This window comes from Cognatiluteimonas lumbrici (assembly GCF_006476065.1).
Classification (GTDB): domain Bacteria; phylum Pseudomonadota; class Gammaproteobacteria; order Xanthomonadales; family Xanthomonadaceae; genus Cognatiluteimonas; species Cognatiluteimonas lumbrici.
Genome location: NZ_ML636798.1, coordinates 388,393 through 442,345, shown reverse-complemented (window position 1 = coordinate 442,345; position 53,953 = coordinate 388,393). Strand labels below are relative to the sequence as shown.

General features: G+C 71.0%; 56 protein-coding genes and 2 pseudogenes (2 of these 58 running past the window's edge). 27 read left to right on the top strand and 31 right to left on the bottom strand.

Going from position 1 to position 53,953, the window contains the following annotated elements; all coding sequences use genetic code 11:
- Nucleotides 1-1,040, top strand: partial view of a DEAD/DEAH box helicase gene (locus E4F25_RS02195; RefSeq protein WP_140908631.1) — the 3' portion only. The gene continues 730 nt to the left of window position 1, outside the view; 1,040 of the gene's 1,770 nt are visible here — the last part of the coding sequence; its start codon lies beyond the left edge, outside the window; it ends in the stop codon at nucleotides 1,038-1,040.
- A 10-nt stretch (nucleotides 1,041-1,050) separates the two neighbouring features.
- Nucleotides 1,051-2,253 carry a BaiN/RdsA family NAD(P)/FAD-dependent oxidoreductase gene (locus E4F25_RS02190; RefSeq protein WP_281283940.1) on the top strand — a complete coding sequence of 401 codons (1,203 nt, stop codon included), beginning with the start codon at nucleotides 1,051-1,053 and terminating at the stop codon, nucleotides 2,251-2,253.
- 176 nt (nucleotides 2,254-2,429) lie between these two features.
- Here the strand turns inward: E4F25_RS02190 and E4F25_RS02185 are convergent, their stop codons facing one another.
- From E4F25_RS02185 to E4F25_RS02175, 3 genes are read right to left on the bottom strand one after another with little or no spacing between them, the layout of a single operon-like run.
- Nucleotides 2,430-4,085 (bottom strand): serine hydrolase, encoded by a 1,656-nt coding sequence (locus E4F25_RS02185; RefSeq protein WP_140908630.1) that lies wholly within the window; start codon nucleotides 4,083-4,085, stop codon nucleotides 2,430-2,432.
- Between the two features lie 46 nt (nucleotides 4,086-4,131).
- Nucleotides 4,132-4,953: a class I SAM-dependent methyltransferase gene (locus tag E4F25_RS02180; protein WP_140908629.1), complete on the bottom strand. Its 822-nt coding sequence runs from the start codon at nucleotides 4,951-4,953 to the stop codon at nucleotides 4,132-4,134.
- Complete coding sequence (locus E4F25_RS02175; RefSeq protein WP_140908628.1) at nucleotides 4,950-6,644, bottom strand: M1 family metallopeptidase; 1,695 nt, start codon at nucleotides 6,642-6,644, stop codon at nucleotides 4,950-4,952. The genes E4F25_RS02180 and E4F25_RS02175 overlap by 4 nt, the downstream gene beginning before the upstream one ends.
- A gap of 182 nt (nucleotides 6,645-6,826) precedes the next feature.
- On the opposite strand from E4F25_RS02175, the gene E4F25_RS02170 reads away from it, so the two are divergent.
- Nucleotides 6,827-7,633 (top strand): hypothetical protein, encoded by an 807-nt coding sequence (locus E4F25_RS02170; protein WP_140908627.1) that lies wholly within the window; start codon nucleotides 6,827-6,829, stop codon nucleotides 7,631-7,633.
- Here E4F25_RS02170 and E4F25_RS02165 read toward each other — a convergent pair.
- The 3 genes from E4F25_RS02165 to E4F25_RS02155 are packed head-to-tail and all read right to left on the bottom strand — an operon-like array spanning nucleotide 7,630 to nucleotide 10,556.
- Nucleotides 7,630-8,247, bottom strand: a complete 618-nt coding sequence (locus E4F25_RS02165; protein WP_140910266.1) for an HD domain-containing protein — start codon at nucleotides 8,245-8,247, stop codon at nucleotides 7,630-7,632. The two genes, E4F25_RS02170 and E4F25_RS02165, sit on opposite strands and share 4 nt — an antisense overlap.
- A gap of 11 nt (nucleotides 8,248-8,258) precedes the next feature.
- The gene (locus E4F25_RS02160; RefSeq protein WP_140908626.1) at nucleotides 8,259-8,873 is read right to left on the bottom strand and encodes a trimeric intracellular cation channel family protein; all 615 of its coding nucleotides are present in this window, start codon (nucleotides 8,871-8,873) and stop codon (nucleotides 8,259-8,261) included.
- Nucleotides 8,874-8,885: 12 nt separating this feature from the next.
- Complete coding sequence (locus tag E4F25_RS02155) at nucleotides 8,886-10,556, bottom strand: sensor domain-containing diguanylate cyclase (protein WP_220433175.1); 1,671 nt, start codon at nucleotides 10,554-10,556, stop codon at nucleotides 8,886-8,888.
- A gap of 169 nt (nucleotides 10,557-10,725) precedes the next feature.
- On the opposite strand from E4F25_RS02155, the gene E4F25_RS02150 reads away from it, so the two are divergent.
- The 3 genes from E4F25_RS02150 (at nucleotide 10,726) to E4F25_RS02140 (ending at nucleotide 12,352) form a co-directional block, all read left to right on the top strand.
- Complete coding sequence (locus E4F25_RS02150; protein WP_140908624.1) at nucleotides 10,726-11,013, top strand: lipoate-protein ligase small subunit; 288 nt, start codon at nucleotides 10,726-10,728, stop codon at nucleotides 11,011-11,013.
- Nucleotides 11,010-11,789 (top strand): lipoate--protein ligase family protein, encoded by a 780-nt coding sequence (locus E4F25_RS02145; RefSeq protein ID WP_140908623.1) that lies wholly within the window; start codon nucleotides 11,010-11,012, stop codon nucleotides 11,787-11,789. Before E4F25_RS02150 ends, E4F25_RS02145 begins: the two co-directional genes overlap by 4 nt.
- An 80-nt stretch (nucleotides 11,790-11,869) precedes the next feature.
- Entirely contained in the window at nucleotides 11,870-12,352 is a 483-nt protein-coding gene (locus tag E4F25_RS02140) for a hypothetical protein (protein WP_140908622.1), read from the top strand.
- On the opposite strand, the gene E4F25_RS02135 is transcribed toward E4F25_RS02140, so the two are convergent.
- The 3 genes from E4F25_RS02135 to E4F25_RS02125 all read right to left on the bottom strand — a co-directional run bounded on the left by E4F25_RS02135 (nucleotide 12,346) and on the right by E4F25_RS02125 (nucleotide 13,622).
- Nucleotides 12,346-12,960: a COG4315 family predicted lipoprotein gene (locus E4F25_RS02135; protein WP_140908621.1), complete on the bottom strand. Its 615-nt coding sequence runs from the start codon at nucleotides 12,958-12,960 to the stop codon at nucleotides 12,346-12,348. The two genes, E4F25_RS02140 and E4F25_RS02135, sit on opposite strands and share 7 nt — an antisense overlap.
- A gap of 86 nt (nucleotides 12,961-13,046) precedes the next feature.
- Complete coding sequence (locus E4F25_RS02130; protein ID WP_140908620.1) at nucleotides 13,047-13,313, bottom strand: DksA/TraR family C4-type zinc finger protein; 267 nt, start codon at nucleotides 13,311-13,313, stop codon at nucleotides 13,047-13,049.
- Between the two features lie 69 nt (nucleotides 13,314-13,382).
- A complete protein-coding gene (locus E4F25_RS02125) occupies nucleotides 13,383-13,622 on the bottom strand; it encodes a hypothetical protein (protein ID WP_140908619.1) in 240 nt (79 codons plus the stop codon).
- Nucleotides 13,623-13,714: 92 nt separating this feature from the next.
- Between E4F25_RS02125 and E4F25_RS02120 the strand changes: the two genes are divergently transcribed.
- From E4F25_RS02120 to E4F25_RS02090, 7 genes are all read left to right on the top strand, one after another.
- Nucleotides 13,715-15,100, top strand: coding sequence for a M28 family metallopeptidase (locus E4F25_RS02120; protein WP_220433174.1), 1,386 nt, complete (start codon nucleotides 13,715-13,717; stop codon nucleotides 15,098-15,100).
- 97 nt (nucleotides 15,101-15,197) lie between these two features.
- Nucleotides 15,198-15,413 (top strand): hypothetical protein, encoded by a 216-nt coding sequence (locus tag E4F25_RS02115; RefSeq protein WP_140908618.1) that lies wholly within the window; start codon nucleotides 15,198-15,200, stop codon nucleotides 15,411-15,413.
- 80 nt (nucleotides 15,414-15,493) lie between these two features.
- Nucleotides 15,494-16,057: a peroxiredoxin gene (locus E4F25_RS02110; RefSeq protein WP_140908617.1), complete on the top strand. Its 564-nt coding sequence runs from the start codon at nucleotides 15,494-15,496 to the stop codon at nucleotides 16,055-16,057.
- 404 nt (nucleotides 16,058-16,461) lie between these two features.
- Complete coding sequence (locus E4F25_RS02105) at nucleotides 16,462-16,767, top strand: DUF2388 domain-containing protein (protein WP_140908616.1); 306 nt, start codon at nucleotides 16,462-16,464, stop codon at nucleotides 16,765-16,767.
- Complete coding sequence (locus E4F25_RS02100) at nucleotides 16,767-18,533, top strand: DUF7844 domain-containing protein (protein WP_140908615.1); 1,767 nt, start codon at nucleotides 16,767-16,769, stop codon at nucleotides 18,531-18,533. Before E4F25_RS02105 ends, E4F25_RS02100 begins: the two co-directional genes overlap by 1 nt.
- Before the next feature lie 114 nt (nucleotides 18,534-18,647).
- Nucleotides 18,648-18,866 (top strand): hypothetical protein, encoded by a 219-nt coding sequence (locus tag E4F25_RS02095; protein ID WP_140908614.1) that lies wholly within the window; start codon nucleotides 18,648-18,650, stop codon nucleotides 18,864-18,866.
- Nucleotides 18,867-18,976: 110 nt separating this feature from the next.
- Nucleotides 18,977-20,698, top strand: coding sequence for a cytochrome c biogenesis protein DipZ (locus tag E4F25_RS02090; RefSeq protein ID WP_140908613.1), 1,722 nt, complete (start codon nucleotides 18,977-18,979; stop codon nucleotides 20,696-20,698).
- Here the strand turns inward: E4F25_RS02090 and E4F25_RS02085 are convergent.
- From E4F25_RS02085 to E4F25_RS02060, 6 genes are all read right to left on the bottom strand, one after another.
- The gene (locus tag E4F25_RS02085) at nucleotides 20,685-21,290 is read right to left on the bottom strand and encodes a glutathione S-transferase family protein (protein WP_140908612.1); all 606 of its coding nucleotides are present in this window, start codon (nucleotides 21,288-21,290) and stop codon (nucleotides 20,685-20,687) included. The genes E4F25_RS02090 and E4F25_RS02085 overlap by 14 nt on opposite strands.
- Nucleotides 21,291-21,300: 10 nt before the next feature.
- Nucleotides 21,301-22,221: a M14 family metallopeptidase gene (locus E4F25_RS02080; RefSeq protein ID WP_140908611.1), complete on the bottom strand. Its 921-nt coding sequence runs from the start codon at nucleotides 22,219-22,221 to the stop codon at nucleotides 21,301-21,303.
- Nucleotides 22,222-22,234: 13 nt separating this feature from the next.
- Complete coding sequence (ubiM, locus tag E4F25_RS02075; protein ID WP_140908610.1) at nucleotides 22,235-23,425, bottom strand: 5-demethoxyubiquinol-8 5-hydroxylase UbiM; 1,191 nt, start codon at nucleotides 23,423-23,425, stop codon at nucleotides 22,235-22,237.
- Between the two features lie 99 nt (nucleotides 23,426-23,524).
- Nucleotides 23,525-23,866, bottom strand: a complete 342-nt coding sequence (locus E4F25_RS02070) for a zinc ribbon domain-containing protein YjdM (protein WP_140908609.1) — start codon at nucleotides 23,864-23,866, stop codon at nucleotides 23,525-23,527.
- A gap of 62 nt (nucleotides 23,867-23,928) precedes the next feature.
- Entirely contained in the window at nucleotides 23,929-24,441 is a 513-nt protein-coding gene (locus E4F25_RS02065) for an MORN repeat-containing protein (protein ID WP_140908608.1), read from the bottom strand.
- A gap of 15 nt (nucleotides 24,442-24,456) precedes the next feature.
- Nucleotides 24,457-24,729 (bottom strand): DUF4189 domain-containing protein, encoded by a 273-nt coding sequence (locus E4F25_RS02060; protein WP_181168177.1) that lies wholly within the window; start codon nucleotides 24,727-24,729, stop codon nucleotides 24,457-24,459.
- A 130-nt stretch (nucleotides 24,730-24,859) separates the two neighbouring features.
- Between E4F25_RS02060 and E4F25_RS02055 the strand changes: the two genes are divergently transcribed.
- The 7 genes from E4F25_RS02055 (at nucleotide 24,860) to E4F25_RS02025 (ending at nucleotide 32,414) form a co-directional block, all read left to right on the top strand.
- A complete protein-coding gene (locus tag E4F25_RS02055) occupies nucleotides 24,860-25,354 on the top strand; it encodes an SRPBCC family protein (RefSeq protein ID WP_140908606.1) in 495 nt (164 codons plus the stop codon).
- On the top strand, nucleotides 25,351-25,698 hold the full coding sequence (locus E4F25_RS02050) for an ArsR/SmtB family transcription factor (protein WP_140908605.1): 348 nt from the start codon (nucleotides 25,351-25,353) through the stop codon (nucleotides 25,696-25,698). The genes E4F25_RS02055 and E4F25_RS02050 overlap by 4 nt, the downstream gene beginning before the upstream one ends.
- Before the next feature lie 75 nt (nucleotides 25,699-25,773).
- Complete coding sequence (locus E4F25_RS02045; RefSeq protein WP_140908604.1) at nucleotides 25,774-26,019, top strand: DUF6522 family protein; 246 nt, start codon at nucleotides 25,774-25,776, stop codon at nucleotides 26,017-26,019.
- Between the two features lie 21 nt (nucleotides 26,020-26,040).
- On the top strand, nucleotides 26,041-27,651 hold the full coding sequence (locus E4F25_RS02040; RefSeq protein WP_181168176.1) for a serine hydrolase domain-containing protein: 1,611 nt from the start codon (nucleotides 26,041-26,043) through the stop codon (nucleotides 27,649-27,651).
- A 25-nt stretch (nucleotides 27,652-27,676) separates the two neighbouring features.
- On the top strand, nucleotides 27,677-29,608 hold the full coding sequence (locus E4F25_RS02035; protein WP_140908603.1) for an alpha/beta hydrolase family protein: 1,932 nt from the start codon (nucleotides 27,677-27,679) through the stop codon (nucleotides 29,606-29,608).
- Nucleotides 29,609-29,618: 10 nt separating this feature from the next.
- On the top strand, nucleotides 29,619-31,184 hold the full coding sequence (locus E4F25_RS02030; RefSeq protein ID WP_140908602.1) for an N-acyl-D-amino-acid deacylase family protein: 1,566 nt from the start codon (nucleotides 29,619-29,621) through the stop codon (nucleotides 31,182-31,184).
- 30 nt (nucleotides 31,185-31,214) lie between these two features.
- Nucleotides 31,215-32,414, top strand: coding sequence for a PQQ-dependent sugar dehydrogenase (locus E4F25_RS02025; RefSeq protein WP_140908601.1), 1,200 nt, complete (start codon nucleotides 31,215-31,217; stop codon nucleotides 32,412-32,414).
- Between the two features lie 7 nt (nucleotides 32,415-32,421).
- Here the strand turns inward: E4F25_RS02025 and E4F25_RS02020 are convergent, their stop codons facing one another.
- On the bottom strand, nucleotides 32,422-32,730 hold the full coding sequence (locus tag E4F25_RS02020) for a hypothetical protein (RefSeq protein ID WP_140908600.1): 309 nt from the start codon (nucleotides 32,728-32,730) through the stop codon (nucleotides 32,422-32,424).
- Between the two features lie 152 nt (nucleotides 32,731-32,882).
- Between E4F25_RS02020 and E4F25_RS02015 the strand changes: the two genes are divergently transcribed.
- Entirely contained in the window at nucleotides 32,883-33,137 is a 255-nt protein-coding gene (locus E4F25_RS02015) for a hypothetical protein (RefSeq protein WP_140908599.1), read from the top strand.
- Here the strand turns inward: E4F25_RS02015 and E4F25_RS02010 are convergent.
- The 3 genes from E4F25_RS02010 to E4F25_RS02000 form a co-directional block, all read right to left on the bottom strand.
- A complete protein-coding gene (locus E4F25_RS02010; RefSeq protein ID WP_140908598.1) occupies nucleotides 33,134-33,598 on the bottom strand; it encodes an FKBP-type peptidyl-prolyl cis-trans isomerase in 465 nt (154 codons plus the stop codon). The genes E4F25_RS02015 and E4F25_RS02010 overlap by 4 nt on opposite strands.
- Nucleotides 33,599-33,740: 142 nt before the next feature.
- On the bottom strand, nucleotides 33,741-34,295 hold the full coding sequence (locus E4F25_RS02005) for a DUF3228 family protein (protein WP_140908597.1): 555 nt from the start codon (nucleotides 34,293-34,295) through the stop codon (nucleotides 33,741-33,743).
- Complete coding sequence (locus tag E4F25_RS02000) at nucleotides 34,292-35,347, bottom strand: S66 peptidase family protein (RefSeq protein ID WP_140908596.1); 1,056 nt, start codon at nucleotides 35,345-35,347, stop codon at nucleotides 34,292-34,294. The genes E4F25_RS02005 and E4F25_RS02000 overlap by 4 nt, the downstream gene beginning before the upstream one ends.
- Nucleotides 35,348-35,457: 110 nt before the next feature.
- Here E4F25_RS02000 and E4F25_RS01995 point away from each other — a divergent pair, with 110 nt between their 5' ends.
- Nucleotides 35,458-36,705 (top strand): M14 family zinc carboxypeptidase, encoded by a 1,248-nt coding sequence (locus E4F25_RS01995; RefSeq protein ID WP_181168175.1) that lies wholly within the window; start codon nucleotides 35,458-35,460, stop codon nucleotides 36,703-36,705.
- A gap of 16 nt (nucleotides 36,706-36,721) precedes the next feature.
- Nucleotides 36,722-37,092, top strand: a pseudogene (locus tag E4F25_RS01990) (glutathione S-transferase family protein); the annotation flags it as partial.
- On the opposite strand, the gene E4F25_RS01985 reads toward E4F25_RS01990, so the two are convergent.
- Nucleotides 37,089-39,392 (bottom strand): hybrid sensor histidine kinase/response regulator, encoded by a 2,304-nt coding sequence (locus E4F25_RS01985; protein ID WP_140908594.1) that lies wholly within the window; start codon nucleotides 39,390-39,392, stop codon nucleotides 37,089-37,091. The pseudogene E4F25_RS01990 and the gene E4F25_RS01985 sit on opposite strands and share 4 nt — an antisense overlap.
- 135 nt (nucleotides 39,393-39,527) lie before the next feature.
- Between E4F25_RS01985 and E4F25_RS01980 the strand changes: the two genes are divergently transcribed.
- Complete coding sequence (locus E4F25_RS01980; protein ID WP_140908593.1) at nucleotides 39,528-40,007, top strand: pyridoxamine 5'-phosphate oxidase family protein; 480 nt, start codon at nucleotides 39,528-39,530, stop codon at nucleotides 40,005-40,007.
- Nucleotides 40,008-40,013: 6 nt separating this feature from the next.
- Here E4F25_RS01980 and E4F25_RS01975 read toward each other — a convergent pair whose 3' ends face one another.
- Nucleotides 40,014-41,651 carry a hypothetical protein gene (locus tag E4F25_RS01975; RefSeq protein WP_220433172.1) on the bottom strand — a complete coding sequence of 546 codons (1,638 nt, stop codon included), beginning with the start codon at nucleotides 41,649-41,651 and terminating at the stop codon, nucleotides 40,014-40,016.
- A 120-nt stretch (nucleotides 41,652-41,771) separates the two neighbouring features.
- On the opposite strand from E4F25_RS01975, the gene E4F25_RS11645 reads away from it, so the two are divergent.
- Nucleotides 41,772-41,894 carry a hypothetical protein gene (locus E4F25_RS11645; RefSeq protein ID WP_281283939.1) on the top strand — a complete coding sequence of 41 codons (123 nt, stop codon included), beginning with the start codon at nucleotides 41,772-41,774 and terminating at the stop codon, nucleotides 41,892-41,894.
- A gap of 7 nt (nucleotides 41,895-41,901) precedes the next feature.
- On the opposite strand, the gene E4F25_RS01970 is transcribed toward E4F25_RS11645, so the two are convergent.
- Both E4F25_RS01970 and E4F25_RS01965 read right to left on the bottom strand, forming a co-directional pair.
- On the bottom strand, nucleotides 41,902-42,471 hold the full coding sequence (locus E4F25_RS01970) for a DUF6151 family protein (protein WP_140908591.1): 570 nt from the start codon (nucleotides 42,469-42,471) through the stop codon (nucleotides 41,902-41,904).
- 128 nt (nucleotides 42,472-42,599) lie between these two features.
- A complete protein-coding gene (locus E4F25_RS01965; protein ID WP_140908590.1) occupies nucleotides 42,600-42,842 on the bottom strand; it encodes a hypothetical protein in 243 nt (80 codons plus the stop codon).
- A 117-nt stretch (nucleotides 42,843-42,959) separates the two neighbouring features.
- On the opposite strand from E4F25_RS01965, the gene E4F25_RS01960 reads away from it, so the two are divergent.
- Nucleotides 42,960-43,214, top strand: a complete 255-nt coding sequence (locus E4F25_RS01960; RefSeq protein ID WP_140908589.1) for a DUF6522 family protein — start codon at nucleotides 42,960-42,962, stop codon at nucleotides 43,212-43,214.
- A gap of 24 nt (nucleotides 43,215-43,238) precedes the next feature.
- Nucleotides 43,239-44,369: a DSD1 family PLP-dependent enzyme gene (locus tag E4F25_RS01955; RefSeq protein WP_140908588.1), complete on the top strand. Its 1,131-nt coding sequence runs from the start codon at nucleotides 43,239-43,241 to the stop codon at nucleotides 44,367-44,369.
- On the opposite strand, the gene E4F25_RS01950 is transcribed toward E4F25_RS01955, so the two are convergent.
- The 8 genes and pseudogenes from E4F25_RS01950 to E4F25_RS01915 all read right to left on the bottom strand — a co-directional run.
- Nucleotides 44,312-44,947, bottom strand: coding sequence for a GNAT family N-acetyltransferase (locus tag E4F25_RS01950; RefSeq protein WP_140908587.1), 636 nt, complete (start codon nucleotides 44,945-44,947; stop codon nucleotides 44,312-44,314). The two genes, E4F25_RS01955 and E4F25_RS01950, sit on opposite strands and share 58 nt — an antisense overlap.
- A gap of 11 nt (nucleotides 44,948-44,958) precedes the next feature.
- A complete protein-coding gene (locus E4F25_RS01945) occupies nucleotides 44,959-46,266 on the bottom strand; it encodes an MFS transporter (RefSeq protein WP_140908586.1) in 1,308 nt (435 codons plus the stop codon).
- Nucleotides 46,267-46,310: 44 nt separating this feature from the next.
- Nucleotides 46,311-47,795, bottom strand: a pseudogene (locus E4F25_RS01940) (lytic murein transglycosylase); the annotation flags it as partial.
- A gap of 240 nt (nucleotides 47,796-48,035) precedes the next feature.
- Nucleotides 48,036-48,632: a hypothetical protein gene (locus E4F25_RS01935; RefSeq protein ID WP_140908585.1), complete on the bottom strand. Its 597-nt coding sequence runs from the start codon at nucleotides 48,630-48,632 to the stop codon at nucleotides 48,036-48,038.
- Nucleotides 48,633-48,676: 44 nt separating this feature from the next.
- Nucleotides 48,677-49,222, bottom strand: coding sequence for a hypothetical protein (locus tag E4F25_RS01930; protein WP_140908584.1), 546 nt, complete (start codon nucleotides 49,220-49,222; stop codon nucleotides 48,677-48,679).
- Between the two features lie 62 nt (nucleotides 49,223-49,284).
- A complete protein-coding gene (locus E4F25_RS01925; protein WP_220433170.1) occupies nucleotides 49,285-50,589 on the bottom strand; it encodes a PQQ-dependent sugar dehydrogenase in 1,305 nt (434 codons plus the stop codon).
- A 67-nt stretch (nucleotides 50,590-50,656) separates the two neighbouring features.
- Nucleotides 50,657-51,580, bottom strand: a complete 924-nt coding sequence (locus tag E4F25_RS01920; protein ID WP_140908583.1) for an amidohydrolase family protein — start codon at nucleotides 51,578-51,580, stop codon at nucleotides 50,657-50,659.
- Between the two features lie 268 nt (nucleotides 51,581-51,848).
- Nucleotides 51,849-53,953, bottom strand: the end of a protein-coding gene (locus E4F25_RS01915) for a DEAD/DEAH box helicase (protein ID WP_140908582.1). Its footprint extends 3,454 nt past the window's final position; 2,105 of the gene's 5,559 nt are visible here — the last part of the coding sequence; its start codon lies beyond the right edge, outside the window — the gene reads right to left on this strand; it ends in the stop codon at nucleotides 51,849-51,851.

Sequence of the window (53,953 nt, the reverse complement as noted above, 5' to 3'; positions counted from 1 at the left end):
GCATCCTCGAGGCCGAGCCGTTCGAGGCCATGATCGTGTTCGCGCGCACCAAGCTCGGCACCGAGGAGCTGGCGGAGAAGCTGCTCGCACGCGGCATTGCCGCCGCCGCGATCAACGGCGACGTCGAGCAGAAGCAGCGCGAGCGCACCATCCAGAAGCTCAAGGACGGCGAGATCGACGTGCTGGTCGCCACCGACGTCGCCGCGCGCGGCCTGGACGTGGAGCGGATCAGCCACGTGCTCAACTACGACATCCCCTACGACACCGAGAGCTACGTCCACCGCATCGGGCGCACCGGGCGCGCGGGCCGCAAGGGCGAGGCGATCCTGTTCGTGACCCCGCGCGAGCGCGGCATGCTGCGCACGATCGAGCGCGCCACCCGGCAGCCGATCGAGCCGATGCAGCTGCCGACCGTGCAGGCGGTCAACGAGCGCCGGGTCGCGAAGTTCCTGGGCCGCATCGACGAGGTACTGGAGGGCGACGAACTCGCACCGTTCCGCGAGCTGGTCGAACGCTACGAGCGCGAGCACGACGTGCCGGCGATCGAGATCGCCGCGGCGCTGGCGCGGCTGGTGCAGGGGAAGACGCCGTTGCTGCTGGAGGCGCGGGAGGAACCGCCCCCGCCGCCGGTGCGGCCAAGGCGGGAAGGGCTCGCCGCCATGGCGGCTCCCACCGGGCGCGGCCCCGGCGCCGACGTGGGCATGGTGACCTACCGGATCGAGGTCGGGCATCGCAACGGCGTGCAGCCGGGCAACATCGTCGGCGCGATCGCCAACGAAGCGGAGCTCGAGTCGCGCTACATCGGCCGCATCGACATCCGCGACGACTTCAGCCTGGTGGACCTGCCCGAAGGGATGCCGCCGGAACTGCTGCAGCACCTGAAGAAAGTGCGCGTCGGCGGGCAGCCGCTGCGCATGCGCCTGGCCGAGGCCGCGGACCTGGACGCGCCGCGCGCCAGGCGGCCGTTCAAGCCGCGCCCCGGCACGCGCCCGCGTCCGCCCGGTCCGCCGCGCAAGCCACGCCCGCGCCGCGACGGCTGAGCCGCCGCCCGTGCGCGACCACTGCGACGTCCTCATCATCGGCGGCGGCGCCGCCGGCCTCATGTGCGCGATCACCGCCGGCCGCAGCGGCCTGCGCGTGCGCGTGCTCGAGCACGCCAACCGGGTCGGCAAGAAGATCCTCATGTCCGGCGGCGGACGCTGCAACTTCACCAACACCGGCGCCGGCCCGGCCAACTACATTTCCGCCAACCCGCACTTCTGCAAGTCGGCGCTGGCCCGCTACACGCCGGCGGACTTCATCGAACTGGTCGAGCGCCACGGCATCGCCTACCACGAGAAGGAGCTGGGGCAGCTCTTCTGCGACGAGTCCTCGAAGCAGATCGTGGCGATGCTGCTGGCCGAATGCGAGGCCGCGGGCGTCGAGATCCGCACCTCGTGCACGATCGAGCGCGTCGTCCATGGCGACGCCGGCGACTTCCGCGTGCACACCAGCCAGGGCGAATGCAGTGCGCCGGCGCTGGTGGTCGCCTGCGGCGGCCTCTCGATCCCGCGCATGGGTGCCACCGGCTTCGGCTACGAGCTCGCCCGCCAGTTTGGCCACGCGGTGCTGCCGACGCGTGCCGGGCTGGTGCCGCTGACCCTCAGCGGCAAGCACCAGGAGCGGCTCGACGGCCTCAGCGGCGTCGCCTTCCCGGTGACCGCCACCGCCAACGGCACCAGCTTCAGCAACTTCATGCTGCTCACCCACCGCGGCGTCAGCGGCCCGGCGATCCTGCAGGTCTCGTCGTACTGGCAGCCCGGCGACGCGCTGCTGCTGGACCTGCTGCCCGGCAGCGACGCGATGGAGACGCTGCTGCGCCTGCGCCGCGAGCGGCCGGCCGCCGAGTTGCGCACCCTGCTCGGCGAGCTGCTGCCGCGGCGTTTCGCCCAGCGCCTGTGCGAGACCTGGCTGGCGCCGCTGCGGCCGCAGCGCCCGGTGCGCCAGTTCAACGAGCGCGAGCTGCGCGAGGTCGCGACGCTGCTGCAGGCCTGGCCCCTGGTCGCCAGCGGCACCGAGGGCTACCGCACCGCGGAAGTCACCCTCGGCGGCGTGGATACCGACGGCCTGTCGTCGACGACGATGCAGTCCAGGCACGTGCCCGGCCTGTACTTCATCGGCGAAGTCGTCGACGTCACCGGCTGGCTCGGCGGCTACAACTTCCAGTGGGCCTGGGCCTCCGCCCACGCCGCCGGCACCGCCCTCCTCGCCTGACCAGCGGCATTCTTTGGCCACAGATTTCACAGATGGGAAAGGATCAACACTGATAAGGCGATAGTGGTTACGCAGTCGCCAGGTGCCTGCGGCGCTCCGGCACCGACGAAGCCACTTTCGCCATTGACCGTGTTGATCCTTTTTTAATCTGTGGAATCTGTGGCTGAAGGGTTGCTTCAGTCCTCGGCGTCGTCGGGTTTCGGGGTGAGGCGGAGGTCCTGGAAGTCGAAGCTGAAGTCGGTGAGGTCGGAGACGGGTTCCATGCGGGCTTCGCGGATGTTGCCGTCGGGGTCGAGGGCGAAGCTGAGGAAGGCGTCGGCGTTGAGCCAGCGCTGGTCCCAGCGCACGATGAAGGTGTCGTGCTGCCAGTGCTCCAGCGTGCCCACCAGGTCGGCGGTGCGGCCAAAGCGCAGGCGCAGCTTGCCGCCCTCGCGGCTGATCACGACGTCGCCGTACCACGGGTCGACGTAAGTGCCGGCGTAGCCGGACAGCGGCAGCGATGGCTTCGACTTCGCGTCGCGCGCGGCCAGGTGCTTCTTCCAGTCCTCGTCGGCGTCGCCTTCCTGCTTCGCGCGCGCTTCGGCGTAGGCCTTGGTCCAGTCGGTCGGCGGCAGGCCGAGCATCGCGTCGAGCACGCGGTTGGTGACGGCGTTGAAGGCGGCACCGGACTCGGCGTTGGTCAGCACGACCACGCCGATGCCCTGCCCCGGCAGCATCGTCACCCGCGAGACCATGCCGGGCCAGCCGCCGGTATGCGAGACCATCTTCTCGCCGCGGTAGTCGGACAGGTTCCAGCCCTCGCCGTAGCCCATGTAGTTGGGCGTGATCGGCTCGAAGGCCTCGAACTTCGGCTTGCGCACCGGGATCGGCGTGAGCATGGTCCACATCTCGCGCTGCGCCTGCTCGGAGAACAGGCGCTTGCCGGTCTCGCCGCCGACGCTGGCCGGGATCTCGCCGCCGGCCAGGTGCGTGCGCACCCACTTGGACATGTCGTGCACGCTGGAATAGATGCCGCCGGCGCCGCCGACGTTCGACCAGGTCATGCGCGGGGCCGGCACGATGTCCTTGAAGTCCGCCTTGGAATAACCGGTGGCGATATTGTCGAGGTCGCCGAGGTGGTCGGCGTTGTAGCGCGTGCGCTGCATCGCCAGCGGGTCGAAGATGCGCTGCTTCAGGAAGTCCTCGAAGGCCATCCCCGAGGTCGCCTCGACCACCAGCTGGGCGACCCCGAACAGGATGTTGTCGTAGGCGTACTGCGCGCGGAAGCCGCCGGTGATCGGCACGTCCTTCAGCCGCTCGGCGACCTCGCGGTTGGTATAGGTCGTGGTCGGCCAGTACAGCAGGTCGCCGGCGCCCAGGCTGAGCCCGCTTCGGTGCGCGAGCAGGTCGCGGATGCGCATCTCGTGGGTGATGTACGGGTCCGACATGCGGAACCACGGCAGGTGCTCGATCACGCGGTCGTCCATCTCGAGCTTGCCGTCGGCGGCCAGCATCTGCAGCGACGCGGCGGTGAAGGCCTTGGTGTTCGAGGCGATCGCGAACAGCGTGTGCGCGTCCACCGGCGCGCCGGTCTCGCGGTCGGCCACGCCCCAGCCATTCTCCAGCAGCACGCGGTCGTCCTTGACGATCGCCACCGCGATGCCGGGCACGTCGAACGCCTCACGCACGCCCTCGACGTAGGCATCGAAGTCGCCGAGCTGCGCGGGCAGCGGCGGCGGCAGCGGGCGCACGGACTCCGGCAGGACCACCGACTGCGGCGGCGCGGCATGGGCAAGGCCGATGGCCAGGGCCAGCGCGACGGCGGTGGCGAAGGAAGCAGGTTTGAAGTGCATCGATGGTCCCCGGGTTTTCGCTCTTCAGGAAAGATACTTCAATCGGTCAGCCAGGCTTGCGCGCACCGGCGACGGGCACGTGCCAGCAGGCGTAGGCCGGCGGCGTCTCCACCGCGGCGATCATGCGGTCGAAGTCGGCGCGCACCGCGGCGGGGTCGCGCCCGCTCGCGTTTGCGAGCGGCACCACGTAGCCGTCGCGCCAGGCGCGCAGGATGCCGGCGAAGGTCTCGCGCGGCACGCGCAGCGTGTCCACCACGACGTAGTCCATGGCGATGTCGCGGTAGCCGGCGGCGGCCAGCAGCGCCGGTGTGTCGCGGCCGACGCGTCCGTTGCAGCCGATGCTGTCCAGGTAGGTGATCGCGTTGCGGTTCCAGAACAGGTCCGGGTCGAAATCCGGCGACGCTGGGAAATGCAGCATCCCGTAGTCCTCGCTCAGCAGGTGCAGCCAGCCGCCCGGCGCCAGCACCCGCGTGATCTCGGCCAGCACCTGCGGGAACCCGGGAACCGCCTGCGACATGTGCCGGCAGACCACCAGGTCGAAGCCGGCATCGGGGCAATCCAGGGCGAAGGCATCGCCGGCCCGGTAGGCGATGCGGCCGCCGGCGTCGCCCTGGCTGCGTGCCCGCGCCAGGTTCGCCTCGAGGATGTCCACGCCCAGCAGCGTCGCCCCGGGGAAGCGCCCGGCGAGGCGCCGGGTGATCTCGCCGGTGCCGCAGCCGAGGTCGAGGATGCGCGGGCGTTCCGGCAGCCGGTAGCGCTCGAACAGGCGCTGCTCCTGCGGCCAGATCGCCTCCGCCTGGTGCGCGAGGTTGCGGGCCATGGACTCGTCGCCCATCTGCTCCGCCTGCGGGTTTCGCGCGTCGCTCATCCGCCCTGCTTCCCCTGCTCTTTCGTCCACTCCTGCCAGGCGCTGATGTGCGGCTGCGCGCGCAGCACCTTCGAATGCGGGTCCAGCGTGTACAGCGCGTGCGGCGCCAACTCCAGCCTCCCGCGGCCACCGGCCATCGGCACGACCACGTCGCGGCCGTCCACGCGCACTTCCACCGGCATCGGGAACGGCTTGCCGCCCTCGGTCTCCCAGCGCAGCGACAGGCCGGTGGCGTCGCGTTCGGCCACCAGCTCCGGCAGCCGCGCCGAATACAGGTACGCGTCGAAGAACCAGCCGAGGTCGCGCCCGGCCTGCGCGTTGACCGCGGCGATGAAGTCGCGGGTGCCGGCGTAGCGCGGTTCGAAGTTGCCCGGCGCCGGGTCGGTGCGGCCGTACACGAGTTGCCGGGTGGCCGCGAAGAAGGCCTCGTCGCCGACCAGGTTGCGCAGCGTGTGCAACATCAGCGAGCCGCGATAGTAGATGTCGTTGCCCGCGCCCTCCGGACCGGCCACCTGCTCCTCGGTCATCGGCCGGCCGCGCACGATCGGCAGCTTGCCGACGATCGCCTTGCGCTGGTTCATCAGCCACGCCTGGTACTCGCGCTCGCCGCGCAGCCACTGCAGGTACAGCGGCTGCATGTAGCTGCCGAAGCCCTCGTGCAGCCACATGTCGTCCCAGTCCACGTTGGTCAGCTGGTTGCCGAACCACTCGTGCGCGAACTCGTGCTGCAGCAGCCAGTCGAAGCCGAACTCGCTCTGCCTGTAGTCGTTGCCGTAGGCGTTGACCGTCTGGTGCTCCATGCCCAGGTACGGGGTCTCGACCACGCCCATCTTCTCGTCGCCGAACGGGTACGGCCCGATCATGCCCTCGAAGAACTCGAGCATCAGCGGGAACTCCGCGAACAGCTTTCGCGCCCGTTCCGCGTTGCCGCGCAGGTGCCAGAAGCGAAGCGGGATGGTGTTGCCGTACCGGCTCTGGTAGTCCGCCGACAGCAGCTCGTAGGGACCGGCATTGACCACCACCGCGTAGGTGTCCGGACTGCGCGCGCGCCAGCGGTAGGTGCGCCAGCCGTCGTCTTCATCCATGCCGACGAACACGCCGTTGCCGGGCGCCACCAGCGGGGCCGGCACGGTGTAGGCGGCGTCCACCAGCAGCGGCTCGCCCATGGGGTGGTCGATGCACGGCCAGACCAGGTCGCAGCCCTGCCCCTGCACCGCGCTGCCGATCCACGGCTCGCCGGTCGGCGCCGTCGCCCACACGAAACCACCATCCCAGGGCGCGCGCTTCGCCTCGTGCGGGTGCCCGGCGTAGGCGATGCGCAGCGTGGCGGTCGCGCCCTCCGCGAGCGGCGCCGGCAACTCCACCGTCATCCGCCCCTCCGGGTTGCGCCACGCGCCGTCGGGCACGGCGACGCCGTCCACCTCCACCGCCTCGATCGCGTAGTTGCGGTCGAGGTCCACCACCAGCCGCTGCAGCGGCGCAAGCGCGCGGAAGGTCAGCGACGCATCGCCGTGCAGCCACTTGCGGGCAGGATCCACCTTGAACGCGAGGTCGGCGTGCTCGAACACCACCTGCTTCTGTTCCGGGGCGCGCGGCAACCCGGATTCCAGCGTCGTCGCCGACGGTGGAGCCTGCTGTGCGAAGGCCGTGGCGGGAAGGAGGAACGCGAACGTCAGGAGCCGGAGCGACATGGGCAAGGGCCTTGCTGGAACATGAATGCACGTCATACGGAACGCGGGAATCGCGCGCAAGTGCGAATGCTCCCGCACCGCAAACTGAACGGATCCGGGAAACGTCAGAAAGGATTCAGTCGCGCTGGCGTGTAGTGCACGTGAAGCAAGCAACGGGGCTTGCCCGCACGACCGAGGTATCCATGAAGACTCTCCACCGTCATCGACTGCTCGCCGCACTCGCGCTGGGCGCCCTGCTTGCCACCGGTTTCAGCGTGTCCGCCGAGCCGGCCGCCGCCCGCGACAAGGACCGGAAGGAGCATCGCAAGGACCGCAAGGAACAGCGCCAGGAGCGCCGCGAGGGCCGCCGCGAGGCCAGGCAGGATCGGCGCGAGGACCGCCGCGAGGCGAAGCAGGAACGCCGCGAGGACCGCCGCGAAGCGCGACAGGACAACCGCCAGGTCCGCGCCCGCATCGCCCAGCGGCAGGCCAGCCAGCGCGCCCACCAGCAGCGCATCCGCTCGCAGCAGCAGGCCCGGGCGCAGCACCAGGCCCGCCAGCGTGCCTACCAGCAGCGCCTGCGCGCCGAACAGGCCCGCCAGGCAGCGCAGCGCCGCGCCTACTACTACAGCCGCCACTACAGCCCCGGCACGTCGTACCGCTACAACTACGGCGGGCGCTGGTACAGCACCAGCCACTACGGTGCCGACGTGCTGCGCGCCGCGGTGCAGCGCGGCTACCAGGAAGGCCTGCGCGCCGGCCGCTCCGACCGCTACGACCGCTGGGGCTACGACCATCGCCGCTCGCGCATCTGGATCGACGGCAGCCATGGCTTCGGCGGCCGCTACGTCAGCCGCGCCGACTACGCGCACTACTTCCGCCAGGGCTTCCAGCGCGGCTACGAGGACGGTTTCTACGGCCGCGGCCGCTACGGCAGCTACGTGAACGGCGAGGCGATCATCATCCAGGCGGTGCTCGAGGCGATCCTCGGCCTGCAGCGCCTGGGCTAGTCGAGGGAGAGGGTCCGGCGGAGGTTCGCGCGGGCGCGGGCCTCCAGCCGGAGATGGAAGAAGTCGCTGAGGAAGATCCGTTCGCGATCGAGCAGCGACGCCAGGAACTGCCGGCGCTTGCGCCGGTAGATCCATCCGGGGACCACGCCCCGGTATTCCTCCGCGATCGCCGCGTCGTAGGCGTCGAACGCCGCCTCGGGGGCACCCAGGATCGCCATGTCGCAGTCGAGGAAATGCCGGGTGTCGTCGGCGTCCCCGCCGTCGAAATCGCCCGGCGCATGGCTGCCGTGCCGCGCGGTCAGGCGGATCAGCTCCGCTACCCGCGCCACGTCCGGCGCCTCCGCGCCGAGCCAGCGTTCCGTTTCAGATACCGCCAGCCGCGCCGAGCGCTCCTCGTTGTCGCTGCGCCCCGGCACGTACACGGCATCGTGGTACAGCACCGCCAGCGCCACCTCGCACGGACGGCGCCAGCCGGGGCCGTCGGCGACCTCGCGGTAGTGCCGCAGCACCTCGCGCACGTGCCCGAAGTGGTGGTACGCCCGCGGCGGCGTCGCATGCGCGGCTTCCAGTGCCTGCAGTTGCCCGGGCGGCAGGTCCAGCAGCAAGCCTTCCAGGCCCACGCCCGTCAGTCCCTGGGCCGCGCCACGGGGAGCTGCCAGCCACGGCGCAACGCCATCAGCCGCAGGAAGATCACCAGCGCGGCGCCGCCCACCAGCAGCGGTCCGGGCGGCAGCCCCAGCGAGCGCCCGCCCACCACCACCACTGCGCCGGCCAGCGCCGCCACCGCGTACAGGTCGGCCTGGAACACCACCGGGATGCGGTTGGCGATGATGTCGCGCGCGATGCCGCCGCCGATGCCGGTGAACATGCCCAGCAGCACCGCGCCCACCGGCTCCAGGCCCCAGGCCAGCGCCTTGGAGGCGCCGGTGACCGCGAACAGCCCGAGGCCGATCGCATCGAACAGCTGCACCGGGTTGCGCAGGCGCTCGACCGTCGGCCCGTTGTAGAAACCGATCAGCCCGGCCATGCAGCTCACCGCCAGGTAGGGCCAGCTCGCCACCGCCACCGGCGGGGTCGCGCCGAGCATCAGGTCGCGGGCGATGCCGCCGGAGACCGCGGCCGCGAACGAGATCACCAGCACCCCGAACAGGTCGAAGTGCTTGCGCACCCCCAGGGTCGCGCCGCTCAGCGCGAAGGCGAAGGTGCCGAGCAGGTCGAGGGCGAAGACGAACGGGTGCATGCCCGCAGGATACTAGCCGGCGACCACCCGGTTGCGGCCCGCGGCCTTGGCCTCGTACATGGCCGAGTCGGCGCGGCGGATCAGGGCCGCCAGTTCCTCGCCCGGGCGCAGCGTGGCCACGCCGATGCTGACCGTCGGCAGGCTGCCGTCGGGCTCGCGCCGGGCCCGCTCCTGCAGGCGCCTGCGGATGCGCTCGGCGGCCTGCACCGCGCGCGCGTGGCTGGTGTTGGGCAGGCACACCACGAACTCCTCGCCGCCGTAGCGGCCGACGGTGTCGTGCTCGCGGATCTCCGCGCGCATCACCGCGGCCATCGCGCGCAGGGCGGCGTCGCCGGCGGCATGCCCGAGGCGGTCGTTGAGCGCCTTGAACTGGTCCAGGTCGAGGAACAGCAGCGACAGCGGCTGCCCCTCGCGCTGGGTGCGCGCGTGCAGCGCCAGCAGGCGTTCGCTCCAGGCGCGCCGGTTGTAGACACCGGTGAGCGAGTCGATGTCGGCCAGCCGCTGCGCGCGGTCGCGATCGTGGCGCAGGGCCAGCGAGCGGTCCGCGAGGCCCAGCGACAGCATCATCGCGTTGAACGCACCTGCGGCCAGGGTCGCGTCGGCGGCGTCGGTCCAGCCGGCCAGCGCGCCGTAGCGCTGCAGCACGCCGACCACCGTCGCCGCCAGCAACGGCACCCAGCCGACGAGGAAGAACGCGGCGTAGCGCGACCCGCGCAGCACCGCCAGCGCCGCCATCACCAGCAGCGCGACGCCGCCGCAGACCAGCAGCGGCTGCACCAGGGCGCGCGCGCTCGACTCGAGCTGCGGCAGCAGCCCGGCCAGCCCGATGATCCCGAGCAGCGCTGCCAGGCCCAGCAACGGGCGGCGCGCGCGCGGCAGGTGCCTGCCCAGGTTCGCGAAGCGGTCGAGGAACAGGATCCCGAACACCAGCGATGCCGCCGTGGCGAGCTGCACCACCACGTGCAGCAGCCGTGGCGACGGCCCCCACCCGAGCGGCTCGAACAGGTAGCCGGTCTGCAGCGCCAGCATGGTCGCGTACGCGAGCACGAAGCCGGCGTAGCAGGCGAAGGTGTGGTCGCGCAGGCGCACCGCGAAGAACACGGCCACCAGCGACATCGCCCCCATGATCGCCAGGCAGGCGCTGGCAAAGGCAAGCCAGCGCGCATCGGCGCGCAGGTACTCCACCGTCGGCCGCAGCGCGAAGCTGATCGGCGTGGCCGCGACGCCTGCGGCGTCGATGCGCAGCCGCAGGGGTTCCCCGGGTGCGGGCGCTTCCGCGATCGCGAACGCGAGGTGGCCGTGTGCCGGCCATGCCTGCTCGCCGCGGGTGGACTGGGTCGTGCGCACGACGCCCGGGCCGGGCCCGTGCAGGGTCAGCGCCTGCAGCCCCGCGCCCTCGATCTCGAGCACGAACGGCGCCTGCGGCCAGTCGCCCTCGCCGGGCCACAGCAGCACCCAGCTCGCTTCGCGCCCGAACACCTGCAGGCGCCCCGGGTCGAAGCGTCGCAAGCCGTCGGCGTCCGGTGCCATCGGCGGCCCGGTATCGGCCGCGGTCGCCGGCGCCCAGGCCCCCTGCAGCACGGGCATGCCGTCGGCCGACGACAACAGCGGCAAGCACGCCAGGAGCAGCAGCAACAACCATGCCGCGAGCCTGCGTCCGAGGGGGGGACTTGGACGGTTCACGACGCCAGCCTAGCCACCCGCGCGGCCGCTGGCGCGCACCGGTTTCGCGGTTCGCGACGGGCATCACCCTCGGCTGTTCCGGAAGCCGCGGAAAACCGTCGTCGGCGTGGACGGCAAGTGAAGGCCGCCGGGGGTAGACTGGACGCCAGGGGATCCGACGGATGGCGGAATGCACGGCGAATACAAGGTCCCGGGGGGCAAGCTCGTGGTCGTCGACCTCGAGCTCGCGGACGGCCACATCGCGAAGGTCCAGGTGAGCGGCGATTTCTTCCTCGAGCCGGACACGGCGCTGGAAGCGATCGACCGCGCCGTGTGCGGCCTGCCCGCGGATGCCAACGAAGCGCTGATCGCCGCGGCGATCCACGTCACCCTCGGTCCCGAGGTCTCGATGTACGGGTTCAATCCCGAGGCGGTGGCGATCGCCGTGCGCCGCGCCATCGACGGGGGCGCCGCATGAGCCGCAGCCACTGGCTGGACCACGACTGGGAACTGGTGCACGAGGGCCCGCAATCGCCGGCCCTGCACATGGCGCTGGACGAGGTCATGGTGGACGAGGTGTCCGCCGGGCGGCGCGCGCCGACGCTGCGGGTGTGGGAATGGGCCGGGCCGGCGGTGGTCATGGGCCGCTTCCAGTCGCTGCGCAACGAGGTGGACCTGGAGGCCGCGCAGCGCCACGGCATCGACGTGGTGCGCCGGATCAGCGGCGGCGGCGCGATGTTCATCGAGCCCGGGAACACCATCACCTACTCGGTGTTCGCGCCGCTGAGCATGGTCGAGGGCATGAACTTCGAACAGGCCTACGCGCAGATGGACGCGTGGGTGATCGCGGCGCTCGGCGAGCTCGGCATCCAGGCCTGGTACCAGCCCTTGAACGACATCGCCTCGCCCGCCGGCAAGATCGCCGGCGCGGCGCAGGCGCGCCGCGGCAAGGCGGTCCTGCACCACGTGACCATGGCCTACGACATCGACGCCGACAAGATGCTCGAGGTGCTGCGCATCGGCCGCGAGAAGCTATCGGACAAGGGCACCACCAGCGCGCAGAAGCGGGTCGACCCGCTGCGCAGCCAGACCGGCATGACCCGCGAGGCGGTGATCGCCGCCCTGGTCGAGAGTTTCCGGACGCGCCATGGCGGACTCGCCGCGGGCGGCATCCGCGAGGACGAGCTCGCTCGCGCGCAACGGCTGGTACTGGAGAAGTTCTCCAACCCGGAGTGGACCGCGATCGTCCCTTGAGTGCACGTTCCCTGGGCGAAGCACGCCGCGGTCACGGCGCAGCCGCGATCCTCGACACCCACCGCCACCAGGAGAACGCCATGAGGAACGCCCTGGCCATGCTTGCCGTCGCCGCACTGCTGTGCGCGTGCAACGCCCCCGACGACGGGGCCCCCGACCGCGCTGTGGACGATGCGACCGTCGGCACGCCGGCACCCGGCCTCGACGCCGCCAGCGACCAGCCGCCGGCGCCCTACCCCGATGACGACGATGACGACGACGGCCACGACATCGGCGACATCGACGTGCCCCAGCGCTATCGCGGCGACTGGGCCGCGGATGCCGCCGCCTGCGAGCGCCGCGGCGACGTCTCGCGCCTGCACATCGGCGACGACGACATCCGCTTCCACGAGAGCTCGGGCCCGATCGTGAACTTCACCGAGGATGGCAGCACGCTCACGCTGACCGCGCGCCTGACCGGCGAAGGCGAGACCCGCGAGGCGACCTACGCCTTCACCCTGTCCGCGGATGGCAACACGCTCGCGGACGCCAACGGCTACGCCCGCGTGCGTTGCGATCAGTAGCCCGGGCTGGCCTCGTCGGCGGCGTCGCTCGAGGTGCGCGCCGCGCCGACCTCGCCGCCGGCCGGGGTGATCAGGTACCAGTGGCCCCACTGGTCCTCGACGCCGTGGCCGGCGGTGCTGCCGATCCCGGAGTCGCCGCTGTAGCGGTACAGCGGGTGTCCGTTGTAGCTCACCTGGGTGGTGCCGTCCGGCCGCGTGACCACGCCCACCATCCCGGCGTCCAGCCCCGGGCTCTCGCTCGGCATCGCGCCTTCGACCAGGAACGGCGGCCAGGTGTCGGTGCAGGCGTCCACGCACCCGCTGCCGTCACGATCCCCCTCGAGGTAGTACAGCGAGGTTCCGGCGCTGTCGGACAGGAAGGTGCCGTCGATGCCTTCCGAGGTCGCGACCGTCAGCGGGTTGGAGCCGCTCGCGCCGGCACGGTCGCCGCCCATGCCGTCCTCGCCCGGGACGTTGCTTGCGCCCGGCGGCGTGTCGGCGTAGGGATCCGCGCCGGAGGCGGTCGCATCGTCGGTCGTTGCCGGCACGCGGTCATCGGTGGCGTTGCATCCGGCGGCCGCGAGCAGCGCGGCAGCGAGGATGCCGGGAAGGAGCGGGAACTTGCGCATGGGGTCCTCCTGCGGGCGTCATGCCCTGGGTTCGACCCCTGCCGGTATAGGGCCGCGACCGTGAATGCACGGTCGGCGTCGCCTGTTCAGCGCAGCTGGCTGTCCTTGCTGCCGCGCCGGTTGTAGCCGGCAGCGGCACCTTCGGCGCGGTCCAGGGCATCCTGGCAGGACACGCACAGGCGCACGCCGGGCAGCGCCTTGCGGCGCGCGGCCGGGATCGGCTCGTCGCACTCCTCGCAGTGGCTCGCGCCCGGTCCGCTCGGGAGCTTGCTGCGCGCACGCTTGATCGCGTCGTCGACGGTCGCGTCGATCTGGTCCTGCACTGCGCCGTCGCCTGCCCAACCGGTGGCCATGGAATGCTCCAGGAAACTGCCTGTTGCGATGATAGCCAGTGGCGGCGCCGGGGGCCTGAACGCTGCCCGTCAGCCGCTGCAGCCGCCGCAGCACACCGACGGCAGCTGCCGCAGGCGCGCTTCCGGGACCGGGCAACCGGCCGACGCCAGCACTTCCAGCAGGTCGCCTGCCGGCAACCAGGTGGACACGCGCAGCAGGGTGCCCTCCGCGTCGAGGTCCAGCACCGCGGCCGGATCCTGCGCGAGCAGCGCATCCTCGAGCCGCCCGGCGTCGGGATGCATGCCATCGAGGGCGACGTGGAATTCCATGCGGGCAACATCGCGCCCGCGGCACGCCCGTGCACTGACCCAGGTCAAGGCCAGCGGGCATAATCGAAGCAAGCCATTGCAGGGGGAGACGCATGCGCCAGGCAACACTGCTGTTGGCCGCCATGGTTGCGGCCGCGACGTGGCCGGCCAGCGCCCGCGCGGCGGACGACGCCCCGCCGCCGGCCGCGAACCCGGCCCTCGACACGATCGGCACCGCGCCCTCCGCCGAGCGCATCGAAGCGGACATCCGCAAGCTGGTGTCCTTCGGCACCCGCCACACGCTCTCGGACACCAGCTCGGACACGCGAGGCATCGGCGCCGCGCGGCGCTGGATCCGGGCCGAGTTCGAGCGGATCTCCCGACAGTGCGGCGGCTGCCTCGAGATCCGCGACGTGCGCGGCGTCGTCTCCGGGGAGCCGCGCATTCCCGACGCCACCGAGGTGGTCAGCATCCTCGCGATCCAGCGCGGCACCCACGATCCCGGCCGCTACGTGGTGATGAGCGGCGACATCGACTCGCGCGTCAGCGACGTCATGGACGCGACCTCGGATTCCCCGGGCGCCAACGACAACGCCTCCGGCATCGCCGGCACGCTGGAGGCCGCGCGCGTGCTCACGCGGCACCGCTTCCCCGCGACCATCGTCTACGCCGCGCTCTCGGGCGAGGAACAGGGCCTGTTCGGCGGCAGGATGGTGGCGGAGCTCGCGCAGCGCGAGGGCTGGCGCATCGAGGCGGTGCTCAACAACGACATGATCGGCAACATCGCCGGCATCAACGGCGTCGTCGACAACTCCACCGCGCGCGTGTTCTCCGAGGGCACGCGCGCGACCGAGACCGGACGCGAAGCCACCGCCAGGCGCTACACCGGCGGCGAAGTGGACTCGCCCTCGCGCAACCTCGCGCGCTACATCGCGCGCATGGCCCGCCACGTGCCCAACCTCGAGGTGATGATGGTCTATCGCCTCGACCGCTTCGGCCGCGGCGGCCACCACCGGCCGTTCAGCGACCTCGGCTACCCCGCGGTGCGGGTGATGGAGACCAACGAGCACTACGACCGCCAGCACCAGGACCTGCGCAGCGAAGGCGGCCGCGTGTATGGCGACACCATCGACGGCGTCGACTTCGACTACGCGGCGAAGCTCACCGCGCTCAACGCCGTCAGCCTCGCCGGCATGGCCTGGGCACCGCCGCCGCCGGCCGACGTCGCCATCGAAGGCGCTGTCTCCGCGGACACCACGCTGCGCTGGAGCCGGCCGCCGGCCGCGCAGGCGCCGGGCCTGGCCGGGTACCGCGTGTACTGGCGCCTGACGACCGAACCGCAGTGGACGCACAGCCGCTGGGTCGGCGACGTCACCGAATACACGCTCGAGGACGTGGTCATCGACAACCATTTCTTCGGCGTCGCCGCAGTCGCCGAGGACGGCAGCGAGAGCCCGGTGGTGTTCCCGGGAGCCGCCGGCAGCTTCGGCGGTTACTGAAGGCCGCGCAACGGCGCCTGAATGGGCCGCGCCATGCTCACCTGCGCGCCACGCCGGCTTGGCTAGCGTGGCGCCACCCCAAGAGCGGAGCATGGACATGGCCGACCAGATCAACGTCACCGAGCGCAGCCGCAGCCCCTGGCCGTGGATCATCGGTGTGATCGTGCTGGCGATCCTCATCTGGGTGATCGCGCAGATGGGCACCAACGACAACCCGGACGTCCAGATCGATGTCCCGGCGCCGACCGCGCCTGCCGACACCGGCGGCGACACGGGCAGCGGCGGCGGCACGGCGACGCCGCCGGAGCAGTAATCCCCTCGGGTGACGTCCCGCAGGCGCCTGCCGGGCGGATTGGCGTATAACCGGGGCTGTCACCAGCCCCGGAGTCCGCCATGAACCCCCTGCCCAAGCTGGCCGCCTGCGGCGTCGCCCTCTCGATCCTGCTGGCCGCCCCTGCATTGGCCGCGCTGAAGCCCGGCGACAAGGCGCCCACGTTCACCGCGCCCGCCTACCTCGCCGGCAATCCGTTCACCTACGACCTGGCCACGGCGCTCGAGAGCGGCCCCGTGGTGCTGTACTTCTTCCCCGCCGCGCACACGCCCGGCTGCAACCTCGAGGCGCACCTGTTCTCGGAGGCGGTGGACGAGTTCGCCAGCCATGGCGCCAGCGTGATCGGCATTACCGCCGGCAATACCGACGAACTCGCGGAGTTCTCGGCCGAGACCGAGCACTGCGGCGGCAAGTTCCCGGTCGCGGCGGACCAGGGCGCGAAGATTGCGGCGCAATACGACGCCGTGCTCGAGCAGAAGCCCGAATGGTCCAGCCGGACCTCCTACGTGATCACCACCGACGGCAGGATCGCCGCGGTGCATTCCGAGATGAACCCGAACCAGCACGTGCGCGCGATGCTGGACGCGGTCGCCGCGCTCGGCGAGCGCAGCGCGCAGTCGCCGTAGCGCGCGGGGCCGCGCCATTGTGCGTCGTTGTCGCCGAACGGTCCGGCGAGCACCAGCTTCCCTTCCTTAGCCAGCCGGTCCATGTTGGCCATGTGCCCGGCGAACATCGCCTTGCGCGCGTCGCCGTCCGGCACGCGGTTGGGGCCGGTGCGCAGGATCACCAGCACGTAGGCGCGCATGCCGTAGTCGTCGGCGCCGACGCGCGCGGCGAGCCCGGCGTCGTAGGCGGGCGCCTGCACGCCCGCATCGGCGGCGACGGGTTCGGAGGCGAACGCGGGTGCGGCGGCCACGCAGGCCGCGGCCAGCAGCAAGGTCAACAGGCGCATGGCGGTTCTCCGGGACAGGTGCGCCATGATCGCCGGAAACGCGCTAGGCTTGGAACTCCCCACGCCCACGCACGCCCCATGCGCATCCACAGCCTCGCCCTGGCCGCCTGCCTCGCACTCGCGGCATCCCCGGCGGCCGCCAGCAGCTTCGCCGGCAGCAGCGCCGGCACCTCGGCCGCGGGCAGCTCGGCCTCGTCCGGCAGCACCTCGGGCGACGACAAGATCGTGCACCAGGCCCGCGACGACGCCGCCGGTTTCGTCGCCAGCGACGGCGCGATCCGCGGCGCCATGCTCGAAGCCGCGCTGCGCCACCTGCGCGAGCGCCATCCGGAACTGCGCGGGCGCAGCGACATGCAGCTGGCACGGGCGATCCTGGCGCAGTGATGCCGGCGCGGCGCTTCGCCGCGGCCTTCCTGGCACTGCTTGCCTGCGCTACATCCGCGCGGGCGCTCGAGTTGCAGCTCGCGACCGACAGCCTGCACGACGAAGAGGCAACGCAGGCGCGTGCCGCGATGCACGAGGTCGCCCGGGCCTTGCCGCGGCACTGGGCCGATGCGCTGGGCGCGGTCCGGGTGGAATGGCGCGACGACCTTCCTGCCGACGTCCACGGCCGCGCACGTGGCGACCGCATCCTGCTGCGGCGCGCCTTGCTGGCGGACGCCGACGGGCATGCCGCGCGCGCGGCGCTGGTGCACGAGCTCGCGCACCTCTACGACCGCAGCGCCGCTGGCGGGCTGTCGCGCGATCCGCGCCTGCTCGACCTGGCCGGCTGGCAGGACGCACCGTTGCGGCCCTGGCGTACGCGCAACCGCTTCACCGACCGCAGCCCCGACCTGTACGAGCTCGAGTCGCCGGCCGAGTTCGTGGCCGTCAACCTCGAGTACTACCTGCTGGACGACAGCTACCCGTGCCGGCGCCCACAGCTGGCACGCCACTTCGACGCCGCATTCGGGGAGCCGCGCGCGCATGCGCCCTGCCCGCCAGGCCTGCCGTTCGTGCAGTTCGACGCCACCGCGACCCCGTCGGCGCCGCTGCTCGAACTCGATCCCGCGCGCGTGTACGCGGTGGACTACCTGCTCGCGGAGGGCAACGAGCGACCAATGAGCCGCTGGGGCCACAGCATGCTGCGGTTGGTGGTGTGCGCACCGGGACGCGCGCCGGGGCCCGACTGCCGGCTCGACCTGGACTGGCACCTGGTGCTCTCGTTCCGCGCCTTCGTGGACGACGTGCAGGTCTCGAGTTGGCGCGGGCTCACCGGCTCCTACCCCTCGCGGCTGTTCCTGCTGCCGCTGGCGCAGGTGGTCGAGGAGTATACCAAGGTGGAACTGCGCGGCCTGCGCTCGATCCCGCTGCGGCTGCACCCGGAAGAAGTCGCGACGCTGCTGCAGCGCGCGGCCCGCCTGCACTGGAGCTACGACGGCCGCTATTACTTCATCGGCAACAACTGTGCCGTGGAGACCGCGCGGCTGCTGGCCGACGGCGTGCCCGGCCTGCACGCGGCGGACCTGATGAGCATCACGCCGGGCGGCCTGCTGCGGCGGCTCGACGCGGCCGGTGTCGTCGACGCCTCGGTGCTCGACGATCGCGACCGCGCGATCCGCCAGGGCTACTACTTCCCGCCCGCGAGCGCGCGTTACCAGGCGATGTTCGACGTCGCACGCGCCGCGCTCGAGCTTCCGCAGCGCGACGTGCGCGAGTGGCTGGCGCTGCCCGCGGGCGATCGGGCGGCCGTGTTCGGGGCTGCCGGGCTGCGTGCCAGCGCTGCCCTGCTGCTGCTCGAGGAGGCTGCCCTGCGACGCCTGCAGCTCGAGGCACGCGACGTACTCAAGCGCCACATGCCGGATGTCGCCCGCGACGAGGCCGGCGGGCTGCTGGCGATCGAGGACCTGCTCACCCGCCCGGCACAGCTCGCGCCGGACGGCTACGGGCTGCCGCAGCCTGCAGAGCGCCGCGCGATCGGCCCCGAGGCAACGGCCCTGGCCGCGCGCTGGCAGGGCCAGCGCGACGCCCTGTTCGCCCAGGCGCGCGGATGGCTTCCCGCGGACCGGCAGGCGGCCCTGGAGGCCGTAGAAGGCAACGTCGCCGTGCTTGGAAGCCGCCTGCGCGAACTGCACCGCGCCGCGGGCGGACTGGAGCTGCCCGGGCATTGACCGCAGATCGCCGGAGATCGCCGCATTTTGGCCGAGGTTTGGCGGTTTTATTTGCAAAATCAATGCACTTCGCGTAAGATGGCGGCTTTCTCCGCCCCCTTCAGAAGGAGACTCATGGCTCGTACCCCGTCCAAGCCCGTCGCTGCGAACAGCATGTCGCACGAGTCCATTGCCGAGGACATCGCCGCCTTCCGCAAGCGCGGTGGCCGCATCGAAGTCATCGGCAACACGCCGCTGCGCACCCGCGCGCCGACGCCGTTCCGTTCCAACACCACGGCGACGCGCAAGGCGCCGGCCAAGAAGGCGGCCGCCAAGCGCAAGGCCAACGGCTGACCCGAGGCGACACGCCCGCGCACGAAGCGCCGCGCCGGTCCAGCGACCGCGCGGCGTTTTTTTTGCCCGGGTCCGGTCCGGACCGCAGGCCCAAGGGGTAACGTGGCGGCATGCTGGTGCTGATCCTCGCCTACCTGGGCGGCGTGCTGACCATCGTCAGCCCGTGCATCCTGCCGGTGCTGCCGTTCGTGTTCGCGCGCGCCGACCGGCCGTTCGCGCGCAACGGCCTGCCGATGCTCATCGGCATGGCGCTCACCTTCGCGGCGGTGGCGACGCTGGCCGCGGTCGGCGGGCACTGGGTGGTGCAGCTCAACACCTGGGGCCGCTGGATGGCGATGGCGGTGCTTGCGCTGGTCGGGCTGGCGCTGTTGCTGCCGCGCTTCTCCGACTGGCTGGCGCGCCCATTCGTGGCGCTCGGTGGACGCCTGTCCATGCGCGCCGACGCCGGCGACTCGGCCTGGGCCGCGCTGGGCCTGGGCGTGGCCACCGGCCTGCTGTGGGCGCCCTGCGCCGGCCCGATCCTCGGCCTGATCCTGACCGCCGCGGCGCTCAAGGGCGCGAGCGTCGGCACCACCCTGCTGCTGGTCGCGTTCGCCGCCGGCGCCGCGACCTCGCTGGCGCTGGCGCTGCTGCTCGGCGGCCGCGTGTTCGCGGCGATGCAGCGCTCGCTGGGCTGGGGCGAACAGCTGCGGCGCGTGCTCGGCGCGCTCGTGCTGCTCGGGGTCGCGGCGATCGCGCTCGGCCTGGACACCGGACTGCTCACGCGCCTGTCGCTGGCCAGCACCGCGAAGCTGGAGCAGCGCCTGGTGGACGTGGTCTCGCCCTCGCGCAGCGCGCCGTCGCCAGCGCCACGCGAGGGCGTGCCCTTGCCCGTGGAGGGCTGGCTGCCGCGGCTCGACGGCGCCACCGGCTGGTTCAACGGCCCGCCGCTGACCCGCGAAGGCCTGCGCGGCAAGGTCGTGCTGGTCGATTTCTGGACCTACTCCTGCATCAACTGCCTGCGCACCCTGCCCTACCTGCGCGGCTGGGCCGACAAGTACCGCGACCACGGCCTGGTCGTGCTCGGCGTGCACACGCCCGAATTCGCGTTCGAGAAGGATCCGGGCAACGTCGCCGAAGCGATCGAAACGCTGGGCATCGGCTACCCGGTCGCGCTCGACAACGACTACGCGATCTGGCGCGCGTTCGAGAATCGCTATTGGCCCGCGCACTACTTCGTCGACGCCCAGGGGCGGATCCGCTACCACCACTTCGGCGAGGGCGAGTACGCGCGCAGCGAGGACGTCATCCGCAGGCTGCTGGCCGAGGCCGGCGCCACCGACCTGCCCGGCGGCTACGTCGGCAACCGCGCCGCGGGCGCGGAGGCGCCGCCCTCGAGGGACTGGCGGCGGACCCCGGAAACCTACCTCGGCCATGCCCGCGCCGAACGCTTCGCCAACAACGCGCTCGCGAAGGGCGTGGCCTGGGACTACCCGCGGGTCGCGCAGCTCGCGCCCGACCAGTGGGCGCTCGAAGGCCGCTGGACGGTGCAGCCGGAATTCGCGCGCGCCGAGCGCGCCGGCGCCAGCATCACCCTGCGCTTCCGCGCGCGCGACCTGCACCTGGTGCTGGCGCCGGCGGAGGACGGCACCCCGGTGCGCTTCCGGATCACGCTGGACGGCCAGCCGCCGGGCGCGGATGCCGGCAGCGACATCGACGCGGCCGGCAACGGCACCATCGACGGCGAGCGCCTCTACCAGCTCGTGCGCCAGCGCCGCGGCAGCCGCGAGCGCCTGTTCGAGATCAGCTTCCTCGACCCGGGCGCGCGCGCCTACGCGTTCACGAGCGGATAGGCGGCGGGCGCGAGGCGGCGGCGAACGCCCAGTCCCGCCACGCCTCGATGTGCGCACGCAGCCGCGGATAGTCCAGCGGCACCATCCCGTAAATGACGAGGTGGTCCCAAAGAGCCAGCAGGTGGAAGCCGAGGTAGCTCGGCTGGCGCGGGAACACCCCGGCATGGTCCTCGAGCCACGCCAGCCCCTGCAGCAGCGAAGCGCGCATCTTGTCGAAGCGCGGGTGGTCGGTGGACAGTCCGCTGCGTTCGGCCAGCAGCAGTTCCACCTCCTGCGCCATCACGCCGTTCATCACCGCGCGCGCGTTGAGGGTGGCGACGTCGGTGGCGAGCACGCCGAAGCGGTCGCCCGGGTCGTGCGCGCGCACGAGGCAGGCGGCGATATGGTCCGATTCGAACACCACGCGCTCGCCGTCCAGCAGTGTCGGGACCTTCATCAGCGGGTTGGGCCCGTAGGCGGCCGGATCGGCGTCGGCGACGTTGCCGGCGTCCACCAGCGCGAGCGGAATGCCGAGCGCGTCGGCGAGCAGCCGCACCTTGCGCGCGAAGTGCGAGCGCGGGGTGTAGACAAGCGTGTAGCCCGGGGGTTTCATGCCCGGCGGATCATGCCAATGCGTAGTCGAGCGCCGCGCGCACCGCGGCCGCCTGCGCGGCGTTGCACTGCTCCGGGGTCGCGCGCGGGCTGTCCGGATAGACCTCGGTGGTGGTGGTGTAGCGCGCGCCGGTGATGCCGGTGCACAGGCCTAGCTCGCGCACCGGGTAGGCGATGACGCCGGGTGCCAGCACGGGAGAGCCGATGATCTCGCCGTCGGCGTCGGCCGGCGCGATGTGGGTCACCTGCGATACCGCCTCGATGATCGCCTGCTGGAAACCCGGCTGCAGGTTCGCGCTGTCGTCCACCAGGTAGAAGCCGTCCGGGATGGTGCCGGGCACGAACGGCTTGCCGTCGCGCGCGGCCAGCGCCGGGCGGAACTCGGACTCGTCGCTGTCGGTGGTCTCGTGCAGGTCCACGTGCAGCAGGAAGCGGCCGCGCAGCGGCGCCACCAGCCGCAGCAGCGCCGCGCATTCGCCGGCCGGGCTGCCCTCGCGGAAGTTGCGGTTCGGATCGAGCGCGTCCGGGTTCCAGCGGTGGATGCGCTCGTAGCCCCAGGGGCTGACGCAGGGCGCAACCAGCAGGTTGACGCGGCCGGCATAGGCATCCGCGTGCAGGTCGAGGAACTGCAGCGCACCGTGCACGCCGCTGGTCTCGTAGCCGTGCACGCCGCCGGTCACCAGCGCCACCGGCAGGGCGTCGTCCCAGTCGCGCGAGCGCAGCGCCAGCAGCGGGTAACGATCCGGCGCGTAGTCGAGCTCGCCGTACTGGATGAGTTCGAAGCGCCCCGCCAGCCGTTCGATCACCGACACGACCTCGTCGGCATGGCTGCGCCTGCGCACCTGCCGCGCGCGCCACGCGGCGACTTCGGCCGGGCCCCACGGTTGCCCGGGGGTGCCGATGGGATAGGGACGCGGATCCGGATTCGTCATCCGACGGACTTTATCACCGCGCGCTCGCGTCCATCAGTTGCGCGGCGAGCAGGCGACGCAGCGGCGGCAGCGCACGCATGCCGCGCAGCACCGCGCGCCGCAGCGGCCGCATCGGCGCGCGGTCGTCGGTGAACAGGCGCACCACCAGCCCGGTGCCCGCGAACAGCGGCAGGCTGGCGCGACGATGACGCCGCTCGTAGTCGCGCAGCGCGGCCGGGTGCCCCGGATCGCCGTGGCTCGCCATCGCTTCCCCGACCGCCGTCGCCAGCCGCTCGACGCTGCCCAGGCCGAGGTTGAAGCCATGCGCGGTCACCGGGTGCATGCCCACTGCGGCGTCGCCGACCAGCGCGAAGCGCGGCCCGGCGAATCGCTTTGCCCAGGTCGCGACCAGCGGATAGCTGTGCACGCTGCTGGCCGGTTCCATCGTGCCGAAGCGCCCCTCGAACCGAGCCGCAAGCTCGTCGGCGTAGGCCCGGGGCGACAGCGCCAGCAGGCGCCGTGCCTCGGCGCCGGTGACCGTGAGCACGGCCGACGCGAGATGCTTTTCCAGCGGCAGGAACGCGCGTGTCTGGCCTTGATCGAACCACTCCCAGGCCACGCCGTCGTTGGCTTCGGCGTGGCGCACGCGCGACACCAGCATGGTCTTGCCGAAGTCGTGCATCGCCACCGGCACGCCGAGCGCACGGCGCGTTTCCGAGAACCGGCTGTCGGCGACCACCAGGAGCGGCGCGCGCAGCTCGCGGCCATCGACCAGCACCACCCTCGCGCTGCCGGCGTCGGTGGCGACCGCTTCGACTGCCGCCGCGTCGTGCACCGCGATCGCGTCGCTGTCGCCGACCGCCTGCCACGCCGCCGCGCGGATGCAGTGGTTGGACACCAACACCCCGAGGTGGGCCGCGCCGCCGCCGGCATCCACCTCGAAGCCCGGATGGTCGCCGTCGAGCACGCGCGCGCGGCGCAACGGCCCGATATCGGCGTCGGCGATCCGTTGCAGCACATCGAGCTCGCGCAGGATGCGAGTCGAAGCGTGGGTCAGCGCGATTTCGCGCCCGTCGAACGCGGGCGCCTCGAGTGCCGCGCGCGACTGGCGCTCGACCACGTCCACGCGCAGTCCGCGCGCAGCGAGTGCGAGTGCCGCGCACAATCCCGCAGGCCCGGCGCCGACGACCACGACGTCTCGCGGGGTGGATTGTCCAGGCTGCATGGCGGGCTCCTTCCGGGAAGCCGGCACATGCCGGCGCTGCATCTTCCCGCGCAGCCCCGGGGCCGCCCTTGATCCAGGTCAGGCCGCAGCGGCCCGCGCTCAGGCCTTGCGCAGGAAGCAGGTCTTGAGCACGAGGCCCTTGATCCTGTCCGAGTGGCCTTCGATGTGCTCGGCGTCGCCGTCGACCAGGCGGATGTTGCGGATCACGGTGCCCTGCTTGAGCGGGATCGAGCTGCCCTTGACCTTGAGGTCCTTGATCACGACCACGGTATCGCCCGCGGCCAACGGGTTGCCGTTGCTGTCGCGGACCTCGGGACCGTCGCTCTCGTTCTCGGAACCGGGCGCCCACTCGTGGGCGCAATGCGGGCACACCAGCAGCGTGCCGTCGGGATAGGTGTCGCCCTGGCCGCAGCGCGGGCAATCGGGAAGCGTGTCGTTCATGCCTCCATTATCGCCCATCCTCGCGCGCGGCCCCCGTTGCGCGGGGGCCGGCGCCGCTTGCCTCAGTCGACCTGCCGGTTGTTGCTCCAGCGGCCGTCGTACACCAGGTTGCCGCTGGTGTCGTAGTACTTGCCGTAACCCTCGAGCTTGCTGTTGCGCAGGTCGCCGACGTAGGTCTTGCCGCTGGCGAAGCGGTAGGTGCCCTGCCCGTGCATCTCCCAGTGCTGGAACTCGCCCTCGTAGCGCGCGCCGCTCGGCCAGGTGTAGACGCCATGGCCATGGAACGCGCCGTTGACGAAGCTGCCCTCGTAGCGCATGCCATCCGGGAAGGTGGCGACGCCATGGCCGTGCGGGACGCCGCCCTGCAGCGCGCCCTGGTACTCGAACTCGTCGCCCTCCTTGTCCGGGAAGCGCATCGGGCCGGCCTGCGGCGGGGCTTCTTCCAGCAGCACCGCCAGCGGTGCCGGCGTGGCCGAGTTGCAGGCCCAGGCCTGGTTCTGGGCCATGCGCCCGTTGCTGCGCGCCATCAGCTCGCGCTCGGCGATGTTCTCGGCGGCGGCGCGGGTGCCTGCCACCCCCCAGCCGTACGCCTAGCCGCCCTCGGTGACCGAGCGGTAGGCGCCGCAGCCGGCGCCCGACCACAGCAACACGACCCGGCAGCTGGTGCCGCCGGCCTTCTGGCACTCCTCGGTCGCGCGCCGGTCGGCGTCGACCTGGTTGCCATGATCATGCGCAAAACCGAAGTGGTAGCCCTGCACCTCGTCCACGGCCAGCGCCCCGTACGGCGTGTCCTGCGCCAGCGCCGCCGGTGCGACGGCCACGCCCAGCACGAGCGCGCCCAGAACGATCAAGTGCTTCCCCATGCAATGTCCCCTGTTGGTTGCCGGGCCCGCCATGGACCCGTCGCGGCTTTATATCCGAATCCCCGCCCGCCGTGGGGCTTGCATCGCACGCCCGGCGGCGCTACCTTAAATCGCAACCGGGAGGTTGCATATGACAAGCGCGAACACGATCGTGAAACAGGTGGTGCTGAAGGCGCCGCTGGAACGGGTCTGGCAGGCCATCGCCGACTCGGAGCGCTTCGGGCACTGGTTCGGCGCGGAGGTGGATGGCGCATTCGCGCCCGGCGCGCGGCTGCAGGCGAGGATCCGCCCGACCCGCGTGGACCCGGAGATCGCGAAGTTCCAGGAACCCTACGACGGCGTCGCGTTCGTGTTGCTGGTGGAGCGCGTCGAACCGATGCGGCTGCTGTCGTTCCGCTGGCATCCCGGCGGCACCGATGTCGGTCCGGATGCGCCGGACGACGAAACCACCCTGGTCGAGTTCGCGCTCGAGGAAACCGATGGCGGCGTGCGCCTGGCCATCACCGAGTCCGGCTTCGAGCGCGTGCCGCTGGCACGCCGAGCGCAGGCGATCCGCGACAACACCGGCGGCTGGGAAGCCCAGGCCGGCCTGATCGCGAAGTACCTGGCGCAGGACGACGCGTGAGCGCCAGGCCGCGCCGCCGCCGCGATCCCGCGGACGCCGCGCCGGTGTTCGCCGCGCTCGGCGATCCGGTGCGGCTGCGCCTCCTCGCGCGCCTGTCCGAGCACGGCCCCCTGCCCGTCGTGCGCCTGGCCGAGGGCACCGGCGTGACCCGCCAGGCGGTGAGCAAGCACCTGGCCACGCTGGCCGGTGCAGGACTGGTGTCCGGCGAGCGCCGCGGGCGCGAGCACGTCTGGCGGCTGCGTCCTCGCCGGCTGGATGCCGCCCGCCGGCAGCTCGACGCCATCGAGTCGCGCTGGGACGACGCCATCGCACGGCTGCAGGCGCTGGTCGAAGACGATGCCTGAGGTCCGCGCCGCCCGAGCGCCGCGCACCTGATCCAGGTCATGGCGGTCCATGGCCGCCCGCGCGATGCTGCGAGCATGGGAAGAACCATTCCGCTCGAGCTTGCGGGACCGCAGGAGATCGAAGTCGACGGTGCGCTGGTGGCGCGCGGCCTGGGCCTGCCGCCAGCGGAATTCCAGCGCCTGATGGACGACCGCAAGGTCACCGTGCTGTGCGAACGCGGCATCGGCGAGGACGCCGGCCTCTACCGCGCCACCTTCTATTACGACGGCCGCCGCGTGCGCCTGGTAGTGGACGCGGACGGCAACGTGGTGCACCGCTGACGGGGCGGCTAACATCGGGGCATGACCCGGACCGCCTCGCTCCCGTTTTTCCTGGCCTCACTGCTGATGCTCGTCGCGCCGGTGGCGCTTGCGGGCGATCCCGTGGCCACCGTGCGCGTGTCCTTCGACCGCGCCGGCGTCACCGATGTCGACGCGCGCGGCTTCGCCGACCGCGAGGCCGGCCGCGCGGTGACCGCCGACGACCCGGTGCGCATCGCCTCGATCTCGAAGCTGGTGACCGCGATCGGGGTGATGCGGCTGGTCGAGGCCGGCCGGCTCGACCTCGACGCCGACGCCGGCGAGCTGCTCGGCTTCCCGCTGCGCAACCCGGCCTTCCCGGACACGCCGGTCACGCTGCGCATGCTGCTCTCGCATCGCTCCAGCCTGACCGACGCCGCCGGCTACTGGCAGACGCCGCTGGGCGGCGAGCTGCGCACCCTCCTCGAGGACCAGCGGGCCTGGGACACGCAACATGCACCCGGTACCTGGTTCCGCTACACCAACCTCAATTTCCCGCTGGTGGCGCAGATCATGGAGCGCGCCACCGGCGAGCGCTTCGACCGGATGATGGAGCGCCTGGTGCTGGCACCGCTCGGGGTGGAGGCCTGCTTCAACTGGGCCGGTTGCGACGACGCCACGGCGGCGCGCGCGGTGGTGATCTACGACGGCGACGGCGCGCCCGCCAAGGACGACCTGCACGGCAGCCGCCCGGACTGCCCGGTGATCGCGGCGGAGGACGGCAGCTGCGACCTCGCGCAGTGGCGCGCCGGCGAGAACGGCGCGCTGTTCTCGCCGCAGGGCGGCCTGCGCATCTCCGCCAACGGGCTGGCGCGCATCGGCCGCATGCTGCTCAACGGCGGCGAGCTCGACGGCGTGCGCCTGCTGTCGCCCGCATCGGTGCGCACGCTCGCGACGCCACTGTGGCGGTACGCGCCTGGCGACGGCCTCACCTACGAGGAGGACACCGGCGACCTCGGCACCGGCTTCTTCTGCCGCTACGGCCTGGCGATGCAGACGCTGGCCACCCCGGTGGAGGGCTGCCGCGACGATCCCTTCGGGGACGGCATCGCGCGGGTCGGGCATTCCGGCTCCGCCTATGGCCTGCAGTCCGGGCTGTGGCTGGACCTGGAAGGCGGCACCGGCGTGGCCTGGTTCGCGACCGGCATGCCGCCCGAACGGCTGGGCGGGCGCTCGGCGTTCAGCGCCGTCGAGGAAGAACTCGCGCGCGGCGGATCGCCGCTCGCCGACTCCTGCGTGGCCGCGCTCGAGCGGCACGCGGCCTCCACCCTGCCCGACGGGCACGAACGCATCGCGGCGCTGGCGCCCGAAGCCGAGGCCGGCCCCGCGCGCGACCACGCTCCGCTGCTCGACGTCACCGGCGCGCTGGTGCACGCCTCCGCGCATCCGGAACACATGGGGCTCGCGGTGCGCGACACGGCGGGCGACCACGTGTTCGTGTTCGACATGGACATCGGCAACCAGCCGGCGCACGACGAAGCCATGGGCCTGGTCGGCACCTCGCCCACCGCCACCGTGCGCGTGCTCGGCAGCGCCATCGCCGCGCCGGATGGCGTGGACAATTTCGATGCCGCGGCCTGCCGGGTGGTATACCTGTTGCCGTCGGCGGACTGAGCCGAAGCCGGAGGGGAGCCGGATGATGCAGTGGACCAGGGCCGCGCTGGCGGTCGTGCTTGCCGTGTCGACGTTGCCTGCGCAGGCGGCCGAGCCGGTGCCCGTGGAGGCATTCGCCGCCGCCGCCAAGGTGAGTTCGCCGCGACTGTCGCCGGACGGCGCGCACATCGCGGTCTCGGTCAACCTTGGCGAAGGCAACTACGCCATCGTGGTCTACCAGGTCGCCGACATGAAGCAGACCGCGTTCCTGCGCATGCCGCGCTACGAACTCCCGGTCCAGACCTACTGGGTCAGCGACAGGCGGCTGCTGGTGGCCAAGGGCCGCATGATCGGCTCGCGCGAGAAGCCGCTACCCATGGGCGAGATCATCGCCACCGACTACGACGGCAGCAACCAGACCTACGTCTACGGCTGGCAGCAGTCCACCCGTACCCGCGGGATCGGCCGCGGCTACGGCTACATCGACGGCCTGCCGGCGACCCCGAACGACCACTTCTACATGCGCCGCCTGTCGCACGACAGCGATCGCTCGATGCTCTACGACGTCGACACCGTGCGCGCCACCCACCGGCTCGTCGCCGACATAGGCGTGCGCGACCTCGCGTTCGTGCTCGACCCGGCCGGCGTGCCGCGGTTCGCCTGGGGGACCGACAACGAGAACCACCACCTGCTGTACGAAGCCAACGCCGAAGGCAAGGACTGGCAACCGGTCCCGCCCGCGCGCGTCGGTGGCAAGTTCACTCCGTTCGCGCTGACCGGCGCCGGCGACGCGGTCTACGCCCTGCTCAGCGTCGACGGCGGTCCGGCCTCGCTGGTGAAGAGCGACCTCTCGGGCGGAACGCGCACCGTCCTGGCGAGCGACGCCTTCGGCAGCGTCGGCGACGTCGAATGGAATGCGGAACTGCAGCCGTTCGCCGCCACCTTCATGCACGGCGTTCCGCGGATGGTCTACTTCGACCCGGAGTCGGAGGACGCGCGCGAGCACCGGATGCTGGCGCAGTCCTTCCCGGGCATGTACGTCACGTACGCCAACCACACCTCGGACGGCAACCTGTCGCTGCTGTACGTGTACAGCGACCGCGATCCCGGCGCCTGGTACCTGTACGACCGCAGGCAGGCCAAGGTCTCGCTGCTGTTTGCCGCGCGCGAGGCGATCGACCCGGCCCGCATGGGCGAGCGCCGCTACTTCCGCTTCAAGGCCAGCGACGGGATGGAGCTGGACGGCTACCTGACCCTGCCCGAGGGCGTGCAGGAGCCGCGCGACCTGCCGATGGTGCTGCTGCCGCACGGCGGCCCGCACGCCGACGGCGACCGCTGGAGCTTCGACACCGACGCCCAGTTCCTGGCCAGCCGCGGCTACCTGGTGCTGCAGGTGAACTACCGCGGCAGCCTCGGGCGCGGCTACGACTTCGAGGAGGCCGGGTTCCAGCAGTGGGGCACGCGCATCCAGGACGACCTGCTCGACGGCGTGCGCTGGGCGATCGCGCAGGGCTTTGCCGACGCCGACCGCATCTGCGCGTACGGGGCCAGCTTCGGCGCCTACTCGGCGATGATGACCGCCGCGCGCGCGCCTGAACTGATCAAGTGCGCGGCGGGGCTGTCCGGGTTGTACGACCTCGAGGTGTTCACCAGCAAGAGCGACGCCGCCTCCTACGCCGCCGGCCGCAACTATTTCGCGCGCACGGTCGGCAGCGACCCGGCGACGCTGAAGGCCAATTCCCCGACCGGGCTCGCGGATCGCATCCGCGCACCGGTGCTGCTCGCGCACGGCGAGATCGACAAGCGCACCCCGTACTCGCAAGCCGTGGCGATGAAGCAGGCGCTGGAACGGGCCGGCAACGCACCGGAGTGGATGGCCGTGCCGGGCGAGGCGCACGGGTTCTACAAGGACGGGAACAACGCCGAGTTCTACCGGCGCCTCGAAGCGTTCCTCGCAAAGCACATCGGCAACCGGTAGCGGAGGCGGCATGGCGGGCTGGAGCAGGCGCGAATTCCTCGGGGCGGTGGCGGCAGGCGGGGCCTGCGCACTGGTGCCGCTCGGACTGGGAGGATGCAGATCCGCGCCGGCGGGCGGCCTGCTGCTGCGCGACGTCCTGTTGGTGGACGGCAGCGGCGCGCCGGCGCGCAACGCCGACGTGCTGGTGCGCGACGGCCGCATCGAGCGGATCGGGCGCATCCCCGCTGGCGACGCGCGCGGCCTGCGCGTGGTCGAGGGCGGCGGGCGCGTGCTGGCGCCGGGTTTCATCGACCTGCACACGCATGGCGACCCGCTCGAGACGGCCTATACCCAGTTCCTCGCGATGGGCGTGACCACCGTGCTGCTCGGTCAGGACGGCGGAAGCCCGTCGCTGCCCGACAAGGGCCGTGAACCGGAGAGCCTGCCGGCCTGGATGGACGCGGTCGCGCAGGCCACGCTGGACGTCAACGTGGCCACGCTCTCCGGGCACGGCGCCTTGCGCCGGCGCGCCGGCATCGACGACGGCACCCGCCGGCCTTCCGATGCGCAGCTCGCGCGGCTGCAGGCGATCCTGGAGCACGACCTGCGCAGCGGCGCGTTCGGCATGTCCACCGGCCTCGAATACGTTCCCGGGCGCTACGCGGAAACGCGCGAGCTCGCCGGCCTCGGCCCGGTGATCGCGCGCGCCAACGGCGTCGCCATGAGCCACATGCGCAACGAGGACGCCGGCGACGTGCGCGAGTCCATCCGCGAGCTGGTCGCCGCCAGCGGTCCCGCGCGCGCACACGTGTCGCACCTGAAGATGGTCTACGGCAAGGGCGTCGAGGAGGCGGAGGCGCTGCTGGACTTCATGCAGTCGCTGCGCACGCCGGCGCAGCCGCTTACCGCCGACGCCTACCCCTACGAGGCGAGCTACACCGGCGTCGCGATCATGTTCCCGGAGTGGGCGCTGCCGCCGAGCGACTACGACGAAGTTCGCGCGGCGCGCCACGACGAACTGCGCGCCTGGCTGCAACGGCGCATGGAGCAGCGCAACGGCCCGGAGGCGCTGCTGTTCGGTACCGGCCCGCACGCCGGCAAGACCCTGGCACAGGTTGCCGCCGAGCGCGGCCTGCCCTACCCCGACCTGCTGCTCGAGATCGGCCCCGGCGGCGGCCAGGCCGCCCACTTCGTGATGGACCGGGCACTGCAGGACCGCTTGCTGCTCGATCCAAAGGTGGCGCTGGGCAGCGACGGCTCCCCGGGGGGCAGCCACCCGCGTTCCGCCGGCACCTTCGCGCGCTTCATCGAGGAGTTCGCGGCGAGCGGGCGGCTTGCGCTGGAGGAAGCGGTGCGCAAGGCCACCGCGCTCCCGGCATCGATCCTCGGCCTGGCCGATCGCGGCACGATCCGGACGGGGGCCAGCGCCGACCTGGTGCTGTTCGATCCGTCGAAGGTGCGTGCCCGCGCGGACTACGTGGATCCGAAGGCCTGGGCGGAAGGCTTCGACCTGGTGGTGGTCAACGGCGAGCCCGCGTTCGAGGCGCGTGAAGCGGTCGGGCGCCCGGGCAGGCTGCTGCGCCGCGCTGGACTATGATCCGCTGACCCCCACGCCGGAGGCAGGCCCATGCGCCAGCTCCTGAATGCGTTGTTCCTCGGAACCGTGGTCGCACTGACCGCCTGCGGTGGCCCGTCGGGCGAGAACGGCGATGCCCCGCAGCCGGCGCCCGCCGGCGACGCGAATGCCGCGGATGCACCGCGCGACCCGTCACGGGGCGAAGGCTTCGAGACCGCGGAAGTCGCCAGCTTCGACCACCCCTGGGCCATGACCTTCCTGCCCGACGGCCGCCTGCTGGTGACCGAGATGGGCGGCCGCCTGAAGCTGTTCGACCCGGCCAGCGGCGCCATCGGCGAAGTCACCGGCGTGCCGGAAACGCGTCGCGCCGGCCAGGGCGGCTTCGGCGACGTGGTCCTGCATCCCGGCTACGCGGGCAACGGGCTCGTGTACATCAGCTACGTCGAAGTCGGCGACGGCGGCCTGCTCGGGTCCGCGGTCGCGCGCGCGCGGCTGGCGCTGGACGAGGCCGGCGGCGGCGCGCTGGAAGGCCTCGAGGTGATCTGGCGCCAGCAGCCCAAGCTGGACGGCAACGGTCATTTCGGCCAGCGCATCGCCTTCGGCCCCGACGGCATGCTGTGGATCAGCTCCAGCGAGCGCCAGCACTTCGACCCGGCGCAGGACATGGGCACCAACCTCGGCAAGATCGTGCGCCTGCACGACGACGGCCGCGTGCCCGCCGACAACCCCTTCGCCGACCAGGGCGGCGTGGCCGCGCAGGTGTGGAGCCTGGGCCACCGCAACGTGCTCGGCCTCGCGTTCGACGCCGACGGGCGCCTGTGGGCGCACGAGATGGGCCCGAGCGGCGGCGACGAGCTCAACCTGATCGAGCGCGGCGCCAACTACGGCTACCCGATCGTCTCCAATGGCGACCACTACGACGGCCGCGACATCCCCGACCACCACACCCGCCCCGAATTCCGCGCGCCGGTGGTGAGCTGGAACCCGGTGATCTCCCCGGCGGGCCTGGTCTTCTACGACGGCGACCTGTTCCCGGCGTGGCGCGGCGACGGCTTCATCGGCGGGCTGTCGTCGCAGTCCCTGGTGCGCATCGAGTTCGACGGCGACAGCGCGCGCGAGGCCGAGCGCTTCGACATGGGCCGGCGCATCCGCGAGGTCGAACAGGGCCCGGACGGCGCCCTGTGGCTGCTCGGCGACGGCAGCCGCGGCGGCGACGGCGCGCTGCTGAAGCTCACGCCCGCCGGCGCCTGAGCGCCGGTCACAGCCACTCGCAGGGAAGCGCGCGCACGAGGATTTCCTCCTGGCGGAAGCGCGCGGCCAGCGCGCCCGAGAAGCGCTTCCACCACGCGCGGTCGAGGGTCTCCGCCATGACCTCGACCAGGACCAGCTCGTCGCGATGCACGTCCTCCTCTCGGTTCTCCCACAGGCCGGTGGCCGGGGCCCGCTGGTAGGCGGTGACCCCGCCGAAGGCGTCGGTCAGCTCCGTGCGCACCGCCCCGTACATGGCCGCCGGGAACGGCTTGCCTGCGTTGTCCCTGAGCGGGAGGAACAGCTGGACCAGGTGCATCGGCGCGACTCCGCGGCAGGCTTGCCGAGCCGGAGTCTAGACAGGGCGATGCGTGCGCCGGATGACGACGTCGCGGCCCTTGAAAACCACCAGGCCATCACCTAGATGTTGCACTGCGACTCCCCCTTCCAACCAATGTCGTGGAGCAGGACATGGACAACTGGCGCGACGAACTGGGGGCCATCAAGGCCCGCCTGGCGGTACAGCACCTGGCCCTGCGGGCGCTGGTCCGCAGCCACCCGGACCCGACCGCGGTGCTCGACGAATGGCGCAAGCTGAGGGCCGATTCCGTGGCCGCGGCCTACGCCCTGCCCACGGAGATGCGCGAATGGCTCACCGACCAGGTGCACGCGTTCGCCGAGGAGTGGACCGCGGAACTGACCCGGGCGGCCGCCGCGGAAACCTAGGCCGCGACGCGGCCTTCGGCCTTTTCCTGCTCGGAGGCTTCGCGCACGTCCACCACCGACACGTCGAAGTGCAGGGTCTTGCCGGCGAGCGGGTGGTTGCCGTCGATGCGCACGGTCTCGTCGCCCGCCTCGACCACCGTCACCAGCAGCGGGCCGCGCTCGCTCTGCGCATGGAACTGCATGCCGGGCTCGACCTTGTCCACGCCCTGGAACAGCTCGCGCGGCACGTCCTTGACCAGCGCCGCGTTGTGCTGGCCGTAGCCTTCCTCGGGCTCGACGTCGACCTTGATCGAGTCGCCAGCCTGCTTGCCGGACAGCGCCTTCTCCAGGCCCGGGACGATGTTGCCGGCGCCGTGGAAGTAGCTCAGCGGCTGGCTCTCCGGCGACTTGTCGATGACATTGCCGTCGTCGTCGGTGAGGGTGTAGTGGATGCTGGCGACGCGCGCGTCGGTGATCTCCATGGGGAGTCTCCTGGAAGGAATGAAGGGAGGTGGTGGCATTGGACAGGCATCGGCGTACCCACGATGCGAAAGGAGCCACCCCGCCACGATAACGACTGCACCGTACGCGCGCAAACGCGCGGCGTCATGCAGCTACGCCCGTTCAGCCGCGCCAGTTGGCGTGCGTACGCCAGAACTCGACCGCGCGCCGGTAGGCCTCGCGGTCGATCGGCACGCCGGAACCGCCCTCCTCCACGCCGAGCGCGTTGCGCATCATCGTGATCGGCGCCATCGGCGTTTCCTCCGGCTCCATCGTGTACATGCAGCCGACCACGCCCCAGTCGGCGTCGATCGCGGTGCCCTCGCGCGCGAGCTGCTCGCGGTCGTAGAGGATGACCACCAGGTACTCGGCGACCGGCGGCTCCAGGCCTTCGAACCAGCGCACCAGCACCGGCAGCTCGTCGTCGGTGCGGGCCTCGTAGTCGGAACGCAGCAGGTGCCGGTTGTCGTCGGTGATCGGGACCGCCAGGCAGCGGGTCGAGGTCCAGTTGCGGTGCACGTGCAGCTTGCAGAACGGCGCGTAGCCGTCGAGCACCTTCAGCGGGGCGTGCGCGTTGATGTGCCGCTCGAACTCCTCCGGGGTGATGTCCTGGATGGTGTTGCGGCGGTTGGCGCGGAACAGGCGGCTGCGCGCGAACTCGGTGAGGACGATGCTCATGCCGCGAACACCGGCTCGAGCATGCGGAAGCTGCCCGCGTCCGCGTCCATTTCCACCAGGCCGCCGACGGGCACGATGAACTGCTCGCGGATGTGCCCGATCATGGCGCCGCGGTAGGCGGGTATGCCCAGCGGAAGGATGTGGTCGTCGAAGATCTGGTCCAGGGTCAGCGAACCGTAGCCGCCGCCCGGATCGCAATCGCTGCATTCGCCGAAGATGAAGCCGGCGATGCGGTCCAGCGCGCCGGACAGCTTCAGCGTGGTCAGCATGCGGTCGATGCGGTAGGGCTCCTCGTTGACGTCCTCCAGGAACAGGATCGCTCCGTCGAAGGCGGGCATGTAGCGCGACCCGGACAGGCCCGCCAGCACCGCGAGGTTGCCGCCGACCAGGGGCCCGCGCGCCTTGCCGCCGGCGATCGTGAGCGTGCGCCGGCGGCGCGGCACCAGCTCGTCGCCGGCATCCACCACGTTGCGGTACTCCATCAACTCGCGCGCCAGGAACAGGCGCCGGAACTGGTCGGCGTTGAAGCGGTTCCAGCTGCTGCTGGCGCCGGGGCCGTGGAAGGTCACCAGCCCGGTGCGGGCGAGGATGCCGTTGAGCAGGGCCGTGGTATCGGAGTAGCCGAGCAGCGCCTTGGGATTGGCGCGGATCGCGTCGTAGTCCAGCAGCGGCAGCAGCCGCGCGGCACCGGAACCGCCGCGGACGCAGACGATCGCCCTGACCTCGTCGTCGGCGAACATGGCGTCGAGGTCGCCGGCGCGCTGCGCGTCGGTGCCCGCGAGGTGGCCGTAGCGCGATGCGTAGTGCGGCGCGGCCTTGACCTTGAAGCCGAGCGCTTCCACGGTTTCCGCCGCGACCTGCAGGGTGATCCGTTCGGCGGTCGCCGACGAGGGGCTGACGAGGCCGACGGTGTCGCCCGGAGAAAGCGGGACGGGCAGCAGCGAGCCCGGTCGTTGCCCGGCAGGCGCGGCCATTGCAGCACTACCGCCGCCCGCGACCAGCGACAAGCCGGCGGCCAGCGCCGCGCTTCCGATGAACTGACGTCTGTCCATGCCGTGCCCGACTGTACACTGCAGGGGCTGTCCACGGGAGACACCGGATGCATCGCCTGCTCGCAACGTTCCTTGTCATGATGGCCCTCGCACCCATGCCGTCAACCGCAATGCCGCAAGCACCCGCCTGGCTCGCCGAACTCGATGCGCTCTACGACGCGAATATCCGCGTCGAGGGCCTGGAGGACCGCCGCTTCCAGCCGGAACAGTGGTGGAACGTGGCCGCGCCACTGGCGAACGCGGCGGACGGCTTCGCGGTGGAGGAGATCGGACGCAGCGTCGAAGGCCGCCCGTTGCGCCACGTGCGCTGGGGCCAGGGCCCGACGCCGGTCCTGCTGTGGTCGCAGATGCACGGCGACGAGAGCACCGCCTCGATGGCGCTGGCCGACCTGTTCCGCTTCCTCGGCGAGCACCCGGACCACCCGCTGGTGCAGCGCATCGGCGCGGGGACCACCCTGCACTTCCTGCCGATCGTGAACCCGGACGGCGCGGCGCGCTTCCAGCGCCGCAACGCGCAGGGCATCGACATCAACCGCGACGCGCGCGCCCTCGCCTCGCCCGAGGCGCGTGCCCTGCACGAGCTGCGCGAACGGCTCCAGCCCGCCTTCGGTTTCAATCTGCACGACCAGAACGTCGGCACCCGCGTCGGCGACAGCGGGCGCGGTACCGCCATCGCCCTGCTCGCTCCCGCCTACAACGAGGCGCGCGAGGTCAACGCGTCGCGCGCCCGCGCGATCGAAGTCGCGGTCGCGATCCGCGCGGTGCTCGAGCCCTACATCGCCGGCTACATGGCGAAGTGGGACGACACCTTCAACGCGCGCGCCTTCGGCGACCTGACCCAGCAGGCCGGCGTGTCCACGATCCTGATCGAGTCCGGCGGCATCGAGGGCGACCCGCAGAAGCAGCAGCTGCGCAAGCTCAACTTCCTCGCCCTGGTGGGCGCGCTCGACGCCATCGCCACCGGCAGCCATGCCGGCCTGCCGCACGCGCCCTACGAGGAATTGCCGGAGAATGGGGACACCTGGCCGGACCTGCTGGTCACCGGGGGCACGCTGGCCGTGCCCGGGCAGCCGCGGGCACACGTGGACGTGATCGTGGACTTCGAGCAGCCGCTCCTGTGGCGCGAGGGCCGCATCCGCGAGGTAGGCGACCTCGCGGGCCGCAATGCGCGGCGCACGATCGACGCCACCGGGCTGTACATCGTGCCCTTCCACCCGCCCGGCCCCACCGCCGGCCGCGGCACGCCGGCGTTCGGGACCGGCACCGCCGCGCATTTCCACCTCAGCCGGGATCCGGAAGGCCGCGACGTCGTGTGGACGCTGGCCGGCGACATCGATCCGGCGCAACCGGCACCCTGAGCCCGGAGGGCGACACCGCGCCCGCGCCATCGCCTGGATGTTCGCGGCGCTCAACACGGTCGAACCGCCGATCGTGGAGCTGAGCATGGCGCACGTGCTGGAGCGGAAGGAGCCGTGGTACGAGGCGCGGCTGCCGATGCTGCAGGAGCGGGTCCGCACACGCCTGCGGCAGCTCTCGGAGCGGCTCGGCACGGCCGAATGGCTCGACGGCGGCTTCAGTGCGGGCGACCTGATGATGATCGGCGTGCTGCTGCGCCTGGGCGGCCACGGCCTGCTCGAGGAGTTTCCGAACGTAGCGGCCTATGTCGCGCGCGGCGAGGCACGCCCGCCTACCGGCGTGCTTTCGAGGCCCAGCGCGCGGTCTTCGAGGCCAGCGCCCCGGGCTAGCCCGCCAGCTCCAGTTGCCGCTGCAGTTCGTCGATGTCGGCCGGCTTGACCATGTGGTGGTCGAACCCGGCCGCTCGCGACGACGCCTGGTCCTGCGCCTGGCCGTAGCCGGTGAGCGCGATGAATCGCACCGGGCGCTCGCCGATGCGGTCGCGCAGCTGCCCCGCGAGTTCCAGCCCGGTGATGCCGGGCATGCCGATGTCGAGGATGAAGGCATCCCAGTCGGAACGGGTGCCGACCAGCGACAGCGCCTGCGGACCATCGTGCGCGACCACGGCCTCGTGCCCGAGCAGCCGCAACGCCAGCGCCAGCATGTCCGCGGCGTCCACGTTGTCGTCCACCACCAGAACGGTCCTGCCGCGCGTCGCTCGCGGATGTTCCTGCGGCGGCTCCGGCGCGCACGGAGCGGTCGCGCTGCGCGGCAGCACCACCGTGAACGTGCTCCCCTGCCCGGCCCCCGCGCTCTGCGCGGTGACCGTTCCGCCGTGCGCCTGCACGATCCTGCGCACCAGCGCGAGGCCGATGCCGAGCCCGCCCTGGGCCCGGTCCGGCGCGCGCGCCGCCTGCGTGAACAGGTCGAACACCACCGGCACCAGGTCCGGCTCCATGCCGATGCCGTTGTCGCTGACCCGGAACGTCACCTGCTCGGCGGTGCAGTAACAGGCCAGTTCGATGCGCCCGCCCGGGGCGGTGTACTTGGCCGCGTTGGTGAGCAGGTTGACCACCACCTGCACCAGCCGCGACTGGTCGCCGAGCACGAACGCCGGGCAGCCGTCCGGGACCCCGGCCAGCGTGTGCCCGCGCGCCCGCAACAGCGGCGCCACCTGCTCCGCGGCCAGGGCGAAGACCGTGCGCATGTCCACCGGTTCGCGCGCGAACACCACCAGCCCGCGCGTCACCCGCGACACGTCGAGCAGGTCGTCCACCAGGCCGGTCATGTGCTCGACCTGGCGCTGGATGGTGTCCGCGACCTGGTGCACGCGACGCGCGTCCCCGGGCTCGGCCCGCAGCAGCTGGGCGGCGGTGCTGATGGGAGCGAGCGGGTTGCGCAGCTCGTGCGCGAGCATCGCCAGGAACTCGTCCTTGCGGCGGTCGCCCTGCTCCAGCGCCTCGATCATGCGGCGGCGCTCGGTGATGTCCAGCAGGGTGCCGATCATGGTGCGCGCGCCGGCGCGCGTGCCGAGCCCCTGCTGGCTGGCCCGCCCGTGGCAGGCGACCCAGACCACGGTGCCGTCGGGATGGCGCAGGCGGAACTCCTCGGAGACGGCGCCCGTGCCCTCCGGCGACAGCGCGCCGCGCAGCACCGACACCACCCGCGACCAGTCCTCGGGATGCACGCGCTTGGGCAGGTCGCGCAACTCGAACGCGGTGCGGCCCGGCGGCGCGCCGCAGATCCGGGCCGCGCGCGCGTCGATCTCCAGCCGGCCGGTGTCCTCGTCCAGCGTCCAGGTGCCCAGCCGCGCGACTTCGAGCGCAAGCGCATTGCGCTGTTCCGACAGGCGCAACGCGTCCTCCGCACGCTTGCGGTCGGTGATGTCCAGCGACGCCCCGAGCAGCCCCACCACGTTGCCGCCCGCGTCGCGCATCGGTGCCTTGGTGGACAGCCAGATGGCGGGCGTGCCGTCCGGACGATGGATCACCTCCTCCACCTGCTCGGCCACCCCCGATTGCATGATCCGGCGATCATTGGCCATCACCCGGTCGGCCTGCGTCCTGTCGGCGATCAGTTCGCGGTCGGTCTTGCCGATGAAGCCTTCGGGCCCGACCCCCAGCAACTCCGAGACGCCGCGGTTGCCGATCACCAGGCGGCCCTCGCGGTCCTTGGCGTAGACCACGCCTGGCACCGCTTCGATGACCGTCTGCAGCAGCGCGTGGGCCCGGTCGCGCTCGGCCGCGATGCGGCGCCGTTCGCCGTCGTCGAGCAGCACGCCCGGGAACCGCACCGGCCGGTCCTGGTCGTCCACTTCGACCCGCCCGCTGGCGACGATCCAGTCGTACTGCCCGTCGGCACGCCGCACCCGGTAGTCGCAGCGGTAGCGGCCGCCGCGCGCGAGCGCCTCGTCTACCGCGGCCGCCACGCGCTGCTTGTCTTCCGGGTGGATGGACTCGAACAGCACCTGCAGCGGCAGCCCTTCGCGGATGGCGTCCGGATCCAGGCCGAAGCTGTGCGCGAAACGCTCGTCGGCGATGAAGCGGTCGTCGGGGATGGTCCAGACCCAGGTACCGACGATCGCGCCGGCGTCGAGCGCCAGCTGCAGTCGTTCGGCGGCCAGCGCCGCGTCGCTGAAATCACCCCCCATCAATCCAGCCTCGTCCTGCGTCGCTCCCTCGGCGAATCCGCCTATGCCACCACACGCGCGTCAGCGCCACGTGAAGCGACGTCCCGCTCACGACCGCCCCGCTACAACGGAAGCCCCGCCGATACGGAGCCAGGCATGGCCGACACCCGCGAACTCGAAGCCCGCTTCTGGAAGCACTTGAACGACGACCGCGTGGTGATGCTGGGCGGCGAAGGCATCCCGCCGCGGCCGATGACCGCGATCGCCGAGGACGACCGCGCGCCGCTGTGGTTCTTCACCGCCGCCGACACCGACCTCGGCGAGGCGCTGGACCGCTCGCAGGGGCTGCAGGCGACCGCGTCGTTCGCGGCCAAGGGCCACGACCTGTTCGCGACGCTCATCGGCCGGCTGGTGCCCGACAACGACCGCGCGGTGATCGACCGCCTCTGGAACCCGTTCATCGCGGCCTGGTTCGAGGGCAAGGACGACCCGAAGCTGCGCCTGCTGCGCATGGACGCCGCCGACGCCCAGGTCTGGCTCAACGAGAACAGCATGGTCGCCGGCATCAGGCTGCTGCTCGGCAGCGACCCCAAGGAGAGCTACGAGGACAAGGTCGGGCAGGTGGACCTGCGCTGAGGTCCGCTACAGCGGCGTCATCCCGGTCTGGACCAGCTTGTAGTGCGGGTAGCCATTACGCCACTCCTGCAGCTGGCGTTGCAGCGCGGCCGGCGAATCTCCGGTCTCGCACAACGGCACCCCGCTCTTGCCATGGGCCGAGCGGACCTTGGCCAGGAACGAAGCTTCGGGATTGCCCTGGACCCTGCCGTCGACCAGGGTGGCCTTGCCGACCGCGGACTGGAACAGCGCGCCATGGTTGCCGTCGAAATCCCCGTGGCGGATGACCTCGCAGATGATGTAGCGCTCCCACGTGTTGCTCTTCGGGGGCTCCGGTCTTGGAATCGCGGGCGCAGGCGCCCGGTCCTCGATGATCAGGCCCGCGCTAGACGTTCCCGAAGCCGAGGCATGGGCATCCGCGGTGCCGCCGTGGCGTCGCGCATACTCCGCCGACCCGCGTGCGATGCCATCGGCGATCGCGTCCTCGTAGCCCTGGCGCAGCACCTCCTGCTTGGCGCTTTCCTCCGCCATTCCGCGCGCGAAGGCGTCCACCACCGGGTTGCCGCCTGAGGTTACCGCAGCGCCCTGCACCATGAGATCCAGCGTCTGCGCGCTGTCGAGCCCCGCGGCCGAGCCGGCATAGGCGCCGACCGCGGCGCCCACCAGCGCACCGAAGATGCCGCCCCCGTCGTCGCTCTCGCGCGCCTGGGCGGCCCGCCGGGCGCGTTCTGCTTCCACGGCCGCCTGGTGCATGCGTTGGCCGGCCTGCCTGCTGCGTGCCGCCACCGCGTCGAAGGCAGCGCGCGGCGCGGGCGCCACGGTGATCTCGGGTCCGCCGGGTTCGAACCCGCCCGTTGACTTTCGTGCCTTGCCCGGCTGCAGCGTCAGGTTGCCCTCGCCGTCGAGCCCGACGCGCACGCCCGGATCGGAGAAGTAGAAGCCGCCATCGGCCAACGGGAAGGCCTGTTCCGGATCGCCGCGCAGCAACCATCCGCCATTGCCGTAACGGACCTTGACGCGGCTGACTAGCGTCCCTTGTTCCGGGTCGAGGCTGATCTCGCGCACCTTGTCGCCGCGGCCGTCCTCGTGCATGGCCTGGAACACCAGGTCCCGGCCAGCTTCCGTCCAGTAGAACGCGTAGGCCGCACGCCCCTGGAACAGGAAGTGGCGCCCTGCCAGGTCGGTCAGCACGCCCCAGTCCTTGCGCGACGCATCGCGCATCGCCTGCACCGCTGCATGCGCCGCCTCGATCTGTGCCTCGGTCGCGCGCGTGCGCTGCTCCGCCCTCGCGACGGCCCAGCGCCCGCCCACCTGGCGCTCGATGGTGATCCAGAGCTTGTCGTCCTGGTGTCGGTAGGTGATCCGCATCGGATTGCTGCCGGCCACTTCGCGCACGGTGACGCCGGGCCGGGGCGCATGCATGTGGCTGCCATCGTCGCCATCCACGCCGGTGCCCGCGGCATCGAGTTGGTAGCGCACCTCGCCCTGGCCTTGCTCCGGGGCGTACGTCACCTGGCGCATCATTTCGCCGGGGAACTCCCACTCGAAACAGGACAGTTCGCGCTCGCCCGCCCAGCATGAGCCGGCCATGCCCGAGAAGGCGCCCCATGCATCATCCGGGACCGCCGCCACGGCCTGCCATGGAAACACGAACGCCGCGCCCATGCAGGCCGCGGCGGCAAGGATACGGGTCCTTCCGGAAAAAAAATGCATTGACACCCCCCTGTCCCCTTCCGGAAGATTCCGTGCACTTGCCTTGTCAGTCAAGACATCCAGGGGGATCCAATGAAGAAGACCATCGCGACCGCGCTCATCCTTGCCGTTCTGTTCGGCCTGTCCGCCTGCGCCACCATGGACATGACCACCGAGGCCCCGGAAACCCAGGGAAGCGACGACCCGGCGATCTGAGCCGGCATCAGCGCCGGACGATCTCCGGCGTGCGGATGGGGTGGCCGCTTGCGTCGAGGAAGGGCGATGCGCGGCGGCCGCGCAGCCGTGCACCGACTAGGCCGAACGCCACGCGCAGGATTCCCCACAGCGTGCCCAGGGGTCGCTTGCGCACTGGCCCGGTGGCCGAGGCCGTGGACACGAGGCAACGCCGCGGCGGACCGAAAGCCGTGTCGACAGCGGCGCCCGCCCCTTCCATGCAGGCCGTCGACAGGCCGACATAGTGCACGCTCGGATCGCGCGGCGTGTTGCCCAGCGGCGTGCGGCAGCAGGCCGCGTACCAGCGATGGATGCCGCGCTCGCTCCACGACATGCAGGCGACCTGGTCCACGCCCGCGGTGAAGCGCAGCTGCGACGGCGCCATCGCCACCACGTCCACGCCACCGGCCGCGTCGAGCAGGCCGGGCACGCCGAGCCATTGCGCGTAGGCGCGGCAGTCGTTGCAGTAGCAGGTGGCGCGCGCGTAGGTGCCGCGGGTGCCGACCTCGCCCTGCACCCGGCCGCAGCGACAGCGCAGCGGAATGGCCGCCAGCGCCATCTCAGCCGGTCCTCGTGCTGCTGGTGACGACGTTCATGGCATCTCTCCCTGGTTGCCAGTGCCCGCGATCCGGGCGCCGGCAGACCTTGCCACATCACCGCCTGGGACGCATCACCCGCACGCCGCGTTCAGGCGCAATGCCCGCAGCAGGTGCTGCCGCCGCTGATGTGCACTTCCTGCTCGAGCGGGCGCGCCGACCAGCCGATGGACTCGATGGCGGTGATGACCTGGTCAGCGGTGGCGACGGTGAGGACTTCGAGGCGCCCCTTGCGGGCGTCCAGCGCGATCCGCGCTTCGGGATCGAGGGGAAGCAACGCCGCAGCGAGGCGGGAGGCGTCGGGGTTCGGGGCGGTGGACAGTTCGAATTGCATCGGGAGTTGCTCCGTTCGCACGCGGAATGACGTGGTGGCGCATCTTCGACGGGCGCAACCGGCGCGTCCTTGACCCGGATCAAGCCCGGTGGTGCGTCGGCGCGCGAGCATGTGTCCATGGCCAAGCCCATCCCGATCTCGCTGGAAGAGCACGCGCCCGCGATCGAAATCGAGGCTGCGCTCGTTGCGGAGGGCCTCGGCCTGGCGCCGGCCGAGTTCATGCAGCTGCTGGAGAATCGCAAGATCACCCAGCTCTGCGAACGCGGCACCGGCCCTGACGAGGGCCTGTACCGTGCCAGCTTCTACTACGCGGGCAAGCGGGTGCGGCTGGTGGTGGACGCCTCCGGGCAGGTGGTGGAGCAGCCGGCTTGACGCGCCAGGCCGTATCCTCGGCCCATGACCGCGATCCCCGAACTGCAGACCCCCGCCGCCCTGGTCGACGCCGCCCGGATGCGGGCCAACATCGCCCGCATGCAGTCGCGCATGGACGCACTGGGGGTCAAGCTGCGCCCGCACGTGAAGACCAGCAAGAGCCTGCCGGTGGTCCGGGCCCAACTCGAGGCCGGTGCGCGCGGCATCACCGTGTCGACGCTGAAGGAGGCCGAGGAGTTCTTCGACGCCGGCATCACCGACATCCTCTACGCGGTCGGCATCGCGCCGAACAAGCTGCCGCGGGCGCTGGAGCTGCGGCGCCGGGGCTGCGATCTGAAGTTCATCACCGACAACGTGGACGGCGCCGAGGCGGTCGCCCGCTTCGGCCGCGAGCACGGCGAGGCCTTCGAGGTCTGGATCGAGATCGACGTGGACGCCCACCGCTCGGGCATCCCGCCGGAAGGCGAAGCACTGCTCGACGTCGGCCGTGCCCTGCACGAGGGCGGCGCACGGCTCGGCGGCGTGATGGCCCACGCCGGTGGCAGCTACGCGCTCGACACCCCCGAAGCGCTGCAGGCCGCCGCCGAGCAGGAACGCGCCGGCACCGTCCGCGCCGCCGAACGCCTGCGCGAGGCGGGCCTGCCCTGCCCCGTGGTCAGCGTCGGCTCCACGCCCACGGCGCTGTCCGCGCAATCGCTGCAGGGCGTGACCGAAGTGCGCGCCGGCGTCTACGTGTTCTTCGATCTGGTAATGCACAACATCGGCGTGTGCACGATGGACGAGATCGCGCTCTCGGTCCTGACCACGGTCATTGGCCACCAGCAGGACAAGGGCTGGGCGATCGTGGACGCCGGCTGGATGGCGATGAGCCGCGACCGCGGCACCCAGGCGCAGAAGCGCGACTTCGGGCTCGGGCAGGTGTGCACGGAGGACGGCGCGCCGATCGCCGGCTACCTCATCGAAAGCGCGAACCAGGAGCACGGCATCGTCGCGCGCACGGGCGGCATGGATCCGGACATCGCGGCGCGGTTCCCGGTCGGCACGCGGCTGCGGATCCTGCCCAACCACGCCTGCGCCACGGCCGCGCAGTTTCCCGCCTATTCCGCGCTGCTTCCCGGCGGCGTCGCGACCTGGCCGCGCTTCCAGGGTTGGTGACGGAGCATGAACCAGTTGGTCACCCCGAGCACCTGCCGCTCGGCCACCACCTCGAATCCGCCGCGGCGGTAGAGCCGCACGTTCTCCGGCTTGTCGGTCTCGAGGTAGCCGACGCCCTGCTCCCGGTCGAGCCGTTCGCACACCGCCGCCATCAGCCGGGTGCCGATGCCTTGCCCCTGGTGCGTGCGCGCCACGGCCGCCGGACCCAGGTGCCAGTGATCGAATGCCGGATCCAGGCGCTCCCACGTCCGCAGCCAGTGCCGGATCCGCGGCAAGCGCTGCAACGCGCCGCCGCGCGCGAGGATCGGCAGCATCGCGAGCTGTTCCGGCAGGCCCGGCTGGCACCGTCCCGGCGGCACCATCGCGGCCACGCCGACCAGCACATCGCCCTCGTGCGCGCCCAGCACGATGCCGGTGCGCAGCTGCCGGCGCAGCAGGCGCGCGAACGCCTCCTCCAGCATCGGCTCGAGCCGCGCCCCGCTGCCGAACACGCGCAGGTGCAGCGGGTTGTCCGCCATGCTGCCGGCCAGCAGCCGCGCCGCCGCGGGGATCGACTGCTGCCGGAGTGTCCTGATCATGGCGATCGGTACTACTTCACCCGCTCGCCGGCCGCAACACGGACGGCTTCGAGCTCGGCCGGCGCCGGACGCAGCTGCAGTTGCCAGCGGCCGGCGACGCGCCGCAGCCGCAGGTCGCGATGCCGGACGAGGTAGACCACCGCCACGGCCGCCGCCAGCAGCCCGGAGAGCGCGCCGGCGCCCATCGCAACGCGCGCGCCGAAGCGGTCCACCAGCCAGCCGATCAGCGGCGCCCCGAGGGGCGTCCCACCCATCACCACCGCGATCCGCAGCGCCAGCACGCGCCCGCGCATGCTGCGCTCGGTGGTGAGCTGCATCATCGAGTTGCTGCCGGTCATGAAGGTCAGCGCCGCCAGCCCGACGAACACCAGCATCACCGCGAACAGCCACGGCGAGGGCATCACCGCGGCCAGCGCGGTCGTGATGCCGAATGCGGCCGCCGAGGCACCCATCAGCACCATCCCCGGCATCGGCCGGCGCGCCGACAACAGCGCCCCGGCCATCGTCCCCAGCGCCATCGCCGAGGTCAGGATGCCGAATTGGGTCGAGTCGCCATCGAACACGGTGACCGACATGGTCGAGATGAAGATCGCGAAGTTGAAGCCGAACGCGCCCATCAGCGCCAGCATCACCAGCACCGCCATCAGGTCGGGCCGCTGCCAGACATAGCGGAAGCCGGCAAGCACGCCGCCGCGCGCGCGGTCGGGGCGCTCGTGTGCATGCAGCTCGTGCACGCGCAGGAAGCCCAGCGAGACCAGCACCGCCGCGTAGGTGCCCGCGTTGACCAGGAACAGCCAGCCCTCGCCCACCGCCGCGATCAGCGCGCCGGCCACGGCCGGGCCGAGCATGCGCGCGGCGTTGAACGAGGTCGAGTTGAGCGCGACCGCGTTGGCCAGGTGGGCGTCGTCCACCAGGTCCGAGACGAAGGCCTGCCGCGCCGGCGCGTCGAACGCGGTGACGCAGCCGAGCAGGAAGGCGAAGCCGTACACCTGCCACAGTTCCACCACGCCGAGCAGCGTGACCACGCCCAGCCCCAGCGCCAGCAGCCCGGCAGCGCCCTGCGTGAACAACAGGAGCTTGCGCCGATCCAGGTGGTCGGCCGCCCAGCCGGTCAGCGGCAGCAGCAACAGCGGCGGTCCGAACTGCAGCGCCATCACGATGCCTATCGCGGTGGCGTTGTTGTCGGTGAGCACCACGAGCACCAGCCAGTCCTGGCCGATGCGTTGCATCCAGGTGCCGACGTTCGACACCAGCGCGCCGATCGCCCAGACCCGGTAGTTGTGGATCGCGAGGGAGGAGAAGGTGCCGCGCACCGGCATCAAGGCGCGGGCCGCACCGCCACCCAGTGGCTGCGCCGTCCGTCGGCGTGTTCGAGGTACAGCTGCTCGGGGTAGCTCTCGGCGATACGCCATGCCGAAGCGCCCTGCAGCAGGCCGGCGACCGCACTGTCGGCCGTCATCAGCGCCTGATCGGCGCAGGCCATGAGCGTGGACTGGATCTCCTGCACCACCAGCCGCCCCTGCGCGTCGATGTCGTAGCGCCCGCCCATGTGGTTGCAGCCGCCCTCGATCCCGAGCGAACCGTCGGACAAGACGATTGCGTGGACCGGTTTGCCGTGGGGCGCGACGGCCGCGATCGGCTGGCCTGCCGCATCCGTGGCGCCCTGCAGCTTCCAGCGGCCGACCTGGGCCAGGGCGTCGGGGCCTGCCGGCGCCTGCGGCTGGGCGCGCAAGGCGCGCAGCAGCCGCTGTCCGGCGCGACCGTCGACCGCGTGGCCCAGGCGCTGCTGTTCCTGCCGGATCGCGTCGCGCGTACGGCTGCCGATGATGCCGTCGACCTCGCCGATGTCGTGGCCGCGCGCCAGCAGCAGGGCCTGCAGTTCCTTTCGCTCCTTGCGCGACAGACCGGGGTCGTCGGTGGGCCACGGGGTCGCGAACCCGCCGCCGCCGCGCAGGCGGTCGGACAGGTGCGCGATTGCCAGCGCGTAGCTTTCCGACGCGTTGTAGGCGTAGATGGCGTCGAAGTTCTTGAACACCAGGAACGCCGGGCCCTCGACGCCCGCCGGCAGCAGCAGCGCGGCGCGGGTGTCGCCGGGCAGGTCGATGGGCCGGCCGTCGACGCGCTCGATGCCGCGACGCAACCAGTCCGACAGCGCGCGGCGATCGGTACGCCCGGCCAGGCGGGCATCGAACCCCTTCGGCACCCGGACCTCGTACCCCCAGGGCTGGCCGCTGCGCCAGCCGGCGCGCTGCAGGTAATGCGCGGTCGAACCCAGGGCATCCGGCACGCTTCCGATCAGGTCGCGGCGCCCGTCGCCGTCGAAATCCACCGCGATGCGCTGGAAGGTCGAGGGCATGAACTGGGTATGGCCGAACGCGCCGGCCCACGAGCCGCGCAAGCGATCGGCGTCGATATCCCCGGACTGGATGATCTGCAGCGCGCTGAACAACTCGCCGCGGAAGAACGCCTGGCGCCGGTCGAAACACGACAGGGTCGCCAGCGACACCAGCAACGGACGCGTCCCGAAGGTGCGGCCGTAATCGCTTTCGACACCCCAGACCGCGACCACCGTGGCGGGATCCACCCCGTAGCGCTGTTGCGCGCGCGCCAGCGTGTCGGCGTGCCTGGCCAGCATCGCGCGCCCGTCCGCCACCCGCTCCTCATCCACCAGCCCGGCCATGTAGTCCCAGATCGGCGTGGTGAACTCCGGCTGGCGGTTGAGCAGCGCCAGCACGCCCGGGTCGAGCACGAGGTCCCTGGTGTTGGCCGTGAACGTCGCCGCGGAAATACCCGCTGCCGCGGCATCGTCGCGAAGGCCGGCGAGGCAGGCATCGAACTCCGCCTGCATTCGCGGCGGGACTTCCGGCTTGTCTTCGCTGGGCGGAGCCGCGACCGCGGCGACGTCCACGTCGCTTTCCACCTTCCCTTCGAACTGCGGCTGCAGCTGCGCGCAGGCGCCCATGACGAGCGCCATCAAGGCACCAGGGGGAAGTGCAACCAGGAAGCGCCGCATGCGCCGTAGCCTCCAGTTCCAATGGGCGACCAGCATCGCTTTCCGGCCGTGAAATCAGGGCGATTCCGGCATCCGCTAGTTCAGCGTGCGGGTTACGGGCTCGGGGAAAGGCTCTGCCTCACGATGCTCCATCGCCGCCACACGCGCCAGGCGCTCCTGCAGCTGTGCATCGTCGAGCGCACCCTCGCGGTGCAACCAGTTGAACCGGTTACGAAGCTGGGCCGTGCTGTCGCCCTCGGGAAAGAAGTCGTATTCCTGCCGGAACTGGGCTGCGCGACGCTGCTCGATCTCCGCCTCGATGCGGGCCCCGGCGTCGCCGTGGTCCAGGACCAGCAGGTTCCCCTTGTCGCTCGGAAGGATCTTGTACTTCGTCGGGTAAGCGTAATAGGCGGCCAGGCATCCGACGCCCAGGACCAGCCAGAGCCCTCCCCTGATTCCGCCCTCTTCGTTCAGCGATATCACCAGCAGCAACAGGCCGAGCGCGGTCCAGAAATAACCCACGTTGCGGAGCCAGACATTGCGTTCTGTCAGGGTCTGGCGGTCGCGGCTGATGTCCACGTACGGCACGGAAAAGCTCCGGCTGCCCGAACTGTCCTTCCAGGAGTATTCGACCCGGTCGTCATGGAATACGTATCGGGTGCGGGCGGTGCTGCGCTTCTGGGATATTTCCATGGAGCGAATTCGACGACAGGATGGGACCGAACGCAAGACCAGGGTCAGCAACGAATTGTGCCGCCGTCCACCGTCGACTGGCCTCCACGGTGTTGCTGCACACGAAGCACTTCCCCGGCAAGCGGCATGCCAAGCATGTCTTCGGCCTGGCGGCAGATCGTCGCCCTGGCCTCGCTCACGTTGGACTGGCCCAGGCGCACGATCGCGACCGGCCCCGTCCTGCTGGGCACGGCACCCACGACGCGGACGCCGGCGATGCGCTGTCGCCGCGAGGCCGCTTCTCGTCTGGAAGCCGTCGCGGCGGCCTCCTGACGCATCTGCTCGTTGGAGGCTTCAAGCTGCCGGCTGAACTCTTCACCCGCGGCTTGCAGATCCCGCGCCAGAAGGCGCGTATTGACCCAGTAGGAGTACCAAGGATGGAGCAATGCAACCAGCAGGAAGATGCCGACGCCAATCCAGAACCTGGACTCGGCGTTGTCTTCGGATGTCCCCCGCGATGACGCAGGGCGAAGGCGTCGAAAGTTGAGATTCCCCCAATCCTGATCCGCCTTCTTGTCGCTCGGCTCGAGCACCGGCTCGCGTCGCTCCATTGCATTCCTCCCTGTTCTGCCGGCTCCGTCCCCGCCATCCATGCTACGGGAAACCGTGCGGACTACTTCTCCGCGGCAAACCGGATGATCGCGCTGGCGCGGTCGTCGGCGACCCAGATCGCGCCGTCGTCGGCGACCGTGAGGCCGACCGGCGAGCCCTGCGGCTGTTCGCCGGCGCGCTTGCCCCAGCCCGGCGTCAGCACGACCGGCGTCGCAGCCGGACCCGCGCCATAGCTGCGCCAGCCAAGGCCGTAGCCCGGGAAGCGCGGATTGCGGTCCGGGATGGGGACGCCACGCGCGTCAACCGCGAAGCTGGCGATGCGGCCGCCGACCGAGCGGTAGCCGTGCCAGCTCATCAGCAGCCGGCCGCGCAGCGCGGGGAACATCGCGCCCTCGTACCAGAGCATGTCCAGCGGCGCGGTGTGCGGCGGCAGCAGCAGGTCCGGCTTGGCGTGCGCTTCGGACCCGCACCACGTCGCGCGGTCGGGCCAGGCCGGCGTGGCCGCGCCTGTGGCCGTGCAGTACGGCCAGCCGAAGTGGCGGCCGGGCGCGATCACGTTGAGCTCCTCGTACGGGTGCCAGCGGCTGTCGAAGTCGTAGCTGTTCTCGGCCTGCAGCACGGTCCCCGACGCGTGCACGGCCAGCGCCAGCGAGTTGCGCAGGCCGCGGGCCTCCACTGTGTACTCCCGTGACCAGCGGCCCTCGCCGAGGTAGGGATAGCGCCGCAGCGAGGCCGCGTCCGCCGCGCCCTCGCTCTCCGCGCACAGTGCGTCCTCCGTGCGCGCGCCCTCACCGTCGCACTGGTCGCTGGGCGCTCCGACGTTGACCAGCAAGTCGCCGCCGGGCAGGAACACGAAGCGCGACAGCGGATGCCGGTTGGCGTGCAACCGGTTGCCCGGCAGGCCGTCGACCACGGTTTCCAGCGTATCGGCCGGGAACGCGGCACCGGGATCGAAGCGCACGATCCGGTTCATCTCGCCGATGTAGACCAGGCCGTCCGGGCCGCGGGCGATCGCGTGCGGCAGGTGCAGGCCGTCGAGCAGGCGCTCGACCGAGGGTGCCTGCCCACGCGGCGCGCGCAGCCGCCAGACCTTGCCCGGCCTGCCCTCCCAGGCGCCGAGGTCGGTCACCAGCCAGGTGTCGGCGTCGAGCTGCAGGAGCGAGCGCGGGAGATGCAGGACGCGCTTGGGGTCCTGCGTCGTCGGCCCGATGACGAGCCCGGCGCACATGCCGCGGAGGGTGCCGATGGTGAGACGCGGGTAACCGTCGCAGGTGGCGCCATCCAGGACGGCGTAGCGCTCCCGCGCAGCGCTCGGCAGCACCGCGAGGCACAGCGCGATCAGCGCCAGCGAACGGAAAGACGCCACGCCCCGGGCAGCAAGGAAGGAGAAGGTGCCGCGCACCCGACGCAGGGTAGCGCAGCACTGCCGCGGGTCAACGACCCTCGGCGGTCTCCAGCCGCAGGAACCGCGCAGCGTTGTCGTGGAAGATCGCCCGCTTCTGCTCCGGGGTCAGGAACACGGCGCTGTCCACGCCCTCGATCGCGAGCGTGATCGACTCGGGCCAGACCATCTGGTCGGAACCGAACATCAGGCGGTCGCCGAGGCCGGCGGTGACCAGCGCCTGCAGGTAGTCGTGGAATTCCTGCCGCGGAATGATCCAGTTGATCACCGAGAGGTCGGCGTGCACCTGCGGGTACATGTAGAGGATCGCCTTGGTCTCCTCCAGGTACGGCCAGCCGGCGTGCGCCATCCACACCCGCAGCTTCGGGTGCCGCTTGAGCATGGGCTCGAGCCGCAGGGGATTGCCGAGCGACACGCTGAAATCGGGGCAGCAGCCGTACGGCGTGCCCGGGGGCGCCAGGCCGGTGTGGATGCCGACCGGGATGTCGAACTCCTCGGCCAGCGCCAGGTAGGGCTCGAACCACTCGTCGCTCGGGTCGAGGCCGTGGTACTGCGCCCCGATCTCGCCCATCACCTTGAGGTCGCCGTTCGCGAACGCCTCCCGCAAGACCTCGGCGGGCGGCAACGGAGTACGCCCGTCGTCGAGGAAGGCGCCGGCCCAGATCCTGTCCCCGCCACCGGCCTTGCGCATACTGGCCATGGCCGCATCCGGGCCGCTGACCAACCCAAGGACGATGCCGTGCCGGCGCATCCGCTCCAGCGTCAGGCGCTCGCGGTCGGCGTCGGTGTTGGCGGTGGTGGGTTGGCCCGTGGCGGGGTTCGGTGCTCCGGGCGCGGCTGGGCCGACATGCATGTGGACGTCGATGATCGGGCCGGAGTACGGCTGGGCGGCTGCTGGGGCCGAAGCCGCTAGCAGACTCAGCGAGGCGAGGAACAGCACGGCGGGAAGGCGCATGGCAGGTAGCCTCGGAGGCGTTGGCGAACGATAAGCGGAGGGACTTACCGCTGCAATTCACCGTAGTGCCATACCCTTGTGCACCGCAACAGGTTGGTCGTGCCGCTCTCAATCCGTGTTGCGTATCCTCTAGACCTCACGGCCATCCCAGACTCTGCCGCAATGGCCCCCAGCCACCCTATGGCTGCGCAACCACCATCGTGCTGCAGTCGCCCCCCCCTGGTGCCATGCGGTCCCTAAACCTAGCGTCCTAAACGAGTTTCATCGCTTAGGTCGTGGCTAGAGAGTCTTGGTCACGGAGCAGCCTCTCGTACACAAGTTTCGTCGCCGCTGGCAGGTTCGACCGGATCAGCAATTCGTTGACAACGACAACTTCCACGTGACCGCATTGCTCCTGCAATGCGCGCACATCCGCTTCGGCTGCGTATCCCTCCTTCAGGGCGCTACTCAAGCTAACGACGACCAATGCCTCTTTAGACTCGAGGCGGCACAGAATCGGCGCCATATATTTGGTGCCTGCGACCATGATCTTGGCATTTCGCTGGCAATCGACCCCAGGATAACCTCCTAAGAGCCGAGACAAGTCCTTAAACAGTAAGTTCGCAGATTTCTCGAGGCGTCTAGTTTCTGCTTTTGGCACGACTCCCGTCACCAGATAGTCAATCAGCTCGATGCCAACGTGCCGATCAAGTGAACGATGCTCGATGCGGTTGCCGAAGGCACGCAGGCAGCGATAGCAAGACGAATCGCACTTTCCTGGGCAGCCGGCCAGTAAGTCGCGAGCCTTCCCCAGTAATTCTTCGGCGCGGGCCGGAATGGCGCTGGAAAATCCGGCGCCACCCGGGAGCGTGTCGTACAGGAAAATCTCTGCGCACAGCGCCGAATTCATATTTGGGGACATGGCGGGCCGAAACTCGGCGAGAATCTCACCCGGCTCTATGCCCAGCATGTTCGTCGCCGCCCGCGCCAGCGCCTCGCTGACAGTACGTAACGCTATGTTGCTGGAGTAACTCCCCGGCGCCAAGTTCATAGGCGCATCGACCTGAAGGGAGAACAGCGCGATGTCGGTGACGAATTTCGCACCGAGCACAACGTTTTCGACGCTGCGACCGCGGCAGGTTTCCTGTCCGGGATCAGTAGGATACGGACGACGATGGGGCCCAATGAGCACCGGGCGGGGCTCGTTCATTGCCTCAATGCGTCCGCAGCTGGTGCAATAACGATAGCCTTCGCCTTTTGGTCCAACGTTCGATACGAGAAGATGTCGCCGAAACGGCAGCCCCTTGAATCGTGGGCTGACTGAGACCCATTCCCCGTCCTCTCCGGGTGTCTCTGTGGTTAATTTGGCCCGCGTAGCGTAGCTAACTTCCGGGACGCGATCCGGTGAGGTCTCCTCTTCGAAGTCGACAGGATGTGCGAACCCCACCGGCCGCATCCACTCACCCTTGAACTCAAACGCCCCAACCGTTCCACACGCAGGACACTGGCTGCTCGTGTCCGATGCGTGTTCGCGGAGTTCGGTCTTGGCGAAGCGACATATTGAACACTCGTAGTAGCGCTCGCGGTTCTCCCAGGCAGCGACACGTTCTTGCCAGGACCGGGAGTAGATAGCGCCCGAGACGTAGCACTTGCCCCCAACCCATACTTGTTTGCCGGGCGCATACTGCGATAGCGCCACGGGCAAACCCTGCGAAGGCGCATACTCGTCGCGGTGCCGGAACTGGGTTGATCGCTCCCGGTCGAAGATGTGGAAGGTTGCCACGTCCGTAGGAAATGCATACCGCGGTAGCACCCCCTCGTAGAGAAGACGGTCTAGGAGCTTGTCATTGTCTGTGCGAAGCGGCTTTTCCTTCTCGACATCCGGATCTTGCTCCGGCGCTTCACTTCCCTTGCCGTTGCCTTTCGTCTCCACCGTCTGGTTGCGACGGCTCGCAATCGCCTTATCGATCTCCTCGATGCAATCCTTGGCCATACCCACAGTCAATTCGCGGATACCATCTGCCGTCAGCTGCTCTGGAAGCCATTCCGCGACACGCCCCATTAGCGCAGCCTCGTTCTCGGCTATCCAGGCGGCCATGTCATCGCGATTGAGTACGCCTGATCCATCTCGAAATGCACCAACCCTCCCTAGCACCGAAAATAGGTCGTGGGGTTGCTCTGGATCGAATTCCGGCAAACGAGCTTGGTGATAGCACTGCAGCAAGAAGGCGCGGATGTGGCGCCGTGCGATGTCGAGATTGTCGAGAGTCAGTATGGGGTCAATCACCTTGCCTGAGATCATCTCTCCAGGGTGCGAAAAGTAGTGCTCGTCGTGACTGTCGACGCTACCGAAGGCGACGACGGTCGCTACCGCATTGCCGCGACGACCGGCCC

Excerpts from the sequence above, each read along its gene's own strand:
- E4F25_RS02115 (WP_140908618.1), top strand. The coding sequence starts at position 15,198 with ATGGCCGACCAGATCAACGTCACCGAGCGCAGCCGCAGCCCCTGGCCG.
- E4F25_RS01945 (WP_140908586.1), bottom strand. The coding sequence starts at position 46,266 with ATGCCGGTGCGCGGCACCTTCTCCTCCCTCGCGATCCACAACTACCGG.
- E4F25_RS02160 (WP_140908626.1), bottom strand. The coding sequence starts at position 8,873 with ATGCACCCGTTCGTCTTCGCCCTCGACCTGCTCGGCACCTTCGCCTTC.
- E4F25_RS01980 (WP_140908593.1), top strand. The coding sequence starts at position 39,528 with ATGGCCGACACCCGCGAACTCGAAGCCCGCTTCTGGAAGCACTTGAAC.
- E4F25_RS02010 (WP_140908598.1), bottom strand. The coding sequence starts at position 33,598 with ATGGAGATCACCGACGCGCGCGTCGCCAGCATCCACTACACCCTCACC.
- E4F25_RS02080 (WP_140908611.1), bottom strand. The coding sequence starts at position 22,221 with ATGACGAATCCGGATCCGCGTCCCTATCCCATCGGCACCCCCGGGCAA.
- E4F25_RS02060 (WP_181168177.1), bottom strand. The coding sequence starts at position 24,729 with ATGGGGAAGCACTTGATCGTTCTGGGCGCGCTCGTGCTGGGCGTGGCC.
- E4F25_RS01985 (WP_140908594.1), bottom strand. The coding sequence starts at position 39,392 with ATGGGGGGTGATTTCAGCGACGCGGCGCTGGCCGCCGAACGACTGCAG.
- E4F25_RS01995 (WP_181168175.1), top strand. The coding sequence starts at position 35,458 with ATGCCGCAAGCACCCGCCTGGCTCGCCGAACTCGATGCGCTCTACGAC.
- E4F25_RS02170 (WP_140908627.1), top strand. The coding sequence starts at position 6,827 with ATGAAGACTCTCCACCGTCATCGACTGCTCGCCGCACTCGCGCTGGGC.
- E4F25_RS01960 (WP_140908589.1), top strand. The coding sequence starts at position 42,960 with ATGGCCAAGCCCATCCCGATCTCGCTGGAAGAGCACGCGCCCGCGATC.
- E4F25_RS02150 (WP_140908624.1), top strand. The coding sequence starts at position 10,726 with ATGCACGGCGAATACAAGGTCCCGGGGGGCAAGCTCGTGGTCGTCGAC.
- E4F25_RS02055 (WP_140908606.1), top strand. The coding sequence starts at position 24,860 with ATGACAAGCGCGAACACGATCGTGAAACAGGTGGTGCTGAAGGCGCCG.
- E4F25_RS02185 (WP_140908630.1), bottom strand. The coding sequence starts at position 4,085 with ATGCACTTCAAACCTGCTTCCTTCGCCACCGCCGTCGCGCTGGCCCTG.
- E4F25_RS01975 (WP_220433172.1), bottom strand. The coding sequence starts at position 41,651 with ATGGGCGCGGCGTTCGTGTTTCCATGGCAGGCCGTGGCGGCGGTCCCG.
- E4F25_RS02130 (WP_140908620.1), bottom strand. The coding sequence starts at position 13,313 with ATGGCCACCGGTTGGGCAGGCGACGGCGCAGTGCAGGACCAGATCGAC.
- E4F25_RS01930 (WP_140908584.1), bottom strand. The coding sequence starts at position 49,222 with ATGGAGCGACGCGAGCCGGTGCTCGAGCCGAGCGACAAGAAGGCGGAT.
- E4F25_RS02110 (WP_140908617.1), top strand. The coding sequence starts at position 15,494 with ATGAACCCCCTGCCCAAGCTGGCCGCCTGCGGCGTCGCCCTCTCGATC.
- E4F25_RS02095 (WP_140908614.1), top strand. The coding sequence starts at position 18,648 with ATGGCTCGTACCCCGTCCAAGCCCGTCGCTGCGAACAGCATGTCGCAC.
- E4F25_RS01950 (WP_140908587.1), bottom strand. The coding sequence starts at position 44,947 with ATGATCAGGACACTCCGGCAGCAGTCGATCCCCGCGGCGGCGCGGCTG.
- E4F25_RS11645 (WP_281283939.1), top strand. The coding sequence starts at position 41,772 with ATGAAGAAGACCATCGCGACCGCGCTCATCCTTGCCGTTCTGTTCGGC.
- E4F25_RS01955 (WP_140908588.1), top strand. The coding sequence starts at position 43,239 with ATGACCGCGATCCCCGAACTGCAGACCCCCGCCGCCCTGGTCGACGCC.
- E4F25_RS02105 (WP_140908616.1), top strand. The coding sequence starts at position 16,462 with ATGCGCATCCACAGCCTCGCCCTGGCCGCCTGCCTCGCACTCGCGGCA.
- E4F25_RS02140 (WP_140908622.1), top strand. The coding sequence starts at position 11,870 with ATGAGGAACGCCCTGGCCATGCTTGCCGTCGCCGCACTGCTGTGCGCG.
- E4F25_RS02100 (WP_140908615.1), top strand. The coding sequence starts at position 16,767 with ATGCCGGCGCGGCGCTTCGCCGCGGCCTTCCTGGCACTGCTTGCCTGC.
- E4F25_RS02085 (WP_140908612.1), bottom strand. The coding sequence starts at position 21,290 with ATGAAACCCCCGGGCTACACGCTTGTCTACACCCCGCGCTCGCACTTC.
- E4F25_RS02000 (WP_140908596.1), bottom strand. The coding sequence starts at position 35,347 with ATGGACAGACGTCAGTTCATCGGAAGCGCGGCGCTGGCCGCCGGCTTG.
- E4F25_RS02025 (WP_140908601.1), top strand. The coding sequence starts at position 31,215 with ATGCGCCAGCTCCTGAATGCGTTGTTCCTCGGAACCGTGGTCGCACTG.
- E4F25_RS02015 (WP_140908599.1), top strand. The coding sequence starts at position 32,883 with ATGGACAACTGGCGCGACGAACTGGGGGCCATCAAGGCCCGCCTGGCG.
- E4F25_RS02125 (WP_140908619.1), bottom strand. The coding sequence starts at position 13,622 with ATGGAATTCCACGTCGCCCTCGATGGCATGCATCCCGACGCCGGGCGG.
- E4F25_RS01935 (WP_140908585.1), bottom strand. The coding sequence starts at position 48,632 with ATGGAAATATCCCAGAAGCGCAGCACCGCCCGCACCCGATACGTATTC.
- E4F25_RS02180 (WP_140908629.1), bottom strand. The coding sequence starts at position 4,953 with ATGAGCGACGCGCGAAACCCGCAGGCGGAGCAGATGGGCGACGAGTCC.
- E4F25_RS01970 (WP_140908591.1), bottom strand. The coding sequence starts at position 42,471 with ATGGCGCTGGCGGCCATTCCGCTGCGCTGTCGCTGCGGCCGGGTGCAG.
- E4F25_RS02090 (WP_140908613.1), top strand. The coding sequence starts at position 18,977 with ATGCTGGTGCTGATCCTCGCCTACCTGGGCGGCGTGCTGACCATCGTC.
- E4F25_RS02135 (WP_140908621.1), bottom strand. The coding sequence starts at position 12,960 with ATGCGCAAGTTCCCGCTCCTTCCCGGCATCCTCGCTGCCGCGCTGCTC.
- E4F25_RS02145 (WP_140908623.1), top strand. The coding sequence starts at position 11,010 with ATGAGCCGCAGCCACTGGCTGGACCACGACTGGGAACTGGTGCACGAG.
- E4F25_RS02020 (WP_140908600.1), bottom strand. The coding sequence starts at position 32,730 with ATGCACCTGGTCCAGCTGTTCCTCCCGCTCAGGGACAACGCAGGCAAG.
- E4F25_RS02175 (WP_140908628.1), bottom strand. The coding sequence starts at position 6,644 with ATGTCGCTCCGGCTCCTGACGTTCGCGTTCCTCCTTCCCGCCACGGCC.
- E4F25_RS02045 (WP_140908604.1), top strand. The coding sequence starts at position 25,774 with ATGGGAAGAACCATTCCGCTCGAGCTTGCGGGACCGCAGGAGATCGAA.
- E4F25_RS02005 (WP_140908597.1), bottom strand. The coding sequence starts at position 34,295 with ATGAGCATCGTCCTCACCGAGTTCGCGCGCAGCCGCCTGTTCCGCGCC.
- E4F25_RS02120 (WP_220433174.1), top strand. The coding sequence starts at position 13,715 with ATGCGCCAGGCAACACTGCTGTTGGCCGCCATGGTTGCGGCCGCGACG.
- E4F25_RS01965 (WP_140908590.1), bottom strand. The coding sequence starts at position 42,842 with ATGCAATTCGAACTGTCCACCGCCCCGAACCCCGACGCCTCCCGCCTC.
- E4F25_RS02070 (WP_140908609.1), bottom strand. The coding sequence starts at position 23,866 with ATGAACGACACGCTTCCCGATTGCCCGCGCTGCGGCCAGGGCGACACC.
- E4F25_RS02030 (WP_140908602.1), top strand. The coding sequence starts at position 29,619 with ATGGCGGGCTGGAGCAGGCGCGAATTCCTCGGGGCGGTGGCGGCAGGC.
- E4F25_RS01920 (WP_140908583.1), bottom strand. The coding sequence starts at position 51,580 with ATGCGCCTTCCCGCCGTGCTGTTCCTCGCCTCGCTGAGTCTGCTAGCG.
- E4F25_RS02035 (WP_140908603.1), top strand. The coding sequence starts at position 27,677 with ATGCAGTGGACCAGGGCCGCGCTGGCGGTCGTGCTTGCCGTGTCGACG.
- E4F25_RS02040 (WP_181168176.1), top strand. The coding sequence starts at position 26,041 with ATGACCCGGACCGCCTCGCTCCCGTTTTTCCTGGCCTCACTGCTGATG.
- ubiM (WP_140908610.1), bottom strand. The coding sequence starts at position 23,425 with ATGCAGCCTGGACAATCCACCCCGCGAGACGTCGTGGTCGTCGGCGCC.